This window comes from Allobosea sp. 05T438, from assembly GCF_056396025.1.
In genome coordinates this window covers 387,384-443,461 of the sequence record NZ_JBFTKQ010000002.1, presented here as the reverse complement: position 1 = coordinate 443,461, position 56,078 = coordinate 387,384, and the positions used below count along the sequence as shown (strand labels likewise).

Genomic DNA, 56,078 nt, shown 5'->3' with positions numbered 1-56,078 from the left:
CGGCGAATACGGCGTGCCGGACCGGCTGGACGGCGAGGGCATCGGTTCGCTCTGGCGTAGCATCCGCGACGCCGCCTTCTTCGCAGGCACTGCCGAGGCCATCTGGCGCCTTTCGCTCAAGCCGACGGATGGTGCGAAGGCCGCCACGGCGATCGGGCGGATGCTGCCGGGCGCGCGCTGGTTCTACGACTGGGGCGGCGGGCTGGTCTGGCTGGCGGCTCCGGCCGATGGCGACGCCGGCGCGGCCGCTATTCGCACGGCGCTGAAGCCGCTCGGCGGCCACGCCACGCTGGTGCGCGCGCCCGATGCGGTACGTGCCGCCGTCGATGTCTTCCAGCCGCTGGCCGAGCCGCTGATGCGCGTCACGGCCGGCATCAAGAAGAGCTTCGACCCGGCCGGCATTTTCGAGCCGGGCCGGATGTATGCGGGGATCTGATGGCGCTCGCTGATACCTTTTCCTCCGAAATAGCCCCGCCGCGCGCGAGCTGGGCGCCGGGCCGCCTGAGCCCGATGGCCATCGCCTTGCTGGCCGCGCTGCTGATCGCCATCGCGGCTGGCACGCTGCTCTGGATGGGCCGCGAGCCGATCTGCAAATGCGGGAACATCAAGTTTTGGCAGGGCACGGTGATGTCCTCCGAGAACTCCCAGCACGTCACCGACTGGTACACCTTCTCGCACATCATCCACGGCTTCCTGTTCTACGGCCTGTTCTGGCTGATCCGCCGCGTCAGCGGCCTGCCGATCTCGTTCGGCCTCGCGCTGCTGCTCGCCATCGTGGCCGAGAGCGCCTGGGAGATCACCGAGAACACCGACGCGGTGATCAATCACTACCGTTCGGCGACGATCTCGCTCGACTATTACGGCGACAGCGTCCTGAACTCGGTCAGCGACATCCTCGCCATGGTGCTGGGCTTCCTCTTCGCCCGCTTGGCGCCGGTCTGGGTGACAGTGACCGGCGCGCTGGCGATGGAGCTGATCGTCGGCTGGCTGATCCGCGACAACCTCACCCTCAACGTCATCATGCTGCTCTGGCCGATGGACTGGATCAAAGCCTGGCAGGGCGGAGCCTGAGCGATGCAGACCAATTTCAGTCCCGAGCGCCTCGCTTCCGATCCGCGCATGCCGGCTTCGGAGAAGATCCTGCGCACCTGCGTGCATTGCGGCTTCTGCACCGCGACCTGCCCGACCTATCTGCTGCTCGGCGACGAGCTCGATTCCCCGCGCGGACGCATCTACCTGATCAAGGACATGCTGGAGAACGGCAAGCCGGCGACGCCGGAGGTGGTCACCCATATTGACCGCTGCCTGTCCTGCCTGTCCTGCATGACGACCTGTCCTTCGGGGGTGCACTACATGCACCTCGTCGACCACGCCCGCGCCCATATCGAGGAGACCTACACGCGGTCCTGGCATGACAGGCTGCTGCGCAAGGTGCTGGCGGCGATCCTGCCCTATCCCGCCCGCTTCCGTGCCGCGATGCTGGCGGCTCTCGTCGGCAAGCCCTTCGCTCCCGTCCTCGGCGTCCTCCCGGTCGTCGGCCCGCGGCTGAAGGCGATGGTGGCGCTGGCGCCCGTGCGGCTGCCGACGCGCTCCACTATGGAGGGCCCGCAGAGCTTCCCGCCGCCCGCAGCGCGGACTAAGCGCGTCGCGCTGCTCTCCGGCTGCGCCCAGCCGGTGCTCGATCCCGCCATCAACGAGGCGACGATCCGCTTGCTCAACCGCCACGGCGTCGAGGTCGTGCTGCCGAAAGGGGAGGGCTGCTGCGGCGCGCTCGTCCACCATATGGGGCAGGAGCACGACGCCCTGTCCTTCGCCCGCGCGAACATCGACGCCTGGATGGCGGAGATCGACGGCGAGGGGCTCGACGCCATCCTGATCACGGCCTCGGGCTGCGGCACGACGATCAAGGATTACGGCTTCATGTTCCGCAACGAGCCTGATTATGCCGAGAAGGCAGCGAAGGTCTCCGCGCTGGCCAAGGACGTCACCGAGTTCCTGGAAACGCTTGAGCTCTCGGCGGTGCGCGATGTCGCCATGCCGATCGCCTATCACTCGGCGTGCTCGATGCAGCATGGCCAGCAGTTGAAGGACGGGCCGAAGCGGCTGCTGTCGGGCGCCGGCTTCAAGGTGAAGGAGGTGCCGGAAGGCCATATCTGCTGCGGCTCGGCCGGCGTCTACAACATCCTCCAGCCCGAGATCGCCGGCCGCCTGCGCGAGCGCAAGATCGGCAACATCGAGCGCACCAAGCCGGTGCTGGTCGCAACCGGCAATATCGGCTGCATGACCCAGCTAGCGAAGGGTTTTGCCGACAGGGGCGCGACGACCCCGGTGGTTCACACCGCCGAACTGCTCGACTGGGCGACCGGCGGCCCGCTGCCGGAGAAGCTGGCGCGGGCGGGGATTGCGGATCGGCCGTTGCGCGTTGCGACACTCGCGGCGGCCGAATAGCCAACAAGCGCGTCATGCTCGGGCTTGACCCGAGCATCTCCTGCCGCAGAGGGCACCGGCACCTTCGTGTCATGAGATTCTCGGGTCTGCGCTTCGCTCCGCCCGAGAATGACGCCCCGTGACTTGCTCCCTGCGTCGCGGCGGTCTAACCCGCCTCGTACGTTTTGTACCGCACGCCCCAATCCGAGTTCGCCCATGTCCGCCGACAAATCCGCCCCTGCCAAGCTGAAGGCCCGCCAGCCGCGCGGCTTCGTCGATCGTGGCCCGGCCGATGTCGCCGCCACCGAGCGCATGCTCTCCGTCATCCGCGAGAGCTTCTCGGTCTATGGCTTCGATCCGGTCGAGACGCCCTTCGTCGAATACACCGACGCGCTCGGCAAGTTCCTGCCCGACCAGGACCGGCCGAACGAGGGCGTCTTCTCCTTCCAGGACGATGACGAGCAGTGGCTCTCGCTGCGCTACGACCTGACGGCGCCGCTCGCCCGCTATGTCGCGGAGAATTTCGACGCGCTGCCAAAACCCTATCGCAGCTATCGTGTCGGCTACGTCTTCCGCAACGAGAAGCCCGGCCCGGGTCGCTTCCGCCAGTTCATGCAGTTCGACGCCGATATCGTCGGTTCGGGCACTGTCGCGGGCGATGCCGAGATCTGCATGCTCGCCGCCGACACGATGGAGAAGCTCGGCATCAAGCGCGGCGACTATGTCGTCAAGGTCAACAACCGCAAGGTGCTCGATGGCGTGATGGAGGCGATCGGCCTCGGCGGCGAGGAGAATGCCGGGCGCCGGCTGACGGTGTTGCGGGCGATCGACAAGCTCGACAAATTCGGGCCGGAGGGCGTGCGCCTGCTGCTAGGCGAAGGCCGCAAGGATGAGAGCGGTGATTTCACCAAGGGCGCGGGGCTGAATGAGATCCAGACGAAAGTTATCCTCTCCTTGGTGGCAGCTGATTTTTCGACATTCGAGGGCCGCACCGCCTTTCTCGATACGTTGACCGACATTCCCGATTTCGGTGTCAGCAAGTCCGCCTGGGATGCCTTGGCCGCCGAGAAGCCGGTCCTGTATGACGGGGTAAATACGCTCGACGAGCTGTCGAAACTTCTTGTGGCCGCCGGCTACGGCCCGGACCGCATCCGCATCGACCCCTCCGTCGTCCGTGGCCTCGAATACTACACTGGCCCGGTCTACGAGGTGGAGCTGACCTTCCCGGTCACCAATGATGATGGGCAGGTGGTGCGCTTCGGCTCGGTCGCGGGCGGCGGGCGCTATGACGGCCTCGTCGGTCGCTTCCGGCCCGAGCCGGTGCCGGCGACCGGCTTCTCCATCGGCGTCTCGCGGCTTTACTCCGCGTTGAAGGCGGTGAAGTCGCCGATCGTCGACAGCAAAAGTGAGCTGCCGCTGGTCGTCGTCACGGCGATGGACAACAAGTCCCCGGAGTTCATGCCGGGCTATCAGGCGATGGTCTCCGCCTTGCGGCAGGCCCAGGATGCCGATGGCAGGCCGCTGCTGCGCGCCGACCTCTATCTCGGCGCCTCCGGCTTCAACGCGCAGATGAAATATGCCGACCGGCGCGGAGCCATCTGCGCGGTCATCCAGGGCTCCTCCGAGCGCGACGCGGGCACGGTCGTCATAAAGGACCTGATCCTCGGCGCCGAACTCGCCGCCGCCAGCCGCGACGTCAAGGACTCCGCCGAGCACAAGGCCAAGCAGGCGCAGGCGCAGTTCGCCGTGCCGGTGGATCGATTGGTGGACGGTGTGAAGACCGTGCTCCAGCGTCATGCTCGGGCTTGACCCGAGCATCTCTTGCCGGAGATTCTCGGGTCCGCGCTTCGCTGCGCCCGAGAATGATGTGAACCTCGAACCGTCCTCCGTCTACATCATGACGAACAAGCCGCGAGGCACGTTGTATCTTGGTGTGACCGCTGATCCGGTCAAACGCGCTTCGGAGCACAAGCTGCTTGTCGGTCGGTCGTTTACGGCAAGATACAATCTCGACAAGCTCGTCTGGTTCGAGACCTTCGATCACATCGAGCTCGCGATCCAGCGCGAGACGAGCCTGAAGCGCTGGGATCGGGAGTGGAAGATCGAAATGATCGAGAAGATTAATCCAGATTGGCGTGATCTATTCGAAGACATCTACCCCGAGTCCTTCTCGGCCGGAGCGTAGCACAGAGCCGAGAAACTTGGGCGGAAGGGCGGTAGAGCCTTCCTCGTCCTGAGATGCTCGGGTCAAGCCCGAGCATGACAGCTGGAAAATCCCGTTCACCCATTTTCCTCAAATCCCTCGAAAGTTCGTCGCACCGCTGCTAGGACGGCGCTCGCAACAGGATAGGTAGCCGTGTCCGCAAGCCGCGCCAGCATCGAGACCGTGATCGCGCTCTTCGCAGGCGAGGGCTATGTCCATGCCGAGCCCGCGATCCTGCAGCCCGCCGACGTCTTCCTCGATCTCTCGGGCGAGGACATCCGCCGCCGCATCTTCATGACGCAGGATGCCGACGGCCGCGACTGGTGCCTGCGACCCGAATACACCATCCCCGTCGCGCTCGATCACATCGCCTCGGGCTCGACCGAGCCGGCGGCCTATGCCTATGCCGGCCCGGTCTTCCGCATGCGAGCCGGTGAGCCGGGCGAGTTCCAGCAGGCAGGAATCGAATCCTTCGGCCGCGCGGATTTCACCGCCGCCGATGCCGAGATCATGGCTGTTACCATCGAGGCGACGACCGCGCTGGGCCTGAAGGTGCCGCGTATCCAGATGGGCGATGTCGCGCTCCTCGGTGCGCTGCTCGACGCGCTCTCGGTGCCGCGGGCTGCGCGCCGCCGCCTCGTGCGCGCCATCGTGCAGGGCAAGGGAACGGAAGCGGTCGAGGCGCTCGATCCGCCGGCGGCAGATGGCGAGGCCGCCCATGCCGGCCTGCTCAAGGCGCTGGAAGGGCAGGACCCCAAGGCCGCCCGCGCCTTCGTCGAGGACGTGCTGTCGATTGCCGGCATCTCGACGGTCGGCGGGCGCACGGCCGCGGATATCGCAGAACGCTTCCTGGCCCGCGCGGCCGAGCGCGAAAACCCGGTGAATGGTGACGTCAAGGCGCTGCTCGCCCAAGTGCTAGCCGTCTCGGGCGATCCCGACACCGCTTCCGCTGCGCTCCGGGCGCTGGCCGACCAGGCTTCGCTCGATCTGGGTCGTCAGCTCGACGCCTTCGACGAGCGTACCGGCTTCCTCGCCGCGCGCGGCGTGGATGTCGGGGCGATCCGCTTCTCGGCCGGCTTCGCCCGCAATCTCGACTACTACACCGGCTTCATCTTCGAGCTGCACGATGCGGCCCGCGGTGACGGCAAGCCGGTCGCCGGCGGCGGCCGCTATGACAACGTCCTCGGCCGTCTCGGCGCGGGCCGGCCGATCCCGGCCGTCGGCGCCTCGCTCTGGCTCGACCGGCTGACGGGAGACGCGGCATGAGCCAGTCGTCCAGCAACGATGCCCCGCTCGTCCTCGCGGTGCCCTCCAAGGGCCGCCTACAGGAGAACGCGACCGCCTTCTTCGGCCGGGCCGGGTTGAAATTCGTCAAGGCCAGCGGCGAGCGCGGCTATCGCGGCAAGATTGCCGGGGTGGAAGGCGCCGAGGTCGCGTTCCTCTCTGCCTCCGAGATCGTCGCGCAGCTCGCCTCGGGCGCCGCCCATCTCGGCATCACCGGCGAGGATCTCGTCCGCGAGCAACTGTCTGACGCCGATGCCGCCGTCGAGATGCTGACGCCGCTCGGCTTCGGCCAGGCGAATGTCGTCGTCGCCGTGCCGCAGGCCTGGATCGACGTGCGCAGCATGGCCGATCTCGACGATGTCGCTTCGACCATGCGCGCCCGCCATGGCCGCAAGCTGCGCGTCGCCACGAAATATGTGCACCTGACCCGCCGCTTCTTCGCCGAGCACGGCCTCGCCGATTACCGCATCGTCGAGAGCCTCGGGGCGACCGAAGGCGCGCCCGCCGCCGGCACGGCCGAGATCGTGGTCGACATCACCACCACCGGCGCGACGCTGGCGGCCAATGCGCTGAAGGTGCTGGACGACGGCGTGATGCTGGCCTCGGAGGCCAATCTCGTCGCCTCGATGCGTGCCCCCTGGGGCGAGCGCGCCAGGGCTGCCGCGAAGACCATCCTCTCGCGCATCGCGGCGGAGGAGGAGGGGCGCACGATCCGCGAGGTCCGTGCGCGTCTCGATCTGTCGCCGGAGGTGCTGGCGGTTCTCGCGGAGCGTTTCGGCGCCCGGCTGCCGTTCGGTGTGCCGGCTGCCGGTGCGCCGCTGACGTTGCATTGCCCGGACAAGGCCGTCTTCTCGCTGGTCGAGCATCTCGACGGACTCGGTGCCGACGACGTGACCGTCTCCGCACCGACTTATGTCTTCCGTCGGTCGAACCGCCTGCTGGAACGACTCAACGCCCGGATCTGAAGCTGGTTTCTGCGATGGAATGACGAGATCGGTCGCGGTTCAGCCTTGATCCTGAACCAATTGGCCTCTAGGCGTGTTAACCGGTTTGGCGGCCGGCCGCGCGGCCGTGCGAGTGAATGCAGGTAAGACGATCATGATCCGACGCCTTGGCCTTGCGGCCGTTCTTGCTGGCCTGGCCGTGCCGATGCTGATGCCGGGCGAAGCCATGGCTCAGCGCCGCCAGCAGATGCCGTCGCGCTCCGAGCTCGGCGGCGCGCAGACCGAGATTCCGCAGGCCCAGCAGGAGAAGACCTTCCCGGTCGGCGCGAGCTGGAGCGTTGTCCAGCTGAACGGCAAGCCGGTTTACGAGCGCCGGGCGACGCTGATCATCGACAAGAACCTCCGCGGCACCGGCTTTGGCGGCTGCAACACCTTTTCGGCCTCGGCCTACCCGCTGCGCCAGCAGGGCCTCGCCGTGGGGCCGATCGCGCTTACCAAGCGTGATTGCGACAAGGGACTGCTCGAGTTCGAGCGCACCTTCCTCACCGCACTACGCGGTGCGCGCAACTGGGACATCGTCAATGGCCGCCTCGTCCTCAAGGGCGCGGCCGGCGAGGTAACCCTCAGCCGCTCGCTCTGACGCCTGCTTCTCCCCTCGGGGGAGAAGGTGTCTGCGCATCAGATGGATGAGGAAAGGGCCGCGCAAGCGGCCCTTTCCTGTATCAGTGAGGCGGGTCGGCCCTCATCCGACGCCGCTTCGCCGTGCCACCTTCTCCCCGAGGGGAGAAGGGGAGCGCCCTTCGCCGTCAGGCAGCCGGCGTTTTTTCCGTCGGCGTCGGGGTGAAGGTGCCGTCGACATTCGGCTCCATGGTGACGATGGCATCGTGCATGGTGCGCAGCGTCGCGCGATGGCCGATCGAGACGATACGGGCCTCGGGAAGTTCCCGGTCGATCGTCGCGTAGATCTCGCCTTCCAGCTTCTCGTCGAGCGAGGCGGTGGCCTCGTCGAGGAAGAGCCAGTCCGGCTTGCTCAGCAGCGCACGCGCGACGGCCAGCCGCTGCTGCTCGCCGCCCGAGAGACGCTGTCCCCAGAGATCGACCTCGTCGAGCTTGTCGGCGAGATGGCCCAGCTTGACCTTCTCCATCGCGGCGCGGATCGCGGCGTCCTCATAGGCGCCTTCCTTGGCCGGATAGGCCAGCGCGGCTCGCAGCGATCCTTGCGGCAGATAGGGGCGCTGCGGCAGCAGCATGATATCCGCTTCGGGCGGAATCCCGACCTTGCCGTCGCCGAAGGGCCAGATGCCGGCGATGGCGCGGAACAGCGTCGACTTGCCGGAGCCGGACGGGCCGATCAGCAGGGTTGAGCGCGCCTTGCCGAAATCGAGCGAGCCGAGCTTCACGATCGGCTTGCCGTTCGGCAGCAGCAGCGTGGCGTTGCGGATATGCAGGCCCTGGTCGCGCGAGGTCTCGCGGCTGAGAGCCTCCTCGCTGATCGGCCCGTGCTGCGCTTCGGCGATCGCGGACGCAAACGAGGTCAGGCGGTTGATCGAAGCGAGGTAGGAGGCGATCGAGGAGTAGCTGTTGATGATGAAGGAGAGCGCAGTCTGCACTCGGTCGAAGGCGCCGGCCACCTGCATCATGATGCCGAGCGTGATCGTGCCCGCGAAGTAGTAGGGCGCCAGGATGATGTAGGGCAGAACGACGCTAAGCTGGTTGTAGGACAGGGTGAAGCTGGTCAGCTTCAGCCGGCGCCAGACCAGCCGGTAGAAGTTCTCGACGATGTCGTGGAAGCGCTGGGCGAGGTGGGCGCGCTCCGTCGGCTCGCCGACCATCAGCGCGATCTGTTCGGAATATTCGCGCAGGCGGGCCAGGGAGAAGCGAAAATTCGCCTCCCGCTTCTCCTGCTCGAATTCGAGCCGGATCAGCGGGCGCCCGATCAGGTGCGTCAGCCAGGTCGCCGCGACCGCGTAGAAGAACGCGACCCAGAAGATATAGCCGGGAACGGCGATCGAGGTGCCGGGCAGGTTGAAGGCGACCGGGATGTTCCAGAGGATGATCGAGAACGAGACCAGCGTCGAAACCTGCGAGAGCAGGGGCAGCGCGAAGTTGTAGGTCTGGTTGACGAAGGCGCGCGTGTCTTCGGCGATACGCTGGTCGGGGTTGTCGACGCTGCCGGCAAGCGCGATCCGGTAATGCGTCGCGTGATCGAGCCAGTGTTGCGTGTACTCGTTCGCCATGAACTGCCGCCAGCGGATCAGGATGGTGTAGTTGGCGAAGAGCTCGATGAGGTTCGAAATGACCCAGAGCAGGGCCCAGACGCAGAAGACGTAGAAGAGCTGATACCAGAACGCCGCCGCATCCTTGTTCTGCAGCGCGTCGTACATGTCGCGGTTGAAGAAGGAGAGGCGCAGCGTGATGCCGACCTGGGTCTGGTTCAACACGATCAGAAAGACGAACAGCGAGACCGCAAGCGTGCCGAGCCGGATCCGGAACGGACCGATCGGCCAGAGATTGGCCGTGGTGACCTCCTGCGATTCGAAATAGGGTGAGGCGATCCGGGCGATGCGCGCGATCACCGGCACGAAGGAGATCGCGTAGATCAGGATGCCGAAGACGCCGACGGTGGTCGGCAGGCTGGACGGCACCGCGGGAATCTGCAGCGCTGGTGGCCACCAGTCGATCTGCGCCAGCACGGCTGCCGCACCGAACAGTACATATTCGATGGCGAACACGCCGGAGAAGATGCGCAGGAAGAACGGCAGGGTCGGCGAGCGGAAGGTTACCACCGCCAGCAGCAGGCCGACGACGCCCATGCCGATCAGCCCGGCCGATCCGGTCTGTTGGCCGGCGACCAGCGTGACGGCCGCCAGCAGGGCGACGAAGATGCTCAACAGACGCATGGGCAGGGATCCTGGCGGGAAACGGTGGGCTCCACGATTCGGACCATGTCGCAGCGGATGGGGCCTTTCAATGGCGATGCGCCCGAATGAGCAAATTGTCATCTGGCGGACAGGCGCTTGCGAGGCCGAAATCCGCGCCGGAGCCGCAAAGCAAAACGCCCCGGAGCGAGCTCGGCTCGTCCAGGGCGCAAGGCAGGTCTAGCGGAGCCGTAGCCCGCTGCTGGCGAGCGTCACTCGGCGGCGACGATCTTGCCGGCGTCCCACTTGTACATCGAGAAGCTCGGCGAGCTCAGGTCGCCGGTCTTGCCGTAGGTCAGCGTGCCGATCGCGGTCTTGACCGGCATGCCGGACTGCAGCGCCTTGGCGGCGCCGGTCGCGTCGCCGGCCTTGCCGGCCTTCTCGATGGCGGCCTTGAGCACTTCGACCGCGGCATAGGCGTTGAGCGTGAAGGCCTCCGGAGGAATGCCCTTCTCCTTCAGCGCGGCGACGGCCTGGGCAGAATCCGGGTTCTTCAGCGCGTCGGTGGCGTTGGTGAAGAGGGTGCCGGTGGCATGATCGCCGCCGATCGCCGCGAACTCGGTGTTGGAGAGGCCCTCACCGCCGATGATCGTCGCCTTGACGCCGGCATCGGCGAGCTGGCGCGAGAGCAACCCGCCCTCGGGGTGGTAGCCGCCGAAATAGATCACATCGACGTTGGCGGCCTTGAGGCGCGTCACGACAGCCGAAAGGTCCTTGTCGCCGGGGTTGACCGTCAGCGCGACGACCTCCTTGAGCCCGCCGGCATTGATCCCCTTCTGGAAGGCATCGGCGAGGCCCTTGCCGTAGGTGCCCTTGTCGTGGACGATCGCGATCTTCTTGTCCTTCAGGTTCTTCAGGACATAAGCGGCGGCGATGTCCGCCTGCTGGTCGTCACGGCCGCAGGTGCGGAAGACGTTGCTCAGGCCGCGCGTCGTCAACGCTGGCGAGGTTGCGGTCGGCGTCACCATCAGCACGCCGCTCTCGGAGAACACGTCGGAAACCGCCATGGCGACGCCCGAGGTCACCGGGCCGACCACGAACTTGACCTTCTCGCCGACGAGGAGGTTGGCGGACGAGACGCCCTGCTTCGGATCGCCGGCATCGTCGGCGAGCTTCAGCACCAGCTTCTCGCCGAGCACGCCGCCATTCTTGTTGATGACGTCGACGGCGGTCAGGGCGCCGTTCTTGACCTGGTCGCCATAGGCAGCGACGGGGCCGGTCAGCGGCGCGACGAGGCCGATGGTGATGTCGGCCTGAGCGGCCTGCGCCGACAGGAACAGCGTGGCGGCCAACGCAGCGCCCGACAGGAAATAGGATTTTTTCATCTGCATCTCCCTACGACATGCAATTTATGCGCGCGACCCTGCCGAGGATCGCCTGTCGCCTGTATAGGCCAAGGCCGGTCCGAGGGACACTGCCTGCATTTTCATCAGCTATCGCGACAAACGCATGGCAATGCGACGGCCGGCTTCGCCGGGAGCAGGGTCGCTGGTTTGGAGTTCGCTCAGCCGCTCTTCGCCTTGCGCTGAGCTTCCAGCTCCTCGGTGACGGCGATGACGTCAAGATAATCCTCATGACGCGCCAGCGCATAGCGCGAGACATGGCCATCGGTGAAGGTTTTCCAGACGTCCGGAGCAGCATCCTTCATCGCGTTCATCGCTGCGACGAAATCGTCCTTCAGGCCCTGGGGCAGGTTGGCGCGGGTCGAGAACGGGCTGGCGGGGATCAGGGGCGATGTCCAGAGCACGCGGGTCGAGCCGGCCGGGATCATGCCGCGCTGGGCGAGGCGCTGGGCGACGCCGGACTCGGTATTGACCTGATAGGTCGCGACGACGTCGAACTGCCCGCGCACCAGCGCCAGCACGGAGTTGTCGTGCCCGCCGGAAAAGACGGTGCCGCTGAAATAGGCCTTCGGGTCGATGCCTTGCTTGCGCAGGAAATAAGCGGGGAAAGCGTATCCGGAGGTCGAGTTCGGATCGGCGAAGGCCAGAACCCTGCCCTTGAGATCGGCAAGGTTCTGATAGGCGCTGTCCGCCCGCACCAGCAGCACCGAATAGTAGCCTTCCTGGCCTTGGTTATCGACGTCGCGCAGCAGCGGCTGGAGCTTTTCGCCCAGCACACGGCGCCCGAGCGCGTAGACGGCCGGTCCGAAGCGGGCGAAGTCGACCTGGTCGGCACGCATCGCCTCGACGAGGCCGGCATAGTCCGAAACCCTGAAGAACCGGACGGGCACGCCGAGGCGCTGCGACAGGTAGTCGACCATCGGCTGGGTGCGGGCGATGGCACCGGTTTCGTTCTCGGCGGAAGAGACGCCGAAGCGCACCTCCTTGATGCTCTGTCGCCAGTCCGGTGCCTGCGCGAAAGCGGGGACGGCGCTCGTGGCGGCAAGGCCGGCGAGGACTGAGCGGCGTGTCGGCATGATGCTTCCCAGGATACGACGAATGCGTTGAGCGGTCCTGGATGCATGCGGGGGGCGACGGCTGGATGGCGGGGGGATGACAGTGCCGTGAAACGAAGAAAGGCCCGGCTTGCGCCGGGCCTTCCATGATTGCCTTGGGAGGCTGGATCAGAAGTCCATGCCGCCCCCGAAACCGGGCCTGCCCGGTTTCGGCATTCAGACGCTTTGGGCGTCCGGACTTCCTCAGAAGTCCATGCCGCCCATGCCGCCGCCGCCCATCGGGGGCATCGGCGAGTCCTTCTTCGGCAGCTCGGCGATCATCGCCTCGGTGGTGATCAGCAGGCCCGCGATCGAAGCCGCGTCCTGGATCGCCGTGCGCACGACCTTGGTCGGGTCGATGATGCCGGCCTTGACCAGATCGCCGTACTCGCCGGTCTGGGCGTTGTAGCCCCAGGCGTAGTCCTTCGACTCGAGCAGCTTGCCGATCACGACCGCGCCGTCATCGCCGGCGTTGTCGACGATCTGGCGGGCCGGAGCGGCGATCGCCTTGCGGACGATCTCGACACCGGTCTTCTGGTCGTCGTTCTGGGTCTTGATCGACTTGACCGAGTTCAGAGCGCGCAGCAGGGCGACGCCGCCGCCCGGCAGGATGCCTTCTTCCACCGCGGCGCGGGTGGCGTTCAGGGCATCGTCAACGCGGTCCTTCTTCTCCTTGACCTCGACCTCGGTCGCGCCGCCGACGCGGATCACCGCGACGCCGCCGGCGAGCTTGGCCAGGCGCTCCTGGAGCTTCTCGCGGTCGTAGTCCGAGGTGGTCTCCTCGATCTGGGCCTTGATCTGACCGACGCGGGCCTCGATGTCCTTCTTCTTGCCGGCGCCGTCGATGATCGTGGTGTTCTCCTTCTCGATGCGCACCTTCTTGGCGCGGCCGAGCATGTTGAGCGTCACGGTCTCGAGCTTGATGCCGAGGTCTTCCGAGATCATCTGGCCGGCGGTCAGGATCGAGATGTCCTCGAGCATGGCCTTGCGGCGGTCACCGAAGCCCGGAGCCTTGACGGCCGCGACCTTGAGGCCGCCACGGAGCTTGTTGACGACGAGCGTGGCGAGAGCCTCGCCCTCGACGTCCTCGGCGATGATGAGCAGCGGCTTGCMGGTCTGAACGACGGCCTCGAGGATCGGCAGCATCGCCTGCAGCGAGGAGAGCTTCTTCTCGAAGATCAGGACGTAGGGGTCGTCCAGCTCCGCGATCATCTTCTCGGAGTTGGTGATGAAGTACGGCGAGAGATAGCCACGGTCGAACTGCATGCCCTCGACGACGTCGAGCTCGGTCTCGGCGGTCTTGGCTTCCTCGACGGTGATGACGCCCTCGTTGCCGACCTTCTGCATGGCGGTCGAGATCATCTTGCCGACCGACTCGTCGCCGTTCGCCGAGATCGTGCCGACCTGCGCGACTTCCGCGTTCGAGGTGACCTTCTTCGAGTTCTTCTTGAGGTCGGCGACGATGGCCTCGACGGCCAGGTCGATGCCGCGCTTCAGGTCCATCGGGTTCATGCCGGCCGCAACCGACTTGGCGCCCTCGCGGACGATCGCCTGGGCCAGGACCGTCGCGGTCGTGGTGCCGTCGCCGGCATGGTCGTTCTGACGGGACGCGACTTCGCGAACCATCTGGGCGCCCATGTTCTCGAACTTGTCGGCGAGCTCGATCTCCTTGGCGACGGTGACGCCGTCCTTGGTGATGCGCGGAGCGCCGAACGACTTCTCGATCACGACGTTGCGGCCCTTCGGACCGAGCGTGACCTTCACGGCGTTGGCGAGGATGTCCACGCCGCGCAGCATCTTGTCGCGGGCGTCGGAGGAGAACTTGACGTCTTTGGCAGCCATGAGAGCTACTCCTTGAAATGGAAACGGAAGAGAGCGGTCAGGCGGCTATCAGCCGACGACGCCCATGATGTCGGATTCCTTCATGATCAGGAGATCCTGGCCATCGATCTTGACTTCGGTGCCCGACCACTTGCCGAACAGGACGCGGTCGCCCTTCTTGACATCGAGGGCAACGAGCTTGCCGGCTTCGTCACGCGCGCCGGGACCGACGGCGATGACCTCGCCCTCCTGGGGCTTTTCCTTGGCGGTCTCGGGAATGATGATGCCACCCTTGGTCTTCTCTTCGCCATCCAGGCGGCGGACCACGACGCGGTCATGCAAAGGACGGAACTTCATGGTTCTGTCTTCCTCTCGGTCTTATTCGGTTCGGGCGCCGCTGAATGGCTCCCGGGGGAGGCTGTTAGCAGTCAACGAAGGAGAGTGCTAACAGATGGCGGGGAGATAGGCTCGGGGTCCCGGAGAGTCAAGGAAGCCTGCGACAACAAAGTGAACACCGCCGGGTGCGGCATCGCAGCCTTTCGCCTTTCGGCTGCCGCACGCGCTAGAACACGCTAAGATGGCTGAATGACGACACTCGCGCCCCCGCCCGCGCCCGATCCGCGCCTCGACGACATCGCGCGTTCCTGCGTGGCGCTACATGTCCGGATGACGGCCCGGGCCGTCACCCGTGCCTATGACGAGGCGATGCGGCCGAGCGGCCTCAAGATCACCCAGTTCGTTCTGCTCTCGGCGCTGAGCACCGGGCAATGGAAGTCGATCACGGAGCTGGCCGAGCGTTTCGCGCTGGAGCGAACTTCGCTGACCCGCAATCTCCAGCTTCTCGCTGCTGAGGGCATGGTCGAGCCGGTCGAGTGCCGGGGCCGAGCCGCGGTCTATGCGGTGACGCAGAAGGGCAGGGCTGCGATCGAGGCGGCCATTCCGTACTGGCGGGCAGCGCAGGACAAGATCGAAGGCGGCTTCGGCGAGGAGCGCTGGCGCGAGACCCGCGACGGGCTGAGGGCGCTGCGCCGCGCGGCGCGGGACGTTCTGTGAACCCGGTGTCCAATCAACCCCGTTGACGAGCCAGCTGCCTTCTATCTAACGTGCAGATACACGATTTGAGAGGGCGCCATGGATCGGACATTTGGAGTGGTGTCCCGCGAGGTGCTGGTCGCGGGCGACGGCTTGAGCTTTCTGCGGGGCATCATCGACGGCGCTCACCCGGCTCCGCCTTTCGCCGGGACCATGGATTTCGATCTGGTGGAGGCGGATGAAGGGCGCGTCGTCTTCGTCGGGCGCCCGTCACCCCGCTTCTTCAATCCGCTCGGCACGATCCATGGCGGCTGGACCGCCACGATCCTCGACTCCGCCATGGCCTGCGCCGCCCATTCCACGCTCAAGCCGGGCGAGGGCTACACCACGCTCGAGATGAAGCTGAACTATGTCCGACCGGTCATGCCGGACTCGGGCACGGTGCGCTGCGAAGGCAAGCTGATCCATCGCGGCGGCTCCGTCATCACGACGGAAGGCAATCTGCGCGACGAACGTGGCAAGCTGCTCGCGCACGGCACCGAAACCTGCCTGGTGTTTCCCGCCAAGCCTAGCGCCGGCTGACCGCGCCGGCGCCGGCTACGATCAGCAGCGCACCGAGATAGGTCGTATAGAGCGGCACCTCGCCGAAGAGAAAGAAGCCGAGCAGGCTGGCCCAGATCAGAGCGGTGTACTCGATCGCCGCCAGCCGGGACGCGGCCGCCTTGGCATAGGCCGAGGTGAGCGTGAGATGACCCGCGACGCCAAGCGCTCCCGCGAAGAGATAGATCGCCAGATCCGCCAGCGTCATCGGCACGAAGGCGAGGGCCGCCGGGACGGCTAGGCACAGCGCCGGCCCGACATTCTGGAAGGCGACGATTACGGTGGGATGCTCTCTGACCGCGATGCGTCGCAGCAGGATCAGGTTGAAGGCGTAGCTGACCGCTGAGAACAGTGCGGCGGCGACGCCGAGGCTGGCGCCGCTGACATGCCCCTGCAGCCGCGGCCAAACCATGACCAGCATGCCGGCAAGGCCGAAGGCGAGCGCCTGCAGCACGCGCCGGTCGATCGTCTCCTTCAGCAGCAGGCCGCCGAGAACCGCGACGAAGACCGGCGCCAGGAAGGACAATGTCAGCGCTTCGGCGAGCGGCAGCACGGAGACCGAATAGAAGAAGCTGCCTGCCGTCATCACGACGAGCGGGACGCGCGCGACATTGCCGATGACGCTGTCTCGCGTCGGGCGGGCCGGGCGGGCGAGCGCGAGAACGGCGAGCGCGCAGAGGCCGCCCATCAGGAAGCGCATGAAGAGCGCCACGATGAAGGGGTGGTGCTGCATCTGGCCCTTGATCACCGCATCCATGGCGGTGAGCAGGGCGATGCCGAGCGCGGCGCGCAGAGCAATCGACCGATTCATGCTGTCAGGCCGAGTCCATGGCTGTCCGGGAGGGGCGCCCATGGAGAGCACGGGCTGAACCTCGTCTAAGGCCGATCCCGGAGCGCGCCTAGGGGAGGGGCGCACAGGCCCCCAATGCTGTCATTGCAGGGGTCGATTGCCGAGACATTGCCATGCCGGCCGCTCCCGGCGTGGGACAATCGCATCGGCAGCGGCGCGCCTTGCAGCGCCGGGCTTGCGACCCGCCTGCGAATCGCACGAGGTGCCGCAAAGGCGTCAGGCTCACGACGAGATGACCGAGAGGCGATGACCGTTCTTCTGCCCTTCATTGTCAATGCCGGGCTGAACTTCGTCCTCGGGCTGCTCATCGCCCTGTTCCTGGGGCCCGAGGCGTTCGGGCTCTACGCCATCGGTGCCGCGATCGTCGTGTTGGTCAACACGGCGCTGCTCGACTGGCTGAAGCTCTCGGTCGTCCGCTTCTATTCGGCGCAAAGCCGGGAGCGCGATCCCGGCATCCGCGCGACGCTCGATCTGCTCTTCGCTGGTATTGGCCTTTCCCTTTGCGCGCTCCTGACGGCGGCGCTGCTCGCCGGCATCGATACGGGGCTGCCGATGACGCTGCTCGCGGTGGCCGTCGCCGGCGGCGTCGGCGCCGGCTGGTTCGACTATCACGGGGCGGTCGCCCGCTCGCGCTTCCTCGACGCCGCCTATGCCCGGCTCGTCCTCGTCAGGAGTGGCATTGCCCTCGCGTTGATGGTCGGGGCTGCATGGTGGCTGCGCGATCCGGCCATCGTCCTGCTCGGCGGGCTGGCCAGCACCGTCGTCTCGGTGCTCGCTGTGCGCGGCAGGCTGGCGGATGCGGGGTCGGGCCTTGCCGCCGCGCGCGCCGATCTTGCCCGCAGCTTCGCCCGCTATGCGCTGCCGCTGGTGGCCGGCAACGCCGTCTATTCACTGATCCCGCTGCTCAATCGCGCCATTCTGGCGGACCGCTTCGGCTTCGCGGAGGCCGGCTATTTCTCGCTTGCCTCCGATATCGGCCTCAGGCTCTTTCCGGTGCTCGCCTCGATGCTGGAGATATTGCTGCTGCGCGAGGTCATCCGCCTTGATGAGGCGCGCGGCCGCCCCGCCGCGCAGAAGCGCATCGCGCGCAACATGGTGACGGTGCTCGCCCTCGTGCTGCCCGTCGCGCTGGGCTTCTGGCTGACACTGCCGGCCTTCGAACGCCTCTTCGTGCCGGCGAGCTTCCGAGGTCATTTCGCCAGCTATATGGCCGTGCTGCTGCCCGGATTCGCCGCGATCGCACTGTTCCAGGCGGCGATCTACCCGGTCTTCCTGCTGGCCAGGCGCACCCTCGTCGCCACCTTTGCGGCTCTGGCGGGCCTGGTTGTCAACCTTGCCGTCATCTTCGCGCTGCCAAGGGTAGTCGCGTCGGAAACGATCGCCGTCGCGCAAAGCGCAGCCTTCGTGACGGCCTTTGCGGTGACGGGTGTCGTGGCCTTGCGCATGTTGCCGTCCTGGCCGCCGCTGCGCGATCTCAGTTGTGTCGTCCTCGCCGCCGCCGTCATGGTTCTGGTGGTCTGGCCGCTGCAGGACCGTCTGCCGGCTCCGGCGGAGCTGCCGCTCCAGATCGTCCTCGGCGCTCTGGCTTATGCGGCGGTGATCCTCGCCTGCGATGTCGGCCGCTGGCGCAGCGGCTTGAAGCTGCGTTGGGTCGCTCGCAAAGGGTTAAGGCGCTAGCCCGGCCGGCAACGCTTCCTTCACCCTGTGGCTTGATGCCCCGCTAAGGTTAATTCCGCGAATTGGCTGGGTTTTGGCCTGATCTGCGCGCTGGAGGCCTGCGATTCACCATTCATTTCAAGCCGCTCCGCAGTCTTCCGGCAGTCGCTGTCGAGAGTGTTGCGTTATGCGTCGAACGATTGTCCTTCCGCTGCTGATCGCAGCCGGTACCTTGACCGCGAGCGGAGCCATGGCGCAGGGCTATGGCTATGCCGCGCCCCGCGATCCGATGGCGGCGGCGCATGGCCGCGCGAATTACGGCGGCGGCTTCATCGAGATGCTGATGACGGGCCGCGATCCGTCACCCAATGGCCGCGGCGGCGCCGTCTACAACCGTCCGGGTGGCTATGCCTATGGCCAGACCGTGAGGTCGGCGCCCGGCTACGAAGCCGATCCGTTCGAGGCGGCGCGCCAGCCGCAGGCCGGCCGCCGCATGGCGGCGCTCGGCCAGCCGATCGAGCCGCAGCAGGGCATCCAGCAACTCGTCGATCCGCGCTTCCGCAAGCAGGAGGTCGCCTATGACGGGCCCCACAAGCCGGGCACGATCATCATCGACACCCCGCAGCGCTTCCTGTTCCTGGTGCAGCCGGGTGGCCGTGCCCTGCGTTACGGCATCGGCGTCGGCCGTCCCGGCTTCTCCTGGGCCGGGATGAAGACGATCACCCGCAAGGCGGAATGGCCGAGCTGGACGCCTCCGGCGGAAATGCTCAAGCGCCGGCCGGACCTGCCGCGCTTCATGGCTGGCGGCCCGGAGAACCCGATGGGTGCGCGCGCCATGTATCTCGGCTCGTCGCTCTACCGCATCCACGGCACGAACGAACCGAACACCATCGGCCAGGCGGTTTCCTCGGGCTGCATCCGCATGACCAATGACGATGTCCAGGATCTCTACGAGCGCGTGCGCGTCGGCGCCAAGGTGCTGGTGATCTGAACCGCGCGGAGCAGGCCGCCCGCAAGAAAAAGAGAAACCAGAGATCCGGCAGGACAGACAGCGGTGAATGGTCGGATCGTATCCTGACGCCGACTAGTCCCCGTCGGCGACCCAATGAGACATTCGCGGCTTTGGCCGCCATGAACCCCATCGCCCAATAAAGAAGCCCGCCTTTCCCAGGCGGGCTTCGTCGTTTTGATGGTCGTTTCAGACCCAGCTGTCGTCGTCGCCGGAATCGATGCCGGGATCGTCGTCGTCGTTGCTCGCCTGATCGTATTTGGCCTCGCCGTCATAGCCCTGGCCGTAATCCGAGCGATCCTGCGCCGACTGGTCGGACGAGCCGCGATCATAGGCCGCCTGATCCGCGGTGCCCTGATCATAAGCCGCCTGCTGCGTGTTGGCGCCGGCATTGGCGTTCGTGTCGGCCGCTGCCGCCGGGGTTGCAGCCTTGCTGGCACCGCCTGCGCCGCTGAAGGCGTTGGCAAGGACATTGCCGAGGACGACGCCGCCGGCGACACCCGCCGCCGTGCTCAGTGCGCTAGCCATGAAACCGCCGCCGCGGCCGGGCGCCTGCTGCGGCTGGTTGCTCCACGGGCCGGGCTGCATGGGCGCAGCGGCCTGCGCCGGAGCAGCTTGCATCGTGCCGGCTTGTGTGGGCTGGCCCTGCGGCTGCGTGTTCCAGGCACCCGAAGGGGCGGCTGTATCAGCACGCGGCGTCACGGAGGGCACCGACCCTGTGCGCGGCACGCTGCCGCCGCCGAATATGCCGGACAGGAAACCGCCGGCAGCCGGTTGGGCTGTGGCCTCGCTCGCCCGCTTCTCGGCGTCGCGCAGCTGCGCCTGCAGGCTTTCGACCTGCTGGTTCAGATTCCCGATCGCCTGCTCCTGGACATAGACCGCCTGGGCCATGGCATAGGGCGCATAGGGCTGCTCGCGCAGGCGCTCCGCGATGAAATTCTCAGCCTCGGGGTCGCGGGGCTGGTTGGCCGCCTGCTTGAGGCGGTCGAAAATCCCGGCGATCACGTCGCGTTCTTGCGGCGTCATCGTCATCTCCTCTCGTTACGCGGCATCGTTGCGCCGCGGTGAAGAGGTGGGCCCGGCCTGTGACAGTATCAAGGCCATAGCCGCGGCAAGCTGCCGCGGCGGGTCAGATGCTGCCGCCGAAATCGTCGTCCGGCGGCGGCATCTCGTCGACTTCGGAGCCCGGCTGCAGCGTGCCGCGGTTGAGCACCACGACCGCCGTCCCGGTCGGCACGCGGCTGTAGAGGTCGATGATGTCCTGGTTGAACAGCCGGATGCAGCCCGAGGAGACGGACTTGCCGATCGACCACGGCTCGGAGGTGCCGTGGATGCGGTACATCGTGTCGCGGTTGCCCTGGTAGAGATAGAGCGCGCGCGCACCCAGCGGGTTCTCGAGGCCACCGGCCATGCCGGCAGCCCAGGGGCGGTTCCGCTCCGGCTCGCGGGCGATCATCGCTGGGGTGGGCGTCCAGCGCGGCCACTGCGCCTTGCGGGCGACCGTGGCGCGGCCGCGCCAGGACATGCCTTGCTTGCCGACACCGATGCCGTAGCGGATCGCCTTGCCGTTCTCCTGGACGAGATAGAGGAAGCGGTTGTCGGTATCGACGACGATGGTGCCGGGCTGCTCGCGGGTCGGGTAGGAGACGATGCGGCGCAGGAACTGCGGCTCGACCTCGGTGAGGTCCGTCGCCGGCAGCGGGTGCTGCTCATCCGGCCGCTCGCCATACATCGACAGGTATTCCGGGCTGATCTGCCGCCCATGCGGGGCAACCTCATAGGGTTGCTGGCGCTGGCCCACGCAGGCGGCAAGGAACAACGGCGTCAGCGCAGCGAAGGCGCGGCGTGTCGGACGGGCAAGGGGGGAGGCGGACGGGCGGGCGGGAGACATCGACGGAAAACTCGGAGTTGCGGGCGGAGGTCAACGGTGGGACGGCGCCGCGGTTCCATGCGCCGTTGCAGGCCTCCGTTCAAGGTGCCCGAGATGGCCGTGGGGTGAACACGAGGTGGCCAAATTGTGGCCGTGCAACTCTGTTGCCGATCGGCCACAGCTCGTCGAGCCGGCTAGGCCGCCTCCCGCAGCCCCCATTTGAGCAGTCCCAACCGCTCGCGGGCCCACCAGCGCGAGAGCATCATCACGGCGACGGCCGTCAGGCCAATGGCAAGGCCGATCCAGATGCCGCGTCCGGCGAGCGGGGTCACGAAACCGAGAGCTGCGGAAAGCGGCAGGCCTATGCCCCAGTAGCCGATGCCGGCGAGGATCATCGGCAGGCGCGTGTCGCCAAGCCCGCGCAGGATCGACGAGCCGACGACCTGCGCGCCATCGGCGATCTGGAAGACCGCCGCATAGAACAGGAAGACCATCGTGATCTGGGCGACCGCTTCCGCGCCGGGTTTCGAGCGGTCGAGGAAGGGCGCGATCAGCCAGTGGGGCACGGTTGCCATCAGAAGCGCGGTAAAGCTCATGAAGCTCAGCGCCAGGACAAGCGCCACCGTGCCGGCCCGCCTGATGCCCTCCTTGTCGCCGGATCCGAAGGCGCGGCCGACCCGGACGGTCCCGGCCTGGCCGATGCCGAGCGGCACCATGAAGGCGAGCGAGGCGATCTGGATCGCGATGGCGTGGGCCGCAAGCGCGGTCGCTCCGAGCAGCCCCATCATGAAGGCGGCGCCGTAGAAGATGAGCGATTCGAAGGCGAGCGTCAGAGCGATCGGGAAGCCCATTCGCCAGAAGGCGCGGTAGCGCGGCCAGTCCGGCACCCAGAAGCGGCCGAGCACGTGATAGCGCCGGAAGCGCCGGTCGAGCGAGACGACGAGCGCGAGGCCCAGGAACATCAGGGCCGAGGACAGCGCGGTCGCCATCCCCGAGCCTGGCAGGCCGAGCGCCGGGAAGCCGAGCCGCCCGAACATCAGGCACCAGTTGGCGAAGGCGTTGAAGGTGACGGCGCCGAGCACGACGATGAACGCCCAGCGCGGCCGCTGCAGCGCGGCGACGAAGCCGCGCAGGCACAGATAGAGGAAGAAGGGCAGCAGGCCCCATTGCAGCGTATGGATGTAGGATGCGGCCGCGCTCGACAAGGCGGGGTCCTGGCCCATCGCCGTGAGGATGAACTCGGCCTGCCAGAGGAAGAGCCACATCGGCCCCACCATGGTGGCGGCGGCCCAGAAGCCCTGCCGGACGGTGCGGCGCAGATCGCGCACCGCATGCCTGTTGCGGCCGAGCTCGATCGCGAGCATCGGCGCGACTGCGCCCATCGCGCCGATGCCGAAGATCAGGGCGGCATTGTAGAGGTTGGTGCCAAGCGCGCCGGCCGCCAGCGCCTCCGGGCCGAGATGGCCCATCATGATGACGTCGGTCGCCATCATCGCCGTCTGCGCGACATTGGTCAGCACCATCGGCCAGCTCAGGGCGAGCATGGCGCGCGCCTCGGTGAGCCAGGGATGATGCGGTTTGGCTGTGTCGGCAGTCGTCATGAGGCGCTTTCTCGGGGCGCCGCTTCTACCGCCGATTGAAGCTTTGAAACAGCCACAGCCGCGACTGACGACGCCCGGAGCCGATGCACTGGACGCGGGTCGACAAGTCCCGCCGCGGTCTGCATCTTGCCTTGCGGATTGCCGGAGGGCCTGGACGAATGAGCACCAATCTGAGGATCGACGGCGCGAGGCTGGCCGCGCGCCTGGCAGAGCTCTCGAAGATCGGTGCGACGCCGGAAGGGGGTTGCCGCCGGCTCGCCCTCACCGATGAGGACCGGCAGGGCCGCGACTGGCTGGTCAGCCAGATGGAGGCGCTCGGCCTCGATGTCCGCGTCGATGCGATCGGCAACATCGTCGGCATCCTCAAGGGCCAGCAGGACGGTCCCGCCGTCGTCATGGGCTCGCATATCGACACGGTCGGCACCGGCGGACGCTTCGACGGGGCGCTCGGCGTCGTCGCGGGCGTCGAGGTTCTGGCGGCGCTGCGCGACGCGGGGCTCACCCCCAGGCGCGATATGGCCGTGATCGCCTTCACCAACGAGGAGGGCGCGCGCTTCCACCCGGACATGCTCGGCTCCTATGTCTGGGCCGGCGGCATGAGCGTCGAGGCGGCCCACAGGGAAGTCGATTCCGAGGGCGTCGGCCTTGGCGCCGAGCTGAAGCGCATCGGCTACGAAGGTGCGGAGCGACCGGGATTCCTGCCCGCGCACGCCTATCTCGAGCTCCATATCGAGCAGGGGCCGGTGCTCGAGAGCGAGGGCGGCGGCCTCGGCGCCGTCACTGGCATCCAGGCGATCTGCTGGCTGGAGCTGACCCTCAAGGGCCGCCCGAGCCACGCCGGCACGACGCCAATGGCCTACCGCAAGGACCCGGGCCTTGCCGCCGCGCGCATCAACATCTTCGCCAACGAGCTGACCAAGACGATCCCGCACCAGCTCGCGAATTCCGGCGTCATCCGCGTGCAGCCCGGCAACGTCAATGTCGTACCCGAGACGGTGGTGATGACGCTCGACCTGCGCAACCCGCTCGATGCGCCGCTCGCCCAGGCTGAGGAGGCGGTGCGCCGCTTCTGCGCCGAGCTTGCCGCGCGGGACGACATCGAGATCTCCTTCCGTGACCTCGCGCGCTTCCCGGCGACGCCCTTCGCCGAGGAACTGATCGCCGAGGTCGAGCGCAGCGCCAGCGAGTTCGGGCTGCCGATCCGGCGGATGATCTCGGGCGCCGGCCATGACGCGCAGATGATGGCGCGGCTCTGTCCGACGGCGATGGTGTTCATCCCCTCGATCGGCGGGCTGTCGCACAACCCGGCCGAATTCAGCACCGACGACGACATGGCCGCCGGCGCGAACATCCTGCTCAGCACTGCCTGGCGCGTCGCCAACGCCTGAAAGCGCTTGAACAAATAAGCCCTCATCCCGAGGAGGTTCGAGACGCCGCTGGCGCGGCTCCTCGGGATGAGGGCTCAAATTTTCGATGAGGCTGCAAAAGGACCTTCGATGACGACGATCGCCTCGCTTTCCGCTGCCGAACTCGGGCCGCTCTACGCCAGCAAGGAACTCTCCCCGGTCGATGTCGCGAAGGATGCGCTGGCGCGCATCGAGCGCTTCGAGCCCGAGGTCAATGCCTTCGTCGTCCGCGATCAGGCGATCGCGCTGGCAATGGCGGAGGCCTCGCAGGCGCGTTGGCTGAAGGGCGAGGCGATCGGCCCGCTCGACGGCGTGCCCGTCACCATCAAGGACAATCTCGGCGTCGCCGGCTGGCCGATGAGACGCGGCTCGGCGGTCGCTTCCGATGCGCCCTTCGCGGAGGATTCTCCCGCCACGGCGCGGCTGCGAGAGGCCGGCACGGTGTTCCTCGGCAAGACCACCATGCCGGAATATGGCTGGAAGGGCGTCGGCGACTCCCCGCTCTCCGGTATCACCCGCAACCCCTGGAACACCGGCACGGGGCCGGGTGGCTCCTCTTCCGGTGCGGCGGTCTGCGCCGCGCTCAATCTCGGCTGCATCCATCTCGGCACGGACGGGGCCGGCTCCGTGCGCATTCCCGCCGCCTTCACCGGTGTCGTGGGCTTGAAGCCGAGCTACGGGCGCGTTCCGGCCTGGCCGATCTCGACCATGGGCTTCCTCGCTCATCTCGGCCCGCTGACCCGCACCGTCACCGACACGGCGCTGGCGATGAAGGTGATCGGCCAGCCCGACGCGCGCGACATGACGGCGCTCACGGATCGTCCGCCTGACTATGTCGATGGGCTGAAGGGCGGGGTCCGGGGTCTGCGCGTGGCCTGGTCGCCGCGCCTTGGGCAAGACGTTGCCGTCGACCCGGAAATCGCTGCGCTGACTGCTGCCGCGGCGCAGGTCTTCGCCGAGCTCGGCGCGACGGTCGAGGAGGTCGACCCCGGCTTCGCCGATCCGATCGAGACCCTGATGACGATCTGGGCGTCCGGGGCGGCGCTGGCGTTGCGTAGTGTCGATGCGGCCGCGCGTTCCCGAATGGACCCCGGCCTGGTCGCGGTCGCCGAGCTGGGGGAGCGCATCCCGGCCTCAACCTATGTCGATGCGCTGCTGAACCAGCGCAATGCGCTGGCCTATCGCATGGCGCAGTTCCATGCGCGTTACGACCTGCTGCTGACGCCGACGCTGCCTCTGCCGGCCTTCGCGGTGGGGCGCAATACCCCGGAGCATGGCGCCTATGGCGAGGACTGGACGCGCTGGACGCCCTTCACCTACCCCTTCAACATCACTGAGCAGCCGGCCGTGTCGGTGCCCTGCGGCCTGACTGCGGCGGGGCTGCCGGCGGGGCTCCAGATCGTCGGAGCGTTCGGCAAGGACGCGCTCGTTCTGCGGGCCGCCGCCGCCTTTGAGCTGGCCAGGCCGTTCGCGCGCGTCGATGCGCCGCGCGTGTAGAGGTCGTCGGCCGTCAGCGCGCCGGTTCGACCAGCCTGAGCAGGTTGCGGCTCGCCACCCGTTCCCGGGTGGCGGGGGGCAACTGTTGCAGGAAAGACTGAACGCTCGCGAACTTCATCGCGTCGCTGCCCAGTGAGCGTTGGCTGGCATCGGTGCCGATCAGGAAGCGTTCGGGCTTCGCCTCGATGAGTTCGAGCCATTCAGGCCAGACGGCCTTGCCATCGCGCAGGATCGTGTAGTCCGGTGCGCGCGGGTGCCGGGGCCAGGTCCGGGCGCTGAGCTCGTAATGGAGATTGGGGTGGCGCTCGAGCATGCGGCGAGCCAGGAAGACCGGTGTATAGCCCCCATGCGCCCAAATGACGGGTACGTCCGGATAGGCCTCTAGCAGGAGCGAGAGCTCCCTTATCCGGGTGATCTCGACATGGACCATGACGGGCAGGCCATATTTGCGGGCCAGCTCGAGAACGCCGCGCATGATCGCGCCCGTCGGATCGTAATCGGCCTCGGGGAACCCGGGCGAGGGAAAATGAGCGGCGGAGATCTCGCCGATTCCCTTGAACCGCCCTGTCGATAGGAGCTGATCCAGGGCCGCCAGCACAGCCGGATCCTGCCCGTCCCAGCTTTTCCGGTACGCCCTGCGCTCGGGCGAAATCGAGGCAAAGGGGATGAAGCGATCCGGATTCCGCTGTGCTGCCGCCGCGATCGTCTCGTTGTCGCTATCCCGGCCCCAAAAGACGACTGCGCGCGTCGCCCCGAAACGCTCCATCAGTGCGAGCTGCATCGCCTCGTCGTTCAGATGCACATGGGCATCGATGAACGGCACGGCCTCGGCGGCCGCTCCGGGCGGGTCGACAGTCTCCGCGGGAGCCCGCGAACCGCCGCTCAGCGGCCCGGTCTGCGCGAGGACAGCGGAAAGCTGGACGAGCAGGCAGAGTGTCGAGACCAGGGCGGCGAGCGGCGAGCAACGCATGGCTTCATCGCGATCATTGGCGCTGCGGTGATGTGAACGCTTGAGCCGCTGGAGATCAAGCCGCGCTGTGGTCGAATGATCCGGCGACGCGGCCCTTCAGCACAACGAAGTCCTTGGCGAGGCGACACCGAAGATTCGGCACGGTACAGATCTGATAACACGTTTAAATCGATTTTATCGCCGTAGTCGCAATTATCTGGCGTCTTGTGAGCGGATGCAGCTGTTCTCTGCCGATCGCGTTGCGCGAGGCGGCCTTCGTCGTCGTTTGGCACGGACCCTGCACGCAGGCCATTTGCCTCGATTGGCCGCTGCCGCGTGTTGTCAGGCAGGATTTTTCTGCCCAAACTCGCGGCAAGGCAGCCCGATCAGAGGCGCCGCTTCAGGGGAGAGGATTGATGGATCGCAGGACATTTCTGAAATCCGCGACGGGCGCCGGCGTGGCAGCGGCGACAGGCGGGCTGGCGATGCCGGCCCTGGCGCAGGGGGCGAGCAAGACGCTGCGCTTCGTGCCGCAGGCCAATCTCGCGAATTTCGACCCGATATGGGGAACGCAATACGTCGTCCGCAACGCCGCCGCGCTGGTCTGGGACACGCTCTACGGCATCGATTCCAAGTTCCAGCCCCAGCGCCAGATGGTCGAGGCCGAGGAGGTCTCCTCCGACGGCCTGACCTGGACCTTCAAGCTGCGGTCCGGCCTCAAGTTCCATGACGGCACGCCGGTGACGTCGAAGGACGTGGTCGCGAGCCTGGTGCGCTGGTCGGCGCGCGATCCGATGGGCCTGATGATCCGCGCCATCCAGGTGGAGCTTGCGCCAGTCGACGAGCTGACCTGGAAATGGTCGCTGAAGCAGCCCTTCCCGAAGATGCTGCTGGCGCTCGCCAAGAACAACGCGCCGTGTTCGTTCGTGATGCCGGAGCGGATCGCCAAGACCGATCCGTTCACCCAGATCACCGAATATATCGGCTCGGGGCCGATGAAGTTCCTGCGCAGCGACTGGGTTCCCGGCGCCAAGGCGGTGTTCGAGAAGTTCGCTGACTACAAGCCGCGCTCCGAGAAGGCGGACTGGCTCGCCGGCGGCAAGAACATCCTCGTCGACCGGGTCGAGTGGGTGATCATGCCCGATGCGGCGACGGCCGCTGCCGCGCTCCAGAACGGCGAGGTCGACTGGTGGGAGACCCCGCTCGCCGACCTCGTGCCGGTGCTCAAGGGACATAAGGACATCAACGTCGATATCGGCGATCCGCTCGGCAATATCGGCGCCTTCCGCATGAACCACCTCTTCCCGCCCTTCAACAATGTGAAGGTGCGCCAGGCGGTGCTGACGGCGCTGAATCAGGAAGACTACATGCGCGCGGTCGTCGGCGACGACGACAAGCTCTGGAAGCCGTTGCCGGGCTTCTTCACGCCCGGGACGCCGCTCTACACGGAAGAGGGCGGCGACATCCTGAAGAAGCGCAATGTCGCCGAGGCCAAGAAGCTGCTGGCCGAGTCCGGCTACAAGGGCGAGCCGGTGGTCTGCATCGTCGCGCAGGACATGGCTGCCACCAAGTCGATGGGAGATGTCACGGCCGAGCTGCTCAAGAGCATCGGCATGAACGTCGATTTCGTCGCTACCGACTGGGGCACGGTCGGTTCGCGCCGCGCCCAGAAGACACCGCCGGGGCAGGGCGGCTGGAGCATGTTCCACACCTGGCATGCCGGCGCCGACTGCATCAATCCCGCCGCCTATACGGCGATCCGCGCCAATGGCGAGAAGGCCTGGTTCGGCTGGCCCGACGTCCCCGCGGTCGAGACCGAGGTCACCAACTGGTTCAACGCCAAGGACCTGGCCGGCGAAAAGGCGGCGATGGCCAAGCTCAACAAGGCGGCGGTCGAGAACGTCGTCTATGCGCCGACGGGCTTCTATCTCGGCTATCAGGCCTGGCGGAAGAACGTCTCGGGCGTCGTCAGCGGCCCGCTGCCGTTCTTCTGGGACGTCGCCAAGGCCTGACCTCTCTTCGCGGGGCGGCATAGCCGCTCCGCCCCTCGGGGCCGGCCGGGCTCCGACACTTCGCCTCGCCCCGACCCGGGAGAAGACCGGGCCGCGGTTCCCAGGTTCGACGTGAACGAGGTTCCACGGCTTTATGTTTGCTTTCGTCGTCAGACGCATCATTACGACCATCCCCGTGATGGCCTTCGTGGCGTTGTTCGTCTTTTCGTTGCTCTATATCGCGCCGGGCGATCCGGCGGCCATCATCGCCGGTGACCAGGCTTCCCCTGCCGATGTCGAGCGCATCCGCGCCAGCCTGGGGTTGGATCGCCCCTATCTGATCCGCTTCGCTGAATGGTCCTTCCGCGTGCTGCAGGGCGACCTAGGCACCTCGATCTTCACCAACCTGCCGGTGACGCAGCTCATTTCCCAGCGCATCGAGCCCACCGTCTCGCTGATGGTGCTGACCCTGATCTTCGCCGTCGTCATCGCCGTTCCGATGGGCGTCATCGCCGCCTGGAAGGCCGGGAGCTGGATCGACAAGGCCGCGATGGGTTTCGCCGTACTCGGTTTCTCCGTGCCGGTCTTCGTCGTCGGCTATCTGCTCGCCTACTTCTTCGCGCTGAAGCTCGATTGGCTGCCTGTGCAGGGCTATACGCCGATCTCGCAGGGCTTATGGCCCTGGCTCAGGAACCTCATCCTGCCGGCGGTGACGCTCGGGCTCGTCTACATCGCGCTCATCGCCCGCATCACCCGCGCGACCATGCTCGAGGTGCTGCAGCAGGACTATGTCCGCACGGCCCAGGCCAAGGGCGTGTCGCAGAAGGACGTGCTCTTCCTGCACTCCCTCAAGAATGCGGCGGTGCCGATCGTCACCATCATCGGCATCGGCATCGCGCTGCTGATCGGCGGTGCCGTGGTGACCGAGAGCGTCTTCGCCATTCCCGGCCTCGGCCGGCTCACCGTCGACGCCATCCTGCGGCGTGACTACCCGGTCATCCAGGGCGTCGTGCTGATGTTCAGCCTGGTCTACGTGCTCGTGAACCTGCTGATCGACCTGACCTATACCCTCGTCGACCCGAGGATCCGCTATTGACCGCTCAATCCTCCGTCCCGGCCCCGGCCGTCGCCGCTGCCGCCGAGCCGGTCAAGGCCACGCTCAGCCGCTCGGCCCGCTTCCGTCGCTATCTGCGCCGGCACCCTTCCGTCGCGATCGGCGGCGGCCTGCTCGTCCTGATGGCACTCATCGGCATCTTCGCGCCGCTGCTCGGCACGGTCGATCCGACCGCGATCTCGCCGTCGCGGCGCACGCGCGTGCCCTCCGAGCTCTACTGGTTCGGCACCGACATGCTCGGCCGCGACATCTATTCGCGCGTGATCTATGGCGCGCGCGTCTCGCTGCTCGTCGGCTTCAGCGTGGCGATCCTGTCGTCGGTCGTCGGGCTCACCATCGGTCTCTTCGCCGGCTTCGTGCGCTGGACCGACGGCATCATCATGCGGGTCATCGATGGCATGATGTCGATTCCGCCGATCCTGCTCGCCATCGCGCTGATGGCGCTGACCCGGGGCTCCGTCGGTAACGTCATCATCGCCATTACCATCGCCGAGATCCCGCGTGTGGCGCGGCTGGTGCGCGGCGTGGTGCTGTCGCTGCGCGAGCAGCCCTATGTCGAGGCGGCAGTGGCCAACGGCGCTCGCGTGCCACGCATCATCATCAGGCACATCCTGCCGAACACCTTCGCGCCGATGAGCGTCCAGGCGACGTACATCTGCGCCAGCGCCATGATCGTCGAGGCGATCCTGTCCTTCATCGGCGCCGGCGTGCCGCCGGCGACGCCGTCCTGGGGCAATATCATGGCCGAGGGCAGGGCGCTCTGGCAGGTCAGGCCGCACATCATCCTGTTCCCGGCGGTCTTCCTCTCGCTCACCGTGCTGGCCGTGAACATGCTCGGCGACGGCCTGCGCGACTCGCTCGATCCGCGCCTCGCGAAGTCCATCTGAGGACCAGCCCCGCAACTGGCACAACCCTCGCCCTGCATTGCCGGCGCTTGACGCGCCGGCTCGGTGCTTTGAAGCCTTAGCCGCAGGGTGATCTTCATCCGGAGCCTATGACGTGACCCGAATCCTGACTGTCGCCGCCGCCCAGCTCGGCCCCATCCAGCGCGATGAAAGCCGGGCCTCGGCCGTTGCCCGCATGGTGGAGCTGATGCGGCAGGCCAAGGGGCACGGTGCCGATCTGGTCGTGTATCCCGAAGCAGCGCTCACTGCCTTCTTCCCGCATTGGTGGATCGACGACGAAGCCGAAATCGACAGCGGGTTCGAAAGCGCGATGCCCTCGAACGAGACCGCGCCGCTGTTCGAGGAAAGCAAGCGGCTCGGCATCGGCTTCCACCTCGGCTATTGCGAGCTTGCCTTCGAGGAAGGCCGCAAGCGCCGGTTCAACACCGCCATTCTGGTCGATAAGTCCGGCACGATCGTCGGGAAGTACCGCAAGATCCATCTGCCGGGCCATCCCGAGCACCGCCCGGCAGCGCCGTTCCAGAACCTCGAGAAGCGCTATTTCGAGACCGGAAATCTCGGCTGGCCGGTCTGGCGGGCGATGGACGCGAATATCGGCATGATGATCTGCAACGACAGGCGCTGGCCCGAGAGCTACCGCTCCATGGGCCTGCAGGACGTCGAGCTGATCGTGCTCGGCTACAATACGCCCAAGCACAACCCGCCAGCGCCGGACCATGACCGGCTCGGCAATTTCCACAATCAGCTCGTGATGCAGGCCGGCGCCTACCAGAACGCCAGCTGGGTCGTCGGCGTCGCCAAGGCGGGGCTGGAGGCCGGCGTCGACCAGATCGGCGGTTCCTGCATCATCGCTCCGACCGGCGAGGTCGTCGCGCAGGCCGTGACCGAGGGCGACGAACTGGTCGTCGCCCGTTGCGACATGGACCTCGGAAAGAGCTATAAGGCCTCGACCTTCAACTTCGCTAGGCATCGCGAGCCCCAGGCCTATGGCCTGATCGTCGAGCGCAAGGGCGCCGTCTCCCCGGTTTGATCACCTCAGAGGACTAAAATGACTCACGATCTCATCCTGAAGGGCGGCCGCGTCATCGACCCGTCGCAGAAGCACGACGGCGTGCTCGACGTGGCCTTCACGGACGGAAAGGTGTCCGGCTTCGGCAAGGACCTGAAGGGCGCCAAGGAGATCCGCGACGTCTCCGGCTACATCGTCTCCCCCGGCCTGATCGACCTGCACACCCATGTCTACTGGGGCGGCACCTCGCTCGGCATCGACGCCGACGAGTTCTGCCGCGTATCCGGCGTCACCACCTCGGTCGACACCGGCTCGGCCGGCCCCGGCAACTGGGCGGGCTTCCGCAAGCACGTCATCGAGCCGAGCCAGGCGCGCATCCTCGCCTATCTCCACGTCTCGCACGCCGGCATCTACGGCTTCGACCACCGCGTCATGGTCGGCGAAAGCGGCGATCTGCGTCTGATGAATCCGATCGACTGCGCCGAGGTCGCCGACAAGAACCGTGATTACATCGTCGGCATCAAGGTCCGCGTCGGTCTGCATGCTTCGGGCGACCAGGGCACCGTGCCCCTCAACATCGCGCTGCAGGTCGCCAACGAGGTCGGCATGCCGCTGATGTGCCATATCGACCATCCGCCGCCGTCCTATGAGGAAGTCATCGGCATGCTCCGGCCGGGCGACGTGCTGACCCACGCTTTCCGTCCGTTCCCGAACGCCCCCTCGACCGCGCAGGGCACGGTGAAGCCCGAGGTGCTCGCCGCACGCAAGCGCGGCGTCATCTTCGACATCGGCCACGGCAAGGGCTCTTTCTCCTTCAAGACCACGCGCGCCATGCTGGCCAACGGCTTCGAGCCGGATGTGATCTCGTCGGACGTGCACAAGCTCTGCATCGACGGCCCTGCCTATGACCAGGTCACCACCATGTCGAAGTTCCTCTGCATGGGCATGAGCCTGAACAACGTCATCGCCGCCTCGACTGTGAATGCCGCCATGGCGCTGAAGCGGACCGAGTACGGCTCGCTTAAGGTCGGCTCGCTCGGCGATGCGACGATCCTGACCGTCAAGGAAGGCAAGTTCGACTATGAGGACGTCGTCGGCGAACACCTGACCGGCGACCGCAAGATCGTTTCCGAGGGTGTCGTCCTCAAGGGCAAGTGGTGGCATCCGAAGCGGACGAGCAAGTTCCCGAAGGTCGCGGCTTAATTGCCACGCGGGACACGCGGCGTCATTCTCGGGCGAAGCGAAGCGCAGACCCGAGAATCTCGGGACGTCGACGCGCAGGAGCCTCCCTCGGCAGGAGATGCTCGGGTCAAGCCCGAGCATGACGTGCGAGAAGGGGGCTGGCGCCGCATGGCGCCGGTCGATCTTCCGGCCGTGATGCGGATCGCGGCCGTGGTGCATCCGAGCTATCCCGAGGACGAGGCGGTCTTTGCGGAACGGCTGCGCCTAGCTTCCGAGGGCTGCCATGTGCTGGCCAGCGAAGACGGCGCCCTGCTCGGTTACCTCGTCAGCCATCCCTGGCCGGTCGGCACCGTGCCGGCGCTGAATTCATTGCTCGGCGCCATCCCGCCCGGCACACGGAACTGGTATATCCACGACCTCGCGCTTCTGCCGGCCGGCAGGGGCGGCGGCGCTGCGGGGCGGATCGTTGCCGCGATCGCGGAGCGGGCGATGCGAGCCGGCTTCGCCAGCCTCGCTTTGGTCGCCGTGAACGACTCGACCGGCTTTTGGCGGCGCCAGGGCTTTCGCGAGATGCATGACCCCGCCCTTGCCCGCAAGCTCGCGAGCTATGACGATGCGGCCCGCTACATGCGCCGCGATTTGCAGAATTGACAGGAGACGCCGGCGCGACAGACACCGGCGACAATTGAAGAGAGGAATGCCATGAGCGCCGAGGACAGGCTGAAGGAACTGGGGCTGACGCTGCCGGAGGTGCCGACCCCGGTCGCCACCTATGTCAGCTTCAAGCAGGTCGGCGACATGGTCTATCTCTCCGGCCAGGGACCGAAGCGGGCAGACGGCACCTATCCGACTGGCAAGGTCGGCGCTGATGTCACGATCGAGCAGGCCTATGAGCACGCCAAGCAGACGGGTCTCGGCCTGCTCGCCGCCATGAAGAAGGCGACCGGCTCGCTGGACAAGGTCGAAGTGGTCAAGCTGCTGGGCATGGTCAACGCGGCGCCCGAGTTCTCCGATCATCCCAAGGTCATCAATGGCTGCTCGGACCTGTTCGTGGCGGTGCTCGGCGATCGCGGCCGCCATGCCCGTTCCGCCGTCGGCATGGGCTCTCTGCCGAACCGCATGACCGTCGAGATCGAAGTCATCATCAAGGTGCATCCATGAGCGTGACCGCCACCACCTCGTCGGCTGTCGACCAGCCGGCCGCCACGCCGCTTGCGGCCGAGATTGCGCGCGTCTACGGCACCCCCGCCGTGGTGATCGATCTCGACAAGGTCGATGCCAACATCGCCAGGCTCCAGGCCGCCTGCGATGCCGCCGGCGTCGCCAACCGCCCGCATATCAAGACGCACAAATCGCCCGAACTGGCGCGGCTCCAGGTCGAGGCAGGCGCGCGCGGCATCACCTGCCAGAAGCTCGGCGAGGCCGAGATCATGGCCGATGGCGGCCTCGACGACATCATGATCAGCTACAACATCCTCGGCGAGGAGAAGCTGGGGCGCCTGGGTGCCTTGCAAAGGCGCGTCCGGATGATCGTCGCGGCCGACAATCCGGTCACGATTTCCGGCCTGCCGCGGGCTGCCGAGATCGCCGGGCGCGACCTCGAAGTCGTCGTGGAATGCGATACCGGCCGCAAGCGCGCCGGCGTCGAGACACCCGCAGAGGCGGTCGAGCTCGCGAAGATGATCGAAGCATCGCCCGGCCTGCGCTTCGCAGGCTTTCTGATGTATCCGCCGGAGGATGGCTGGGAGCGGACGCAAATCTTCCTCGACACCGCCAATGCCGGGCTGCGCGATGCCGGCCTCAAGGCCGACATCATCTCGACCGGCGGCTCGCCCAACATCCCCAACATGGGCAAGCTCAAGGGCGCGACCGAGCACCGCTCCGGCACCTCGATCTTCAACGATCGCATGCAGATCGCGGCCGGGGTCGCGACGCTCGAAGACTGCGCGCTCACGGTCTATGCCTCGGTGGTGAGCCGGGCAGCACCGGAGCGCGGCATTCTCGATTCCGGCTCGAAGACGCTGACCAGCGACAAGGGCAACCTCGACGGCCACGGCTACATCCTCGAATATCCGAGGGCGCGGATCGCGCAGTTCGCCGAGGAACACGGCTTCCTCGATCTCTCGGGCTCGAACGAGCGGCCGGTGGTCGGCGAGGTCGTGCGCATCGTGCCGAACCATGTCTGTGTCGTGGTGAACATGGTCGACCGGCTGATCACCGTGCGCGGCAACAAGCTGATCGGCGAGCTGCCCGTGGCCGCCCGCGGCAAGCTGACGTAAGGTGGGCTGACGTCAGGCGGGCTGACGTCAGGATTGTCAGTTCTGTAGAATTCGCGAGCCCTTCAGGGTCATGTCGGAGGACGCTTTCGCTGTGAAGCGTCCGCTGGCCTGCATCGTGATATCGCGGCCGTGCAGCTCGGCGGTCCCGTCCCTCTTCAGGTTCAGCCGGGCATCGCCACTTCTCAGCAGCGTTGCATCCGCGCTCGTTGCCGTAAGGGTCTTGCCTGCGACGATGTTCATTTCGCGCTCGGCTTTGATCGCCAAGGTCTTGGCGCTGGCGAGCTCGAGATTCACCGTCGCATTCAAGGTGAAGTAGCGGGTATCGAGCGTGATTCCCTGCCCTCCGGCGATCTGAAGCCGCCCGGCGACGGCAAGGCTCATATTGCTGCCGATGGAGAAGGCGAGCGTGCTGCCGGCCTGGATCGCGCAAGGGCCGCCGCTGAGGATCGTCAATCGGCTCGGCGCGCTGATCGTCATGTTGCCGCCTCTGTCAACCGAGATCGCCTGCGTCAGGAGCGCGATCTGGGCTTCGAGCGCCGCGATGCGCCGCTGAAGGCTATCGACATCCGCATCGGCCATCGTAGCCTCCCGTCAATCGGCAACGACAAGGTGACGAAGCGTCAATCTAGCATGCCGAACTCGCGTCGAGGAAGGACTGCAACGGCTATCCCTTGTCCGGATGCCGGGCGTTCCAGTTGGCGGCGTAGTCGTCGCAGAGCTTGTCGAGCTCGGCCCGGTCGGTGACTCCCGCCGGGCGACTGCGCGAGGGCGCGACCTGCTGGAACGGCACATAGCGCTGATGCGCCACGCGCCAGAGCCGGCGCAGCTCTTTCAGCGGATCGGCATGGTCGTCGACACGGATGTCGAAGCTCGGGACCGGCTCGCCATTCCAGATGCGTATGGCGGCGGACTGCTTGCCGCGCTTGTCGCCGCCGGCCTTCTCGCCGGCTTCGAGCGCCACCAGCAGGCGCTCGTCGAAATCGAGCGCGGAAGCGGCGATATAAGTCTTCAGCGTCTCCTGCACGACCTCCGGCCCGGCGAGCATGTTGCCGGCGACAGAGACCTGCGGCCCGTCCACCGCTCCGCACCAGTCGATGCAGGCCGCGCCCGTATGGGCGGCAATCCTGCCGTCGCGGTCGATGACGTGGAGCTGGCGATGGGCACGGCCTTCGTCTGCCGCCGTCAGCGTCGCGACGATCTCGAGCGCCGAGCGCCCCTCCTGCAGCAGCCTCAGGCCATCGACGCCGTAGAGCGGATTGACGAAGGCCTGCGTCGCAATGGCGCCGATCCGGCCGCCGCCATACGGCACGCGCGAGCCGACGGCGAAGGCGCAGGTCGAGACGGCGACGCCATAGGCGCCGGTGGCAGCGTCGCGCGCGACGATGGACCAGGTCATGCGGGCTATCCCTCAGCGGCCGGCGGCATAGGCCTGCATCAGACGCGGCGTCGCGGCCGCGCGCAAGAGCCCGTCGGCGCTGCGTTCCGCCGCGGTGAGCCGCCCGACCGTCCAGGCCGGCGCCTTCTCCAGCATATGGCCGCGGCGCTCCAGCTCGGCGAGCGCGGCCGTGCCGATGCTCTCCTCGATCATCATATGGCCCGGCCGCGAGGAGCGCGGATAGAAGGAGGAAGGGAAGTGCTGCGTATGGAACAGCGGCAGGTCGATAGCCTCCTGCAGGTTGAGGCCGTGATGGACGCGGCGCAGGAAGAGGCCGAGCTGCCACTGCTCCTGCTGGTCGCCGCCGGGCGTGCCGAAGGCGAGCCGGGGCTCGCCCTTCTCGAAGGCGATCGACGGCGTCAGCGTCGTGCGCGGGCGTTTTCCGGGCGCGAGCGAGGAGGGCAGGCCCTCTTCCAGCCAGAACATCTGCGCGCGCGAGTTGAGCGGGAAGCCGAGTTCCGGGATAACCGGCGAAGATTGCAGCCAGCCACCGGAGGGCGTGGCCGCGATCATGTTGCCCCATTTGTCGATGACGTCGATATGGACGGTGTCGCCCTTGCGCCCGGCCGCGACCATCGAGGCCATGGTCGGCTCGCCCACGCTGGCGCCCCCCTGGCCCGGCTGGGCGATGGCGCCGAGCGCCTTCAGCGCATGCGCGACCTGGTCCTCGTATCCGGAGACGATGCCGGGCCGCAACTCCAGCGAGGCGCGCTCGCCGATCAGGCTTCGCCGCGCGGCGGCATAGTCGGCCGAGAGCAGGGTCTCGAGCGGGACCTTCACGAAATCCGGGTCCCCATAATAAGCCTCGCGGTCGGCGAAGGCGAGCTTCATCGCTTCCACGACATGGTGGACAAATTCCGGGCTCGCCGGCCCCATCCCGGCGAGGTCGATGCCCTCAAGGATCTTCAGCGTCTGGAGGAAGGCCGGGCCCTGACCCCAGGGGCCGATCTTGAAGACCTCCCAGTCGTGATAGGTCACCGAAGTCGGCGTCTCGTAGGTCGGCTTGTAATTCGCCATGTCCTGCGCGGTCAGCAGGCCCTTGTTGCGCCGGCCGGAGGAATCCATCACTTCCTGCGTGCGGCAGAAGCGATCCATCGCCTCGGCGACGAAGCCCTTGTACCAGGCGTCATAGGCGCCCTGGATCTGCTCCTGGCGGTCGCTGCCTTTGGCTTCCGCCTCGGCGAGGATGCGCTTGTAGGTCGCGGCGGCGGCCTTGTTGGCGAAGAGCTTGCGCGCTTCGGGCACGTTGCCGCCCGGCAGGTAGACCGCGCCCGATGTGGACCATTCGTTGGTGAAGAGGTCGGTCAGCTCCCGGATCGAATCCGAGACGCGCGGCAGCATCGGGTGCCCGTTCTCGAAATAGCCGATCGCGGGTTCGAGGACATCGCGCAGCTTGAGCCGGCCATGGTCGCGCAGCAGCGTCATCCAGCCGCCGAAGGCGCCGGGAATCACGGTGGCGAGCAGGCCGGAGCCGGGGATCAGGTCGAGGCCGAGCGCCTTGTAGGCGGCGATGGTCGCCGCCTGCGGGGCCGGTCCCTGCGCGCAGAGCGTCTCGACCTTCTTGGTTTCAGCCGAATAGAACACGGCCGGCATATCGCCGGCGGGGCCGACGAGGTGGGGCTCGACGACCTGCAGCACGAAGGCGGCTGCTGCGCAGGCATCGAAGGCATTGCCGCCCTTCTCCAGCATCGCCATGCCCGAGGCGGTGGCGAGCCAATGCGTCGAGGTGACGACGCCGAAGGTGCCGAGGATTTCGGGGCGGGTCGTAAACATGGGCGTGTCCTTGAAAGCCTAGTTTTCTTTTGGATCGAGCGCGTCGCGCAGGCCGTCGCCGAGCAGGTTGAAGCCGAGCACGGCGAGGAAGATGCAGACGCCCGGCGCCACCGACATCCACGGCGCCTGCTCCATGAAGTTCTTGGCGACGTTGAGCATCTGTCCCCAGGACGGCGCCGGCGGCTGCTGGCCGAGGCCGAGGAAGGAAAGGGCGGCTTCCAGGATGATCGCCTGCGCCATGAACAATGTCGACTGCACCACGATGGGGGACAGGGTGTTGGGCAGCACATGGCGGAACATCAGCCTCGCGTCCCGCGCACCGACCGCGCGTGCTCCCTCGACGAAATCCTCCATCTTCACGCTCATCACCTGGCCGCGCATCAGCCGGATGAAGATCGGCACCGCCGCAAGCCCGATTGCGATCATCGCATTGGTCAGCGACGGACCGAGCACGGCGGCGAAGGCGATGGCGAGGATCAGGAACGGGCAGGCGAGCAGCGCCTCGGTGACGCGCGAGATCACGATGTCGGTCCAGCCGCCATACCAGCCGGCCAGGAGCCCGAAGGGCAGGCCGATCGCCACCGCGATCAGCACCGAGACGATCCCGGCGAGCAGCGAGGCCCGCGCGCCGAAGAACAGCCGCGAGACCTGATCGCGCCCCAGCTCGTCCGTGCCGAACCAGTATAGCTCCGAGGGCGGCTTGCGGATGGCGAGGAAGTTGGACTTGAACGGGTCGGCCAGCGGCAGGATCGGAGCGAGCACCGCCATCAGCACGAAGATCAGCACGAGCCCGCCGCCGATCAGTGCGGACTTGTTGCGGACCAGCCGGGCGAGAACGCCGGGGCGCGCCGTGACGCCGCTCGCGGCGCCCGCGGAGGAAATGGAATCGAGCGATGCCATCAGCCGGTCCTCAGGCGCGGATTGACGAGGATGTAGAGGATGTCGGCCACGAGGTTCATCAGGATGAAGCCGATGGCGGTGCACAGCACGACACCCTGAACCACGCCGTAGTCGCGGTTGAACACGGCATCGACGATGAGCTTGCCGAAGCCGGGAATGGTGAAGACCTGCTCGGTCAGCACCGCACCCGCCAGCAGCTCGCCGAAGAGCAGGGTCGTCAGCGTGATGATAGGCACCAGCGCGTTGCGAAGCGCGTGGCGGTGCACCACCGTATCCTCGTCGAGCCCCTTGGCGCGGGCGGTGCGGACATAGTCCGAGCGCAGCACTTCGAGCATGGCCGAGCGGGTATGGCGCATCAGGAAGGCGGCAAGTCCGTTGCCGAGCACGAAGGCCGGCATGATCAGCCGTTGGATCGCCTCCCAGGGGTGGACGAAGATCGATTCATAACCCGAGGCCGGCAGCCATTTCAGGTGCACGGAGACCAGCAGGATCAGCATGATCCCGAACCAGAAATTCGGGATCGATAGCCCCGACAGCGCGACTGCGCTGGCGGAGTAGTCGACGATCGTGCCCTTGCGCCGCGCCGCCAGGATCCCGATCGGGATGCCGATTGAGATCGCGACGAGGATCGAGGCAGTGGCGAGCTGGATCGTCACCGGCAGCTTCTGCAGGATGAGCCCGAGCACGGGCTCGCCCGTGCGCAGCGAGCGGCCGAAATCGCCTTGGACCACCTGTCCGAGCCAGGCGAAGAACTGGACGAAGATCGGATCGTCGAGCCGATAGATCTCGCGGAGCCGCGCGATCACCTCCGGATCGCGCTCCTCGCCGGCGATGACGAGGAAGGGGTCGCCCGGCAGCGCGCGCTGCAGGGCGAAGACGAAGAGCGATACCAGAAACAGCGTCGGTATCGCGATCAGGAAGCGGCGGATGATCAGGGTCGCCATTGGTCGCTCCAGCCGTCATTGCGAGCGAAGCGAAGCAATCCAGGAGGGCGTAGAGCACGGCCGCCGCTGGATTGCTTCGTCGCTACGCTCCTCGCAATGACGGCCATGGCAGCAGCCGCGCCATGGCCCACCAGTCCGCAGGCTCTCACGAGCGCTTCAGCCCCGCCAGCCGGATCATCCCGTCCGGGTTGATCACGAAGCCCTGCATGTTCGAGCGCATCGCAAAGAACACCGTCTGGTTATAGAGATAGATGATCGGCAGCTCGTCCTGCAGGATCTTCTGCGCCGCGTCGTAAAGCTTCTTGCGCTCGGCCGGCTCGTAGACCGTGCGGGCCTGGTTCAGCAGGCGGTCGACCTCCGGGTTGGAGTATTTGCCGTCGTTCTGTCCGCCGCCCGTGGTGACGAAGGGGTGGATGTTGCCGTCCGGATCGATGCGGCCGGACCAGCCGATCCGGCTCATCTGGAACTTGCCCTGCTGCTGGTCGCGCAATTGGCTGGCGAATTCGGTCGAGCGGATCTGGATGTCGATGCCGGCCTCCTGCGCCATCGCCTGGATCACCTGCCCGAGCTGGGCATCGACGGGGTTGTTGGTGACGAAGAGCTCGGCCGTGACCTTGGGCTGCCCGGCTTCCTTGAGCAGAGCCTTGGCCTTGGCGATGTCGCGGGCGGGAACCGGCAGATCGGCGCTGATGTAGAAATTGCCCGGGTTGAACGGCTGGTTCATCGGCTCATAGAGCCCTTCGAACACGACCTGGCTCAGCACCTTGCGGTCGATGGCGAGCGAAAGCGCCTGGCGCACGCGCTTGTCCTGGCCCACCGGCTGTTTCGCGGCCTCGCCGTTGTTGGTGTTGATGGTGATGCCCTGGTAGCCGAGATTGGCCATGCTCATGACCTTGAGCGATTTGTCTGATTGAGCCGATTTCACGTCGGTCGGCGCCAGCCGCTCCAGCATGTCGAGCTCGCCCGAGCGCAGATTGGCAAGGCGGACGGTCGTGTCGGGGATCGAGCGATAGAGAATGCGGTCGAAATTGTACTTGTCCGCTTCCCAATGCTCCTTGAACTTTTCCAGCACGATGCGGTCGTTCTGGACGCGTTCGACGAACTTGTAGGGGCCGGAACAGACCGGCTTTGCCGTGACATCGCCGGAAAGGCTTTTGGGCGAGAGCATCATGCCAGCGCGGTCGGTAAGCTGCGAGAGCAGCGTGGCGTCGGGCCGCTTCAGCTTCAGCACCAGCGTCGTGGCGTCCGGCGCCTCGACCTTGTCGACCGAGGCCAGCTCCGATTTGCGCAGCGAGTCCGGCAAGGTCATCGCGCGTTCGAGGTTGGCCTTGGCGGCTTCGGCATTGAAGGCCTCGCCGTCATGGAACTTCGCATCGCTGCGGAGCTTCATCGTCAGCGTCAGGCCGTCGGGGGAGAAGTTCCATTCCGTCGCCAGCCGCGGGACCAGCTTCAGTTCGGGCGTGATGTCGACGAGCCTGTCGCACAGCCCCATGAAGACGATGCGGCCGACGAAGGTGCGTGCCTTGTGCGGGTCGAGCATGTCGGGGTCTTCCTGCAGCCCGATGCGCAGGGTCGAGGGCGCCTGCGAGAGTGCGGGAAGCGTCGCCAGCGCGAGCGCGGCGGCCGAGACTGCAACCTTCAACAGCTTCATGCTTCTCCCCCTTGTGCCGATTGTCAGAACCGCACCCGGCCGGCTCGCTTCGCACCGCCACGCCGAATTCGTTCCTCATGGCACCAACCTGACTCAGAATGGCGGGGCCGTCGATCATGCGCCGCATCAATTCGCAGGCAGCGCTGCCTGATCGAGAGGCAGAGCTGAACGTCGATCGAGCAAGGCCACGACGCATGCCTTCAGGAGGACCGGCGGATGCGGCGATGGCAGTCGCCTCGACACTAATCGGCCGCTAAAACGGCAATCATAGAACCGAGCCGGATGGCCGAGGGAGAGGACCGCATGCTGCTGGGCGTGATTGCCGATGACATGACCGGCGCGACCGATGTCGCGCTGATGCTGAACCGCGCCGGCATGCGGACCGTCCAGGTCATCGGCGTGCCGCCGGCCGGCAGCACGCTGCCGGAGGCCGATGCGGTCGTCGTCGCGCTGAAGTCGCGGACGAATCCGGTGGCCGAGGCCGTCGCGGATTCGCTCGCCGCCTGCGAAGCGCTTTTGAAGGGCGGTGCGCGCCAGATCCTGTTCAAATACTGCTCGACCTTCGATTCCACGGCCGAGGGCAATATCGGCCCGGTGGCAAATGCGCTGGCGGAGCGTCTGGGCGCCGGGCTCGCCATTGTCTGCCCGGCTTTCCCGGCCAATGGCCGCTCGATCTATCAGGGCTATCTTTTCGTCGGCGCCGTGCCGCTGCACGAGAGCTCGATGAAGGACCATCCGCTGACGCCGATGCGCGATTCCAACCTGATGCGTCTGATGGCGGCGCAGGCCGGGACGGAGGTCGGCCTCGTTGACTACGTCACTGTGCTGGCAGGCCCCGCGGCGGTGAAGGCGCGGCTCGCCAAGCTGCAGGCGGACGGCGTCCGCTATGCCGTCACGGACGCCCTGACCAACGAAGACCTGATGACGCTGGGCCATGCGGTGTCCGAGCACGTCCTGCTGACCGGCGGTTCTGGCATCGCCATGGGCCTGCCGCAGAATTTCCGCCGCGCCGGCCTCCTGCCGGAGCGTCCCGGGCCGCGGGAGCTCAAGGCGCCCGCCGGTCGTGCCGGCATCATCTCCGGCAGCTGCTCGACCGCGACGCGCGGCCAGATCAGGGCGGCGCTTGAAGCGGGTTATCCGGCGCTCAAGGTCGATCCCTTCGCGCTGGTCGACGGCAGCCAGGATGCGGCCGGCCTTGCCGCCTGGGCGCTGTCACAGCCGGCCGACAGGCCGTTCCTCATCTACTCCAGCGACGATCCCGCCGAAGTCGCAGCCGTGCAGGGCAAGCTTGGCCGCGAAAGGGCGGGCAGCATCGTCGAGCACGCCTTCGCGGAGGTCGCGCGGCGTCTATCGGAGGGCGGCGTGACGCGGCTGCTCGTCGCGGGCGGCGAGACCTCCGGCGCGACCGTGCTGGGTCTCGGCATCCGCACGCTGGAGATCGGCCCGGAAATCGATCCCGGTGTGCCCTGGACGCGCGTCGTGGACGGACCGGATATGGTCGTGGCGCTGAAATCGGGCAATTTCGGCACGCCGGATTTCTTCCTGAAAGCCTGGAGCCTGCTGCGCTGATGGGAGCAGGCCGACCCGAGAATCCCGGCACGAGAGATCTCTGGCGTTCGAGATGCTCGGGTCAAGCCCGGGCATGACGCAACACGACTGTGCCGACGCGCTTCCGTCAGGGTGCGGCGCGCTCTAGGATCGCACGGCAACCAAGAGGCCCGCATGGATATGGCGTTTCTCGGCGAACTTCTGACGAGCGTGGCCGATCGCGGCCGAGCCCTGATCGGTTTCGAGCGCTTCCTCGGCAATCGCGCCCGTCCGATCGACCGGCTCTGCGAGGATCTGCTTTCCGGCCGGGGCGAGGCCTCCGGGATGGCGTTGGCGCAGGCGGTGCTCGAAGCCTGGCAGCGGCTCGACAAGCCTGGCCGGCTCGCCTTCTTCAACCTGCTGCAGGAGCGCTTCGGGCCGGATCACGACCGGCTCGACAGGGCGATCGAGGCCTATCGCACAAAGCCCGATGCTGCCGCGGTCTCGGCCCTGCATCTTGCTGCTGAGCCGCGCCGGCAGGAGCTGTTGCGCCGCTTGAACCTCGCGCCGGAAGGCACGCCGGTGCTGGTGCGGATGCGCGAGGCGCTGTTCGAGGCGATGGAGACTCAAGCCGACCTCAAGGCGATCGACGACGATTTCCGCCACCTCTTCGGTTCCTGGTTCAACCGCGGCTTCCTCGTCCTGCGCCGCATCGACTGGCGCACGCCCGCGAATGTGCTGGAGAAGATCATCCGCTACGAGGCGGTGCACGAAATCCAGGGCTGGGACGATCTCAGGCGCCGGCTCGAGCCGGCCGACCGGCGCTGCTTCGCCTTCTTCCATCCGCAGCTCGTCGATGAGCCGCTGATCTTCGTCGAGGTGGCGCTCACGACGGATATTCCGCGCAGCATCGGAGAGGTGCTCCAGCCAGAGCGCGAGGTCCTGCCGGCGCAGGCGGCGACGACGGCGGTTTTCTATTCGATCTCGAACTGCCAGGAAGGCCTGCGCGGCATCTCTTTCGGCAATTTCCTGATCAAGCAGGTCGCCGAGGACCTGAGGCGCGAGCTGCCAGGCCTCGACACCTTCGTCACCCTCTCGCCTGTGCCGGGCTTCGCCCGCTGGCTCGCCGGCGTCGCGGCCGAACCCGGCGATGTTGCGCTCACCAACGAGGAGCGCTCCGAGCTTGCCCGGCCCGCCGGCGAGACCATCTCGCTCGACGATGCGACGAAGGCACGCCGCGACAAGCTGCTCGGCCAGATGACCGCGGAATACCTGCTGCGGGCACGCACGGCCTCGGGCCGGGTCATCGACCCCGTCGCGCGCTTCCATCTCGGCAACGGGGCGCGGCTGGAGCGCATCAATGTCAGCGGCAATCTCTCTGCGCGGGGCCTGCGCGAGTCGCATGGCGTGATGGTGAACTACCGCTACGACCTCGACGACATCGAGACCAATCACGAGGCCTTCGCCACCCGCAACACGGTCGTGGCCTCATCCAGTGTGCGCAAGCTCCTGCGCCCGGCGACGAGTTGAGCGCGATGCAGACCCCGTCAGCCCTCATCCTGAGGAGCCGCGTCAGCGGCGTCTCGAAGGATGCTCCAGGAGGCTCCGCAGCCATCTGGACCATCCTTCGAGACGGCCCTGCGGGCCTCCTCAGGATGAGGGCTGCACATAAACGACGCTGACACGGAAACGCCTGAAAGGACCCGAAATCATGGGCAATCACCTGTTCGACCTGATCCGCTCGCGCATGCCGGCGCCGGATGCGCTCTTCGCCGAGCTCGATGACAGCAGGCGCTTCTCCTATGGCGACATGCTTGCCGTCTCCGCCCGCTTCGCCAATGCGCTCGTCGAGCTCGGCGTAAAGCCAGGGGACCGCGTGGCTGTTCAAGTCGAGAAGAGCTTCGAGGCGCTGATGCTCTATCTCGGGACGGTGCGGGCGGGCGCGATCTTCCTGCCGCTCAATACCGCCTACACCCCCGCCGAGATCGAGTACTTCCTCGGCGATGCCGAGCCTGCGGTCTTCGTCTGCGATCCCGCGAAGGCCGAAGCGCTACGTCCCTATGCCGAGAAGGCCGGCGCGAAGCTGGAGACGCTCGGGGTCGGCAATGGCAGCCTGCTCGACAAGGCCAATACGGCTTCGGCCACCTTTGCCGATGTCTCGCGCGGGCCGGACGACCTTGCCGCCATTCTCTACACCTCCGGCACGACCGGCCGTTCCAAGGGGGCGATGCTCAGCCACGACAATCTGTCGTCCAATGCGCTGGCGCTGGTCGACTACTGGCGCTTCGGCAAGGGCGACGTCCTGCTGCACGCCCTTCCGATCTTCCACACGCACGGCCTCTTCGTCGCGACGAATGTGATCCTCCTCGCCGGCGCCTCGATGATCCTGTTGCCGAAATTCGATCCGGATCAGGTCTTCAAGTACCTGCCGCAGGCGACGAGCATGATGGGCGTGCCGACCTTCTATGTTCGGCTCTTGCAGGATGCCCGCCTGACAAAGGAAGCGACGAAGCATATGCGCCTGTTCGTCTCCGGCTCGGCTCCCCTGCTGGCCGAGACGCATCGGGAGTGGAGTGCCCGCACCGGCCACGCCATCCTCGAGCGCTACGGCATGACCGAGACCAACATGAACACCTCGAACCCTTATGAGGGGGATCGGGTAGCCGGCACGGTCGGCTTCCCGTTGCCGGGCGTCTCGGCGCGCGTGGTCGATCCCGAGACGGGCAAGGCGCTGGCTGCCGACGAGATCGGCATGATCGAGGTCAAGGGCCCGAACGTCTTCAAGGGCTACTGGCGCAATCCCGAGAAGACCAAGGCGGAGTTCCGCCCTGACGGGTTCTTCATCACCGGTGACCTCGGCAAGATCGACCCCGCCGGCTATGTCCATATCGTCGGGCGCGGCAAGGACCTGATCATCACCGGCGGCTACAACGTCTATCCGAAGGAAGTCGAGACCGAGATCGACGAGATGCCGGGCGTAATCGAGAGCGCAGTCATTGGCGTGCCGCATCCGGATTTCGGCGAGGGCGTGACCGCGGTCGTCGTCGCCAAACCCGGCGCCGACATCACCGCCCAGGCCATTGCCAAGGCGCTCGAGCAGCGGCTTGCCAAGTTCAAGCAGCCCAAGCAGGTCTTCGTCGTGCCCGAGCTGCCGCGCAACACCATGGGCAAGGTCCAGAAGAACCTGCTGCGCGAGCAGTACAAGGACATCTACGCCAAGCAGCTGAAGGCGGGGGAGTAACGGCCCGCACCGTCATTCTCGGGCGAAGCGCAGCTTCGACCCGAGAATCTCATGCAGGATGAGGCGCTTCTCTTTCCAGAGATGCTCGGGTCAAGCCCGAGCATGACGCTTGGTTGAAACGGCTCACAACAGCGCGGGTACACCGAGTTCGATCGTGTCGCCATCGGCGGGAATGCGCAGGCGCTGCATGTCGACGCCGCGCTCCTTCGCTGCCTTCCGCAAGGCAGCCCGCGTCACCGTGGCGTGGTCGAGCGCTTCCATATGCGTCGCGATCACGGTCGCGCGCGGGAAGGCGTCGGCGACATCGAGCGTCTGCTCGTCGTCCATCACGATCAGGGTGTTGTCCCACATCGCGCCGCAGGAATGCGTGACGATGATGTCCGGGCCGGTCGCGGCCACGGCGTCGCGCAGCGGCGGATAGAGCACGCTGTCGCCGCACCAGTAGATGGTCGGCTCGCCCGGCGCTTCGAAGCTGAGCCCCATCACCGGCCCCATCGTCTCGACGACCGCGCCGGTGCCGTGCTGGGCCGGATGCCGTTTCAGCACGATCGAGCCCAGCCTGACGAAGCAGTCGATCGCGGTGATCGAGGAGAAGCCCGCCTGCGCGATCGCCGCCTCGTCGCCGGGCTGGCAGATGACCGGCAGGTTCTTCGGGATGCGCTGTTTGGCGATGTCGTCGAAATGGTCGGCATGGAGATGCGAGACGATCACCGTGTCGACGCCGGCAAGGATGTCCTCGATCGGCTCGGGCAGGTCGACCATCGGGTTCTGCGAGCGTCCGGTAAAGGAGCGGCGGCTGTGCCGCGGGCCGAAATCGGGGTCGATCAGGAAGGTCCTGCCGCCATAGTCGAGTTTCAGCGTCGCGTTGCGGAGAAGTTTGAGCTTCATATCCGTCGGCTCCTCGGGCATCGGACCGAAAAGTGGAATGCACTTTTCGAAAGATCCGATGTTAGGACAAAGAGCTGGATCGCCACTTTGCGTCCGAATAGGACGCGTGGCGATCTAGTCTCGGGGCGGGCATTGTTCCGCATCCCGACACGGTGAGACCAGTTCGGATTTGTGAAGCTCTTCCCACGTTCGCGTGAGGTATCAGGCTGGCGCAAACTGGCCATAAGGTACGCTCCGGCGCGCGGTGCGCAGCGCGCTCGCCCACCAGTGGAGCTGCGCCAGCATCGTCGCCATCGCCTGTTCGGTACGGTCGGCGTTGAGCAGGCCGCCCTCCGCATCGAAGCGGCTCCAGACATCCGCGAAGGCGACGCCGTCGCGTATCGGCGCGGCGTGCAGCTCTCCGAAGACGAGGCGCAGTTGCTCGACGGCGCGCAGGCCGCCGGAGATGCCGCCATAGGAGACGAAGCCGACCGGCTTGCCGCGCCATTCCGGCCCGACCGCGTCGATCAGGAACTTCAGGATCGCCGGATAGCCGCGATTGTATTCGGGTGTGACCACGACGAAGCCGTCTGCCCAGTCGATGACCTGCCGGAGTTCTTCGAGGGCAGGGTGCTTGCCGCTGACATGGCGCGGCGGCAGGTCGATGTCGCCGGGATCGACGACGGCAAGGTCGAAGGGGCCGTCACCCTCGATCTGCGATATCGCCCAGCCGGCGACCTTGTCGCAGAAGCGGCCTTCGCGGCTGCTGCCATAGATCAGGGCGAGCCTGATCCTCGTATCGACCTTCTGGTGCATGGAAACGCTCCGGTTTGCATCACGGGAGCAGGGCTTATAGAACCTCAAGTAAGGTTAAGGTCAAGAGGTGTTTCCGATGTCCCAGCATTGGTCCTTGCCGGGCGAGCTCAGCGTCGGCGACGTCGCGCGCCGCAGTGGCCTCGCCGTCTCGGCGTTGCATTTCTACGAGGCGGAAGGGCTGATCCGCAGCCATCGCACGCCGGGCAACCAGCGCCGCTACCCGCGCGAAGTGCTGCGCCGGGTCGCGATCATCAAGGTGGCGCAGCGCGCCGGCATTCCGCTGAAGACCATCGGCGAGGCCTTCAAGGCTCTGCCGCAGGAGCGCACCCCGACCGTCGCCGACTGGACGCGGCTCTCATCAGCCTGGAAGGCGGAACTCGAGCGCCGCATCGACCGACTGACGCGGCTGCGCGATCATCTCAATGGCTGCATCGGCTGCGGCTGTCTGTCGGTTCGAGACTGCCCGCTGCACAATCCGCTCGACCGGCTGGGCGAAGAGGGGCCGGGTCCGCGCCTCCTCGATCCGGATTGAGAGGTGCCGGAAAGCGCGCCTGTGACTTTGTGCGGAAACACGCCGTCGTCGCTCCGGGCCGAGCCCGGAATGACGTTGAGGAGGGGTGAGCTAGAAGCTCAGTCCGCCTTGTAGAGCGTATCGAGCGGCAGGCGTGCGACATCGGCCATCAGTTGGACAAAGCCTTTCGCCTGCAGTGCGGCGGTGGCCTTGCCCTTCTCCGCCGTCGCGAGGCTGGCGTCGCCGACCGCGCCGGAGCGGTTCACGTCCTGCGCCATCCAGGCGAAGGCATGCGGGCCGGTCGGCCGCAGATGCGTGTAGCCTTCCTCGGCCATCGTCACCGTATGCGGCTTGAAATACTCGGCCTTGCTCATATCGACGAGGTCCGGCCGGAAATGCAGCATCAGAGAGGTCTCGACATCGCCGCCATGGATGCCGTGGCGGATATCGAGCTCGCCATAGAGCCCGTCGGGCAGGCCGAAGGACATCCAGGCGGTGCAGATGGCGAGCATGCCGTGGCCGACGCGCAGCTCCCGCGCGACGATCTTCATCGGGTCGACATTGCCGCCATGCGAGGTGATCAGCACGAGCTTGCGGAAGCCCGCCCGCTTCACGCTCTCGCCGATCTCGATCCAGGAGCGGATCGCGCTCTCCCAGCCGATCGTCAGCGTTCCCGGCGAGTGCAGATGCTCGTTCGACTTGCAGACCGCCTGAGTAGGCAGGACGAGCACGTCGAGATCGGCCGGCACCAGCGGCATCGCCTCGGCCAGCATCGCGTTCATGACGGTGGTGTCGACCGAAACCGGCAGGTGAGGGCCGTGCTGCTCGATCGCAGCCAGCGGCAGCACCGCAACGGTGCGCTCGGGCGAGAGCACGGCGAAATCGGAACTCTTCAGGTCGCCCCAGAAACGTGCGGTCATGATCAGGCCTGTCAGGAGCCGGCGCGATTGCCTCGTTTCTGTGCAGAAACCCGGTGGCGCGGCGTTGCATTGTCCCGCCGTCCTATCGCATGGGATAAGGAGACGGGCCAGTGGCCGGTCCGGCGGCAGGCGCAGGGGAGATATCGAGATGACGACGATGAAATATCGCGTGAACCGGCGCGCCGCGCTCGGCCTGATCGGCGGTTCGACCGCATCCCTGCTCATCCCCGTGCCGGGCGCGCGCGTCAATGCGCAGACGCTCGACAAGGTCAGCTACCAGACCAATTGGCGTGCCCAGACCGAGCATGGCGGCTTCTATCTGGCCGCGACCAACGGCATCTACAAGAAATACGGCATCGAGGTCGACATTAGACCCGGCGGCCCGCAGCAGAACCCGACCCAGCTTCTGCTCGGCGGCCGCGTCGACATGATCATGGGCAATTCGCTGGAGGCGTTGAGCTTCGCGCAGGAGAACCTGCCCTTCCTCTGCATCGCCTCGATCTTCCAGAAGGACCCGCAGGTCCTGATTTCGCATCCCGGCCAGGGCAACGACACGCTCGCCGACCTCAAGGACAAGCCGATCCTGATCGGCGCGCAGGCCCGCGTCGGCTTCTGGCCGTTCCTGAAGCTGAAGTTCGGCTATCGCGACGAGCAGATCCGCCCCTACACCTTCAACATGGCGCCGTTCCTGGCCGACAAGAAGATCTCGCAGCAGGGCTTCCTGTCCTCCGAGCCCTTCGTCATCCGCAAGGCGGGCGTCGAGCCGGTCGTCCATCTTCTCGCCGATGCCGGCTTCGAGAACTACAACACCACCATCACGATCTCCCGGAAGATGGCGCAGGAGAAGAAGGAGCTGGTGCAGCGCTTCGTCGACGCGACGCTCGAGGGCTGGGCCGAATACATGAAGGGCGGCCCCGGCATCGCCGCCGCCAACGCCCGGATCCTGAAGGACAATCCCGACATGGATCAGGAGAAGATCGACTACGCCCTCAAGGTGATGAACGAGCGCGGCATCGTGCTGTCCGGCGACGCGCTGACGCTCGGCATCGGTGCGATGACCGATGCGCGCTGGGCGAGCTTCGCCAAGACGATGACCGAGGCCGGGGTGATCCCCGCCGGTGTCGACGTCAGGAAGGCCTACAGCCTGGAATTCGTGAACAAGGGCATCGGCAAGGCCTGAGATGCGTCATGCCCGGGCTTGACCCGGGCATCTTGGAAACCAGTGCCTTCTCGTCCTGAGATTCTCGGGTCTGCGCTGCGCTTCGCCCGAGACTGACGGCTTTCGTAAATGGATCATCAGGCTTTGGACACAGCCTATCTGAGCACACCCAAGGACAAGGATGGCGCCGCTGCCCCGCTGGTGGCGGTCCGGCAGGTCTCGAAGCGCTTCGCCAACGGCACGCTCGCCGTCCGCGATGTCGATCTCGAACTCGGGGCAGGGCAGTTCATCAGCCTGCTCGGCCCCTCCGGCTGCGGAAAGTCGACGCTGCTGCGCATGATCGCGGGCCTCGGCGCGCCGAGTTCGGGCACGATCACCTGGTCCGGTGAAACGGGTGCCGCGCAGGGAAGTGCCGGCCATGGTGCGCGCGATCTCGGCTTCGTCTTCCAGGATCCGACGCTGATGCCCTGGGCGAACGCGCTGGCCAACGTCATGCTGCCGCTGAAGCTCAAGGGCGTCCCGCGGGCAGAAGCCGAGGCGCGCGCGGCCGAGATGCTGGCGCTGGTCGGACTCAAGGGCTTCGAGAAATCCTATCCGCGCGAACTCTCGGGCGGCATGAAGATGCGCGTCTCGATCGCCCGTGCGCTGGTGATGCGCCCGAAGATCCTGCTGATGGACGAGCCTTTCGCGGCGCTCGACGAGATTACCCGGCACCGCCTCAACGACGACCTGCTGGAACTCTGGTGGCGCGAGCGCTTCACAGCCGTCTTCGTCACCCATTCGGTGTTCGAGTCGGTCTATCTCTCGCAGCGGATCGTGGTGATGGCAGCCAGGCCGGGCCGGGTCATGGCGGACCTGTCCGTCGAGGCTGACTATCCGCGCGACGAACTCTTCCGAACCTCCGGCGAATACGCCCATCTCTGCCGCGTCGCCTCCACCAAGCTCAAGGAGGCGATTGGCCGATGAGCGCGCCCGTCGAAACGCTGGTGTCGGACGGCACCGACGCGCAGGCGCTGCCCGTGGCCGCGGCCGAGGCACGCATTCTCGGCCTGCCGGTCAGCGTCTGGCCGCGTATCCTCGCCCCGCTCGCGATCGGTGTGATCGTACTGGCAATCTGGGAATCCGCGGTCCGCTGGAACGAGATTCCGTCCTATGTCCTGCCCGGGCCGATCCTGGTCGGCCAGACGCTGGTCGCGGACTGGGGCACGCTCTCCGGCTCGCTCTGGGTAACGCTGAAGATCACCTTCATGGCGCTGGCCGCGGCGATCGTCGTTGGCGTCACGCTCGCCGTTCTGTTCAGCCAGTCGAAATGGCTGGAGATGGCGCTTTTGCCCTATGCGGTGATCCTGCAGGTCACGCCGATCGTCGCCATCGCCCCGCTGATCATCATCTGGGCCAATGATATCGACCTGTCGCTGCTGATCTGCGCCTGGATCGTCGCCTTCTTCCCGATCCTGTCCAACACCATACTCGGGCTGAATTCGGCCGACCATAACCTCGTCAACCTGTTCGAACTCTACGGCGCCTCGCGCTGGCAGACGATGCGCTATCTCAAGCTTCCCGCGGCTTTGCCCTATTTCCTGGCGGGGCTGAAGATCTCGGGCGGCCTCGCGCTGATCGGCGCTGTCGTGGCGGAGTTCGTCGCGGGGACGGGCGGCAGTGCCTCGGGCCTGGCCTATCGCATCCTGGAGGCGGGCTATCAGCTCAAGATCCCGCGCGTCTTCGCAGCCCTGGTCATGATCTCGCTGTCGGGCATCGCGATCTTTCTTGCGACGAGCCTGATTTCGTACCTGCTGCTGCACCGCTGGCACGAAAGCGCGATCCGGCGCGAGAACTGACGCCGGTCTGCCAGATAAGCCGTCGGATTCCGGCTGTCATTGCATGGAGCGTGGCTTCCGAGCCTTGCTCGCAATCACGCGCAGCTCCGCTAGACGAAATAGGCGAGCTTGCGGTCGGCCTGCAGCGCGTCGATCTCGCGCAGGCCGGCCTCCGAATAGCCGGCGGCGACGCGCTGCGGTTCGGGTGGAGCGGCGACCGGCTCCTCGAAGGAGAGGTCGTCGTCGAGGAGATGCACGGTTCCGATGCGGGTCTCCGGAGCGGCCTGGTCGTTGAGCTGGTACGGAGCTGACGGCTCGTCTGATGCGGCAGCGCTTGCATCGCGATAGCTTCGGCGCGCCATCGGCCGGGACGGCGCCGCCGTCATGCCTTGCTCGGCGGCCGCGGCCATGATCTCGAAGCTGGTGCTCGGCTCTCGCGAAATCTCGCCGAAGGCGCGCAGGCTTGAATCCAGCATGGCGATGGTGTCGGAAATCTTGTCGATCCGCTGGACGAGCCCGTCGACGACGGCGATCGCGGTCGAGATATCGGCAGAGTGCTGATCGAGCTTGTCGCAGAGCCCCTCGTCGGCGCCGGCTTCGCGCAGTTCCCAGGCCGCCTCCTGGATGTTTTCCGTGGCGGCGATAACGGTGCCGGCCGCCTGTTCGATCCGGACGGCGAGCCCCGACGAACGTATGTCAGCCTTGCCGCTCACGCGCTCCAGGTCGCTGCGCAGATCGCTGATCAGGGCAGCGGCTTCGATCAGGTTGGTTTCGCGGCTGGTCTCCTGCACGCCGAGCCCGACGACGCGCTCGATCCGGTGGATTGCACCGAGCAGTTGGAGCGTATCGGCCTGGCGGTTGCGCTTGGCGTATTCCGTCATGAACCAGCGGCCGCGCGACGTCTCCATGACCGCGGCTTCAATCGCCTCGTAGTCAGCCTGGCTCAGCGGTGTCAGCGAGCGCGGTTCGCCCATGACCATTCTGCCTTCGGTGGACCGGCCGAATCAGCGGCGGTCGGGATGTTCAGGGAGCGAGGCTGCTCCACGATTGCTTAAGAAATTGCTGCATCCGGCGGCGCCGTGAGCCGGGCTCTCGGGGAAACGCCCAATTCTATGGCCCTTTGGCAACGCTTTCCGGCGGAAGCGCCCCGGACGTTGCCCTGTGCTTGCCAAGTGCCCTGGTCACGGCAATACAGGGTTGAAGGGGTAGATTTCGGCGCGAGAGACCGGTGTTGCGCAGCCGCGAGGCTGTCCCGGGCAGGGCAAGGGACGTCACAGCGACATGGCGAGCGTTGATACCGCCGAACCGCAGGCGACCATCCGCTCCGATGCCGGGACGGTCGCGGTGGCGCTTGCCGGTTCCTGGAGCGCCGATCGTGCTCCGCGCATCGAAGAGCTGACCGCGGAGATCGTCCAGCATCTGCCGCAGGCCCGACATGTCCGGATCGATCTCTCCGGCGTCACCCGTCTCGATACGCTCGGCGCCTATGTCCTCAACCGCCTGAAGGCGCGCCGGGCGCGGGATGGCGCAGCCATCGAAATCGTCAGCGACAAGCCCGAGCACACCATCCTGCTCGCGGAGGTCCACGTCCATGACAAGGATCAGCAGGCGCCGCATCGGCATTTCCGCGTGGTCGACATCCTGGTCGATATCGGCGAGGCGATCGTGCGCTTCGGCCGCGACATGGTCGGCGGCGCCATGTTCCTTGGCGAGGTTGTGGTTGGCTCCATCGGCGTCGTCCTTGGTCCGCGCAAGTTCCGTGGGCCGTCTCTCGTCAATCAGATCGAGCTGATCGCCTTCAACGGCGCGCCGATCATCATGCTGATCTCGTTCCTTGTCGGGTGCATCGTCGCGCAGCAGGGCATCTTCCAGCTTCAGCAGTTCGGCGCCGCGGCTTTCGTGGTCAACCTGACCGGCATCCTGATCCTGCGCGAGCTCGCCGTGCTCCTGACGTCGATCATGATCGCCGGCCGCTCCGGCTCGGCTTTCACTGCCGAGATCGGCTCGATGAAGATGCGCGAGGAGATCGACGCCCTGCGCGTGATGGGTCTCGATCCGATCGAGGTGCTGGTCGTGCCGCGCATTCTCGCCCTGATCATCTCGCTGCCGATCCTGACCTTCATCTCGGCCATGGCCGGCCTCGTCGGCGCCGGCCTCGTCGCCTGGCTCTACGGCGGTATCGGCGTCGATACCTTTCTCGCCCGGCTGCAGTCGGTGATCACCTGGAAGCACTTCGCCGTCGGCCTGATCAAGGCGCCCTTCATGGCCTTCGTCATCGGGCTGATCGCTTCGATCGAGGGGCTGGCGGTCCAGGGCTCGGCGGAGTCGCTCGGCCGCCAGGTCACGGCTTCGGTGGTGAAGGCGATCTTCATGGTCATCGTCGTCGACGGTCTTTTCGCCATGTTCTTCGCGTCGATCGAGTTCTGACGATGGCTTTCTCCGGCAAATCTCCGGTGCATGCGGCGCAGCCGGGTTCACCCGCGGCCGAACCGCAGGCGGACGAGGCCGACGCGGTGATCCGGGTGCGCAACCTCAAGGTCGCCTTCGGTGAGAAGGTGATCATGGACGGGCTCGATCTCGACGTGATGCGCGGCGAGATCCTCGGCTTCGTCGGCGGTTCGGGGCAGGGCAAATCCGTGCTGACCCGCACGATCCTCGGCCTGGTCCAGAAGGCGCGGGGAACCATCGAGGTCTTCGGCGAGAACGTCGATACGCTGACGCCGCAGCGCCGCCGCGTGCTCGAGCGCCGCTCCGGCGTTATGTTCCAGCAGGGCGCGCTGTTCTCGGCGCTGACAGTGAAGCAGAATATCCAGGTGCCGATGCGCGAATATCTGCATCTCTCGCCCGATCTGCTCGACGAACTGGCGATGGTGAAGCTCGATCTCGTCGGCCTGCCGCTCGACGCCGCCGACAAGGCTCCCTCCGAGCTTTCGGGCGGCATGATCAAGCGGGCAGCGCTCGCCCGGGCGCTTGCGCTAGACCCTGAGATCGTCTTCCTCGACGAGCCGACATCGGGGCTGGACCCGATCGGCGCGGCCGAGTTCGACGACCTCATCATGACGCTGAAGAAGACTCTCGGGCTCACCGTCTTCATGGTGACCCATGATCTCGACAGCCTGTATCATGCCTGCGACCGAATCGCCGCGCTGGCGGACAAGAAGGTGATCGCGGTTGGCCCGCTTGGGACGATGTTGGCCTCGGAGCATCCGTGGCTGAAGGCGTATTTCGGTGGCGAGCGCGCCATGGCCCGGCTGCCGGCCGGGGAACGGGAACGAAACGACTAGGCATGGAATCGCGCGCCAATTACGCACTCGTCGGTCTCTTCACGCTCGCGGTCCTGGCTGCGGCCTTCGGCTTCGTCTACTGGTTCAACAGCGGCGGGTCAGGGCGCAGGGAGAGCGTCCGGGTCATCTTCACCGGCACGGTGACCGGCCTCGGCCGTGGGTCGAGCGTGCTGTTCAACGGCCTGCGCGTCGGCGAGGTCACCAGTATCGAGCTGCAGCCGGACGATCCACGCCGCATCTACGCCGTCA

52 protein-coding genes (2 of these 52 cut by a window edge) are annotated in these 56,078 nt (G+C 66.5%); 32 read left to right on the top strand and 20 right to left on the bottom strand.

From position 1 onward, the window contains the following. From AC1DIN_RS05950 to AC1DIN_RS05915, 8 genes are all read left to right on the top strand, one after another. Positions 1-436 carry the final stretch of an FAD-binding protein gene (locus tag AC1DIN_RS05950; protein WP_476809042.1) on the top strand. Its footprint begins 752 nt before the window's first position, so only the last 436 of its 1,188 coding nucleotides appear in the window; the start codon falls outside the window, past its left edge; its stop codon occupies positions 434-436. After that, positions 436-1,071, top strand: a complete 636-nt coding sequence (locus tag AC1DIN_RS05945) for a DUF2585 domain-containing protein (protein WP_476809041.1) — start codon at positions 436-438, stop codon at positions 1,069-1,071. Before AC1DIN_RS05950 ends, AC1DIN_RS05945 begins: the two co-directional genes overlap by 1 nt. Before the next feature lie 3 nt (positions 1,072-1,074). Further along, the gene (glcF, locus tag AC1DIN_RS05940; protein WP_476809040.1) at positions 1,075-2,448 is read left to right on the top strand and encodes a glycolate oxidase subunit GlcF; all 1,374 of its coding nucleotides are present in this window, start codon (positions 1,075-1,077) and stop codon (positions 2,446-2,448) included. Between the two features lie 195 nt (positions 2,449-2,643). Then, on the top strand, positions 2,644-4,236 hold the full coding sequence (gene hisS, locus AC1DIN_RS05935) for a histidine--tRNA ligase (protein WP_476809039.1): 1,593 nt from the start codon (positions 2,644-2,646) through the stop codon (positions 4,234-4,236). Positions 4,237-4,294: 58 nt separating this feature from the next. Beyond that, positions 4,295-4,612: a GIY-YIG nuclease family protein gene (locus AC1DIN_RS05930; protein WP_476809038.1), complete on the top strand. Its 318-nt coding sequence runs from the start codon at positions 4,295-4,297 to the stop codon at positions 4,610-4,612. A 171-nt stretch (positions 4,613-4,783) separates the two neighbouring features. Further along, a complete protein-coding gene (locus AC1DIN_RS05925) occupies positions 4,784-5,896 on the top strand; it encodes an ATP phosphoribosyltransferase regulatory subunit (RefSeq protein WP_476809037.1) in 1,113 nt (370 codons plus the stop codon). Next, entirely contained in the window at positions 5,893-6,879 is a 987-nt protein-coding gene (gene hisG, locus AC1DIN_RS05920) for an ATP phosphoribosyltransferase (protein ID WP_476764933.1), read from the top strand. The genes AC1DIN_RS05925 and hisG overlap by 4 nt, the downstream gene beginning before the upstream one ends. Positions 6,880-7,012: 133 nt before the next feature. After that, complete coding sequence (locus AC1DIN_RS05915) at positions 7,013-7,498, top strand: META domain-containing protein (RefSeq protein ID WP_476809036.1); 486 nt, start codon at positions 7,013-7,015, stop codon at positions 7,496-7,498. Between the two features lie 166 nt (positions 7,499-7,664). Here the strand turns inward: AC1DIN_RS05915 and AC1DIN_RS05910 are convergent, their stop codons facing one another. The 5 genes from AC1DIN_RS05910 to groES form a co-directional block, all read right to left on the bottom strand. Beyond that, positions 7,665-9,758, bottom strand: a complete 2,094-nt coding sequence (locus tag AC1DIN_RS05910) for an ABC transporter ATP-binding protein/permease (RefSeq protein ID WP_476809035.1) — start codon at positions 9,756-9,758, stop codon at positions 7,665-7,667. A 230-nt stretch (positions 9,759-9,988) separates the two neighbouring features. Next, on the bottom strand, positions 9,989-11,101 hold the full coding sequence (locus tag AC1DIN_RS05905) for a branched-chain amino acid ABC transporter substrate-binding protein (protein WP_476809034.1): 1,113 nt from the start codon (positions 11,099-11,101) through the stop codon (positions 9,989-9,991). A 179-nt stretch (positions 11,102-11,280) separates the two neighbouring features. Continuing rightward, positions 11,281-12,195, bottom strand: coding sequence for a phosphate/phosphite/phosphonate ABC transporter substrate-binding protein (gene phnD / locus AC1DIN_RS05900; RefSeq protein ID WP_476809033.1), 915 nt, complete (start codon positions 12,193-12,195; stop codon positions 11,281-11,283). Between the two features lie 222 nt (positions 12,196-12,417). Beyond that, positions 12,418-14,055 carry a chaperonin GroEL gene (groL, locus tag AC1DIN_RS05895; RefSeq protein ID WP_476809032.1) on the bottom strand — a complete coding sequence of 546 codons (1,638 nt, stop codon included), beginning with the start codon at positions 14,053-14,055 and terminating at the stop codon, positions 12,418-12,420. A 48-nt stretch (positions 14,056-14,103) separates the two neighbouring features. After that, on the bottom strand, positions 14,104-14,391 hold the full coding sequence (gene groES / locus AC1DIN_RS05890; RefSeq protein ID WP_112578552.1) for a co-chaperone GroES: 288 nt from the start codon (positions 14,389-14,391) through the stop codon (positions 14,104-14,106). Between the two features lie 228 nt (positions 14,392-14,619). Here groES and AC1DIN_RS05885 point away from each other — a divergent pair, with 228 nt between their 5' ends. Together AC1DIN_RS05885 and AC1DIN_RS05880 are read left to right on the top strand one after the other, a co-directional pair. Continuing rightward, positions 14,620-15,087: a MarR family winged helix-turn-helix transcriptional regulator gene (locus AC1DIN_RS05885; RefSeq protein WP_476809031.1), complete on the top strand. Its 468-nt coding sequence runs from the start codon at positions 14,620-14,622 to the stop codon at positions 15,085-15,087. 78 nt (positions 15,088-15,165) lie between these two features. After that, a complete protein-coding gene (locus AC1DIN_RS05880) occupies positions 15,166-15,648 on the top strand; it encodes a PaaI family thioesterase (protein ID WP_441468703.1) in 483 nt (160 codons plus the stop codon). On the opposite strand, the gene AC1DIN_RS05875 is transcribed toward AC1DIN_RS05880, so the two are convergent. Next, positions 15,635-16,477 carry a DMT family transporter gene (locus AC1DIN_RS05875; RefSeq protein ID WP_476809030.1) on the bottom strand — a complete coding sequence of 281 codons (843 nt, stop codon included), beginning with the start codon at positions 16,475-16,477 and terminating at the stop codon, positions 15,635-15,637. The genes AC1DIN_RS05880 and AC1DIN_RS05875 overlap by 14 nt on opposite strands. A 285-nt stretch (positions 16,478-16,762) precedes the next feature. Between AC1DIN_RS05875 and AC1DIN_RS05870 the strand changes: the two genes are divergently transcribed. Next, positions 16,763-18,193 carry a lipopolysaccharide biosynthesis protein gene (locus AC1DIN_RS05870; protein ID WP_476809029.1) on the top strand — a complete coding sequence of 477 codons (1,431 nt, stop codon included), beginning with the start codon at positions 16,763-16,765 and terminating at the stop codon, positions 18,191-18,193. A gap of 166 nt (positions 18,194-18,359) precedes the next feature. After that, positions 18,360-19,163, top strand: a complete 804-nt coding sequence (locus AC1DIN_RS05865) for a L,D-transpeptidase (RefSeq protein ID WP_476809028.1) — start codon at positions 18,360-18,362, stop codon at positions 19,161-19,163. A gap of 207 nt (positions 19,164-19,370) precedes the next feature. Here AC1DIN_RS05865 and AC1DIN_RS05860 read toward each other — a convergent pair whose 3' ends face one another. From AC1DIN_RS05860 to AC1DIN_RS05850, 3 genes are all read right to left on the bottom strand, one after another. Further along, positions 19,371-20,207 carry a DUF2076 domain-containing protein gene (locus AC1DIN_RS05860; RefSeq protein ID WP_476809027.1) on the bottom strand — a complete coding sequence of 279 codons (837 nt, stop codon included), beginning with the start codon at positions 20,205-20,207 and terminating at the stop codon, positions 19,371-19,373. Between the two features lie 103 nt (positions 20,208-20,310). Next, complete coding sequence (locus AC1DIN_RS05855; protein ID WP_476764939.1) at positions 20,311-21,072, bottom strand: L,D-transpeptidase; 762 nt, start codon at positions 21,070-21,072, stop codon at positions 20,311-20,313. Positions 21,073-21,245: 173 nt separating this feature from the next. Next, positions 21,246-22,652, bottom strand: a complete 1,407-nt coding sequence (locus tag AC1DIN_RS05850; RefSeq protein ID WP_476809026.1) for an MATE family efflux transporter — start codon at positions 22,650-22,652, stop codon at positions 21,246-21,248. A gap of 158 nt (positions 22,653-22,810) precedes the next feature. Here AC1DIN_RS05850 and AC1DIN_RS05845 point away from each other — a divergent pair, with 158 nt between their 5' ends. Further along, positions 22,811-24,040, top strand: a complete 1,230-nt coding sequence (locus AC1DIN_RS05845; RefSeq protein WP_476809025.1) for a M20 family metallo-hydrolase — start codon at positions 22,811-22,813, stop codon at positions 24,038-24,040. A gap of 108 nt (positions 24,041-24,148) precedes the next feature. Continuing rightward, positions 24,149-25,555 carry an amidase gene (locus AC1DIN_RS05840; protein ID WP_476809024.1) on the top strand — a complete coding sequence of 469 codons (1,407 nt, stop codon included), beginning with the start codon at positions 24,149-24,151 and terminating at the stop codon, positions 25,553-25,555. Between the two features lie 13 nt (positions 25,556-25,568). Here the strand turns inward: AC1DIN_RS05840 and AC1DIN_RS05835 are convergent, their stop codons facing one another. Continuing rightward, a complete protein-coding gene (locus AC1DIN_RS05835) occupies positions 25,569-26,525 on the bottom strand; it encodes an amidohydrolase family protein (protein WP_476809023.1) in 957 nt (318 codons plus the stop codon). A gap of 395 nt (positions 26,526-26,920) precedes the next feature. Between AC1DIN_RS05835 and AC1DIN_RS05830 the strand changes: the two genes are divergently transcribed. From AC1DIN_RS05830 to AC1DIN_RS05795, 8 genes are all read left to right on the top strand, one after another. Then, positions 26,921-28,516 carry an ABC transporter substrate-binding protein gene (locus tag AC1DIN_RS05830; RefSeq protein ID WP_476764943.1) on the top strand — a complete coding sequence of 532 codons (1,596 nt, stop codon included), beginning with the start codon at positions 26,921-26,923 and terminating at the stop codon, positions 28,514-28,516. Between the two features lie 133 nt (positions 28,517-28,649). Further along, positions 28,650-29,591 (top strand): ABC transporter permease, encoded by a 942-nt coding sequence (locus tag AC1DIN_RS05825; RefSeq protein ID WP_441468692.1) that lies wholly within the window; start codon positions 28,650-28,652, stop codon positions 29,589-29,591. Next, positions 29,588-30,496 (top strand): ABC transporter permease, encoded by a 909-nt coding sequence (locus AC1DIN_RS05820; RefSeq protein WP_476809022.1) that lies wholly within the window; start codon positions 29,588-29,590, stop codon positions 30,494-30,496. Before AC1DIN_RS05825 ends, AC1DIN_RS05820 begins: the two co-directional genes overlap by 4 nt. A gap of 112 nt (positions 30,497-30,608) precedes the next feature. After that, positions 30,609-31,544: an N-carbamoyl-D-amino-acid hydrolase gene (locus AC1DIN_RS05815; RefSeq protein ID WP_476809021.1), complete on the top strand. Its 936-nt coding sequence runs from the start codon at positions 30,609-30,611 to the stop codon at positions 31,542-31,544. An 18-nt stretch (positions 31,545-31,562) separates the two neighbouring features. Next, the gene (locus AC1DIN_RS05810; protein ID WP_441468689.1) at positions 31,563-32,726 is read left to right on the top strand and encodes an amidohydrolase/deacetylase family metallohydrolase; all 1,164 of its coding nucleotides are present in this window, start codon (positions 31,563-31,565) and stop codon (positions 32,724-32,726) included. 147 nt (positions 32,727-32,873) lie between these two features. Further along, entirely contained in the window at positions 32,874-33,356 is a 483-nt protein-coding gene (locus tag AC1DIN_RS05805) for a GNAT family N-acetyltransferase (RefSeq protein WP_476809020.1), read from the top strand. 51 nt (positions 33,357-33,407) lie between these two features. Beyond that, on the top strand, positions 33,408-33,866 hold the full coding sequence (locus tag AC1DIN_RS05800) for a RidA family protein (RefSeq protein ID WP_476809019.1): 459 nt from the start codon (positions 33,408-33,410) through the stop codon (positions 33,864-33,866). Continuing rightward, positions 33,863-34,984 carry a D-TA family PLP-dependent enzyme gene (locus AC1DIN_RS05795; protein ID WP_476809018.1) on the top strand — a complete coding sequence of 374 codons (1,122 nt, stop codon included), beginning with the start codon at positions 33,863-33,865 and terminating at the stop codon, positions 34,982-34,984. The genes AC1DIN_RS05800 and AC1DIN_RS05795 overlap by 4 nt, the downstream gene beginning before the upstream one ends. Positions 34,985-35,020: 36 nt before the next feature. On the opposite strand, the gene AC1DIN_RS05790 is transcribed toward AC1DIN_RS05795, so the two are convergent. From AC1DIN_RS05790 to AC1DIN_RS05765, 6 genes are all read right to left on the bottom strand, one after another. Continuing rightward, positions 35,021-35,461: a DUF2345 domain-containing protein gene (locus AC1DIN_RS05790; protein WP_476809017.1), complete on the bottom strand. Its 441-nt coding sequence runs from the start codon at positions 35,459-35,461 to the stop codon at positions 35,021-35,023. Between the two features lie 187 nt (positions 35,462-35,648). Then, positions 35,649-36,380, bottom strand: coding sequence for a DUF1028 domain-containing protein (locus AC1DIN_RS05785; RefSeq protein WP_441468684.1), 732 nt, complete (start codon positions 36,378-36,380; stop codon positions 35,649-35,651). Between the two features lie 12 nt (positions 36,381-36,392). Beyond that, complete coding sequence (locus AC1DIN_RS05780; RefSeq protein ID WP_476809016.1) at positions 36,393-38,192, bottom strand: gamma-glutamyltransferase family protein; 1,800 nt, start codon at positions 38,190-38,192, stop codon at positions 36,393-36,395. Between the two features lie 18 nt (positions 38,193-38,210). Continuing rightward, entirely contained in the window at positions 38,211-39,092 is an 882-nt protein-coding gene (locus AC1DIN_RS05775; RefSeq protein WP_476809015.1) for an ABC transporter permease, read from the bottom strand. Beyond that, a complete protein-coding gene (locus AC1DIN_RS05770; protein ID WP_476809014.1) occupies positions 39,092-40,036 on the bottom strand; it encodes an ABC transporter permease in 945 nt (314 codons plus the stop codon). The genes AC1DIN_RS05775 and AC1DIN_RS05770 overlap by 1 nt, the downstream gene beginning before the upstream one ends. A gap of 145 nt (positions 40,037-40,181) precedes the next feature. Then, positions 40,182-41,687 (bottom strand): ABC transporter substrate-binding protein, encoded by a 1,506-nt coding sequence (locus AC1DIN_RS05765; protein WP_476809013.1) that lies wholly within the window; start codon positions 41,685-41,687, stop codon positions 40,182-40,184. A gap of 303 nt (positions 41,688-41,990) precedes the next feature. Between AC1DIN_RS05765 and otnK the strand changes: the two genes are divergently transcribed. The 3 genes from otnK (at position 41,991) to AC1DIN_RS05750 (ending at position 46,455) form a co-directional block, all read left to right on the top strand. Next, positions 41,991-43,256, top strand: coding sequence for a 3-oxo-tetronate kinase (gene otnK, locus AC1DIN_RS05760; protein WP_476809012.1), 1,266 nt, complete (start codon positions 41,991-41,993; stop codon positions 43,254-43,256). Between the two features lie 153 nt (positions 43,257-43,409). Then, positions 43,410-44,744, top strand: coding sequence for a malonyl-CoA decarboxylase (locus tag AC1DIN_RS05755; protein ID WP_476809011.1), 1,335 nt, complete (start codon positions 43,410-43,412; stop codon positions 44,742-44,744). A 181-nt stretch (positions 44,745-44,925) separates the two neighbouring features. Beyond that, the gene (locus tag AC1DIN_RS05750; RefSeq protein ID WP_476809010.1) at positions 44,926-46,455 is read left to right on the top strand and encodes a malonate--CoA ligase; all 1,530 of its coding nucleotides are present in this window, start codon (positions 44,926-44,928) and stop codon (positions 46,453-46,455) included. A gap of 123 nt (positions 46,456-46,578) precedes the next feature. Here AC1DIN_RS05750 and AC1DIN_RS05745 read toward each other — a convergent pair whose 3' ends face one another. Both AC1DIN_RS05745 and AC1DIN_RS05740 read right to left on the bottom strand, forming a co-directional pair. Beyond that, positions 46,579-47,343, bottom strand: coding sequence for an MBL fold metallo-hydrolase (locus tag AC1DIN_RS05745; RefSeq protein WP_476809009.1), 765 nt, complete (start codon positions 47,341-47,343; stop codon positions 46,579-46,581). 201 nt (positions 47,344-47,544) lie between these two features. After that, positions 47,545-48,138, bottom strand: coding sequence for an NADPH-dependent FMN reductase (locus AC1DIN_RS05740; protein ID WP_476809008.1), 594 nt, complete (start codon positions 48,136-48,138; stop codon positions 47,545-47,547). A 76-nt stretch (positions 48,139-48,214) separates the two neighbouring features. Between AC1DIN_RS05740 and soxR the strand changes: the two genes are divergently transcribed. After that, positions 48,215-48,670, top strand: coding sequence for a redox-sensitive transcriptional activator SoxR (gene soxR, locus AC1DIN_RS05735; RefSeq protein WP_441468673.1), 456 nt, complete (start codon positions 48,215-48,217; stop codon positions 48,668-48,670). Positions 48,671-48,768: 98 nt separating this feature from the next. Here soxR and AC1DIN_RS05730 read toward each other — a convergent pair whose 3' ends face one another. Continuing rightward, a complete protein-coding gene (locus AC1DIN_RS05730; protein ID WP_476809007.1) occupies positions 48,769-49,569 on the bottom strand; it encodes a creatininase family protein in 801 nt (266 codons plus the stop codon). 148 nt (positions 49,570-49,717) lie between these two features. Here AC1DIN_RS05730 and AC1DIN_RS05725 point away from each other — a divergent pair, with 148 nt between their 5' ends. The 3 genes from AC1DIN_RS05725 to AC1DIN_RS05715 all read left to right on the top strand — a co-directional run bounded on the left by AC1DIN_RS05725 (position 49,718) and on the right by AC1DIN_RS05715 (position 52,566). Beyond that, positions 49,718-50,749, top strand: a complete 1,032-nt coding sequence (locus tag AC1DIN_RS05725; protein ID WP_476809006.1) for an ABC transporter substrate-binding protein — start codon at positions 49,718-49,720, stop codon at positions 50,747-50,749. Positions 50,750-50,857: 108 nt separating this feature from the next. Beyond that, on the top strand, positions 50,858-51,694 hold the full coding sequence (locus tag AC1DIN_RS05720; protein WP_476809005.1) for an ABC transporter ATP-binding protein: 837 nt from the start codon (positions 50,858-50,860) through the stop codon (positions 51,692-51,694). Further along, positions 51,691-52,566 (top strand): ABC transporter permease, encoded by an 876-nt coding sequence (locus tag AC1DIN_RS05715; protein WP_441468669.1) that lies wholly within the window; start codon positions 51,691-51,693, stop codon positions 52,564-52,566. Before AC1DIN_RS05720 ends, AC1DIN_RS05715 begins: the two co-directional genes overlap by 4 nt. A gap of 89 nt (positions 52,567-52,655) precedes the next feature. On the opposite strand, the gene AC1DIN_RS05710 is transcribed toward AC1DIN_RS05715, so the two are convergent. Then, complete coding sequence (locus tag AC1DIN_RS05710; RefSeq protein ID WP_441468668.1) at positions 52,656-53,519, bottom strand: hypothetical protein; 864 nt, start codon at positions 53,517-53,519, stop codon at positions 52,656-52,658. Positions 53,520-53,826: 307 nt separating this feature from the next. Here AC1DIN_RS05710 and AC1DIN_RS05705 point away from each other — a divergent pair, with 307 nt between their 5' ends. The 3 genes in view from AC1DIN_RS05705 to AC1DIN_RS05695 are tightly spaced (at most 2 nt apart) and all read left to right on the top strand, a layout consistent with a single transcriptional unit that may run on beyond the window. Then, positions 53,827-54,972: an MlaE family lipid ABC transporter permease subunit gene (locus AC1DIN_RS05705; RefSeq protein ID WP_441468667.1), complete on the top strand. Its 1,146-nt coding sequence runs from the start codon at positions 53,827-53,829 to the stop codon at positions 54,970-54,972. Positions 54,973-54,974: 2 nt separating this feature from the next. Beyond that, positions 54,975-55,829 carry an ABC transporter ATP-binding protein gene (locus AC1DIN_RS05700; RefSeq protein WP_476809004.1) on the top strand — a complete coding sequence of 285 codons (855 nt, stop codon included), beginning with the start codon at positions 54,975-54,977 and terminating at the stop codon, positions 55,827-55,829. A gap of 2 nt (positions 55,830-55,831) precedes the next feature. Then, positions 55,832-56,078, top strand: the start of a protein-coding gene (locus AC1DIN_RS05695) for an MlaD family protein (protein WP_441468665.1). It continues 896 nt past the right edge of the window; 247 of the gene's 1,143 nt are visible here — the first part of the coding sequence; it begins with the start codon at positions 55,832-55,834; the stop codon falls past the right edge of the window.

Excerpts from the sequence above, each read along its gene's own strand:
- AC1DIN_RS05915 (WP_476809036.1), top strand. The coding sequence starts at position 7,013 with ATGATCCGACGCCTTGGCCTTGCGGCCGTTCTTGCTGGCCTGGCCGTG.
- AC1DIN_RS05755 (WP_476809011.1), top strand. The coding sequence starts at position 43,410 with ATGGATATGGCGTTTCTCGGCGAACTTCTGACGAGCGTGGCCGATCGC.
- AC1DIN_RS05850 (WP_476809026.1), bottom strand. The coding sequence starts at position 22,652 with ATGACGACTGCCGACACAGCCAAACCGCATCATCCCTGGCTCACCGAG.
- AC1DIN_RS05725 (WP_476809006.1), top strand. The coding sequence starts at position 49,718 with ATGACGACGATGAAATATCGCGTGAACCGGCGCGCCGCGCTCGGCCTG.
- AC1DIN_RS05945 (WP_476809041.1), top strand. The coding sequence starts at position 436 with ATGGCGCTCGCTGATACCTTTTCCTCCGAAATAGCCCCGCCGCGCGCG.
- AC1DIN_RS05710 (WP_441468668.1), bottom strand. The coding sequence starts at position 53,519 with ATGGGCGAACCGCGCTCGCTGACACCGCTGAGCCAGGCTGACTACGAG.
- AC1DIN_RS05765 (WP_476809013.1), bottom strand. The coding sequence starts at position 41,687 with ATGAAGCTGTTGAAGGTTGCAGTCTCGGCCGCCGCGCTCGCGCTGGCG.
- AC1DIN_RS05830 (WP_476764943.1), top strand. The coding sequence starts at position 26,921 with ATGGATCGCAGGACATTTCTGAAATCCGCGACGGGCGCCGGCGTGGCA.
- AC1DIN_RS05885 (WP_476809031.1), top strand. The coding sequence starts at position 14,620 with ATGACGACACTCGCGCCCCCGCCCGCGCCCGATCCGCGCCTCGACGAC.
- AC1DIN_RS05905 (WP_476809034.1), bottom strand. The coding sequence starts at position 11,101 with ATGAAAAAATCCTATTTCCTGTCGGGCGCTGCGTTGGCCGCCACGCTG.
- AC1DIN_RS05715 (WP_441468669.1), top strand. The coding sequence starts at position 51,691 with ATGAGCGCGCCCGTCGAAACGCTGGTGTCGGACGGCACCGACGCGCAG.
- AC1DIN_RS05840 (WP_476809024.1), top strand. The coding sequence starts at position 24,149 with ATGACGACGATCGCCTCGCTTTCCGCTGCCGAACTCGGGCCGCTCTAC.
- otnK (WP_476809012.1), top strand. The coding sequence starts at position 41,991 with ATGCTGCTGGGCGTGATTGCCGATGACATGACCGGCGCGACCGATGTC.
- AC1DIN_RS05790 (WP_476809017.1), bottom strand. The coding sequence starts at position 35,461 with ATGACGATCAGCGCGCCGAGCCGATTGACGATCCTCAGCGGCGGCCCT.
- AC1DIN_RS05795 (WP_476809018.1), top strand. The coding sequence starts at position 33,863 with ATGAGCGTGACCGCCACCACCTCGTCGGCTGTCGACCAGCCGGCCGCC.
- glcF (WP_476809040.1), top strand. The coding sequence starts at position 1,075 with ATGCAGACCAATTTCAGTCCCGAGCGCCTCGCTTCCGATCCGCGCATG.
- groES (WP_112578552.1), bottom strand. The coding sequence starts at position 14,391 with ATGAAGTTCCGTCCTTTGCATGACCGCGTCGTGGTCCGCCGCCTGGAT.
- AC1DIN_RS05855 (WP_476764939.1), bottom strand. The coding sequence starts at position 21,072 with ATGTCTCCCGCCCGCCCGTCCGCCTCCCCCCTTGCCCGTCCGACACGC.
- AC1DIN_RS05770 (WP_476809014.1), bottom strand. The coding sequence starts at position 40,036 with ATGGCGACCCTGATCATCCGCCGCTTCCTGATCGCGATACCGACGCTG.
- AC1DIN_RS05785 (WP_441468684.1), bottom strand. The coding sequence starts at position 36,380 with ATGACCTGGTCCATCGTCGCGCGCGACGCTGCCACCGGCGCCTATGGC.
- hisG (WP_476764933.1), top strand. The coding sequence starts at position 5,893 with ATGAGCCAGTCGTCCAGCAACGATGCCCCGCTCGTCCTCGCGGTGCCC.
- AC1DIN_RS05805 (WP_476809020.1), top strand. The coding sequence starts at position 32,874 with ATGGCGCCGGTCGATCTTCCGGCCGTGATGCGGATCGCGGCCGTGGTG.
- AC1DIN_RS05700 (WP_476809004.1), top strand. The coding sequence starts at position 54,975 with ATGGCTTTCTCCGGCAAATCTCCGGTGCATGCGGCGCAGCCGGGTTCA.
- AC1DIN_RS05870 (WP_476809029.1), top strand. The coding sequence starts at position 16,763 with ATGACCGTTCTTCTGCCCTTCATTGTCAATGCCGGGCTGAACTTCGTC.
- AC1DIN_RS05910 (WP_476809035.1), bottom strand. The coding sequence starts at position 9,758 with ATGCGTCTGTTGAGCATCTTCGTCGCCCTGCTGGCGGCCGTCACGCTG.
- AC1DIN_RS05730 (WP_476809007.1), bottom strand. The coding sequence starts at position 49,569 with ATGACCGCACGTTTCTGGGGCGACCTGAAGAGTTCCGATTTCGCCGTG.
- AC1DIN_RS05825 (WP_441468692.1), top strand. The coding sequence starts at position 28,650 with ATGTTTGCTTTCGTCGTCAGACGCATCATTACGACCATCCCCGTGATG.
- AC1DIN_RS05865 (WP_476809028.1), top strand. The coding sequence starts at position 18,360 with ATGCGTCGAACGATTGTCCTTCCGCTGCTGATCGCAGCCGGTACCTTG.
- AC1DIN_RS05880 (WP_441468703.1), top strand. The coding sequence starts at position 15,166 with ATGGATCGGACATTTGGAGTGGTGTCCCGCGAGGTGCTGGTCGCGGGC.
- soxR (WP_441468673.1), top strand. The coding sequence starts at position 48,215 with ATGTCCCAGCATTGGTCCTTGCCGGGCGAGCTCAGCGTCGGCGACGTC.
- AC1DIN_RS05860 (WP_476809027.1), bottom strand. The coding sequence starts at position 20,207 with ATGACGCCGCAAGAACGCGACGTGATCGCCGGGATTTTCGACCGCCTC.
- AC1DIN_RS05775 (WP_476809015.1), bottom strand. The coding sequence starts at position 39,092 with ATGGCATCGCTCGATTCCATTTCCTCCGCGGGCGCCGCGAGCGGCGTC.
- hisS (WP_476809039.1), top strand. The coding sequence starts at position 2,644 with ATGTCCGCCGACAAATCCGCCCCTGCCAAGCTGAAGGCCCGCCAGCCG.
- AC1DIN_RS05780 (WP_476809016.1), bottom strand. The coding sequence starts at position 38,192 with ATGTTTACGACCCGCCCCGAAATCCTCGGCACCTTCGGCGTCGTCACC.
- phnD (WP_476809033.1), bottom strand. The coding sequence starts at position 12,195 with ATGCCGACACGCCGCTCAGTCCTCGCCGGCCTTGCCGCCACGAGCGCC.
- AC1DIN_RS05720 (WP_476809005.1), top strand. The coding sequence starts at position 50,858 with ATGGATCATCAGGCTTTGGACACAGCCTATCTGAGCACACCCAAGGAC.
- AC1DIN_RS05875 (WP_476809030.1), bottom strand. The coding sequence starts at position 16,477 with ATGAATCGGTCGATTGCTCTGCGCGCCGCGCTCGGCATCGCCCTGCTC.
- AC1DIN_RS05835 (WP_476809023.1), bottom strand. The coding sequence starts at position 26,525 with ATGCGTTGCTCGCCGCTCGCCGCCCTGGTCTCGACACTCTGCCTGCTC.
- AC1DIN_RS05750 (WP_476809010.1), top strand. The coding sequence starts at position 44,926 with ATGGGCAATCACCTGTTCGACCTGATCCGCTCGCGCATGCCGGCGCCG.
- AC1DIN_RS05705 (WP_441468667.1), top strand. The coding sequence starts at position 53,827 with ATGGCGAGCGTTGATACCGCCGAACCGCAGGCGACCATCCGCTCCGAT.
- AC1DIN_RS05740 (WP_476809008.1), bottom strand. The coding sequence starts at position 48,138 with ATGCACCAGAAGGTCGATACGAGGATCAGGCTCGCCCTGATCTATGGC.
- AC1DIN_RS05845 (WP_476809025.1), top strand. The coding sequence starts at position 22,811 with ATGAGCACCAATCTGAGGATCGACGGCGCGAGGCTGGCCGCGCGCCTG.
- AC1DIN_RS05800 (WP_476809019.1), top strand. The coding sequence starts at position 33,408 with ATGAGCGCCGAGGACAGGCTGAAGGAACTGGGGCTGACGCTGCCGGAG.
- AC1DIN_RS05745 (WP_476809009.1), bottom strand. The coding sequence starts at position 47,343 with ATGAAGCTCAAACTTCTCCGCAACGCGACGCTGAAACTCGACTATGGC.
- AC1DIN_RS05810 (WP_441468689.1), top strand. The coding sequence starts at position 31,563 with ATGACTCACGATCTCATCCTGAAGGGCGGCCGCGTCATCGACCCGTCG.